Raw genomic sequence first — 55,858 nt, forward strand, 5'->3', positions numbered from 1 at the left:
AAATATTTCCGGTGGTTATAGCGACGGGGTTCCACCTCTTCCCATTCCGAACAGAGAAGTTAAGCCCGCCCGCGCCGATGGTACTGCACACCCGCGGGAGAGTAGGTCGCCGCCATTTTCAAGAGAGCCTGAGTTCTGAAAAGAACACAGGCTCTCTTTTTTGTGTTCTCTCCATCCTTCTTCCCTGCGATTGGGGGGAAAAAGAAATCGGGGAGGAGAATGTCGGAACATTCTCACCGAGGGAGAGAAATCACTTATTGTTGTGAGAGGGCTACAACGCGGAGGAAGTCTTTGAGGCGAAAGAGGGCATTGCCCATACGGGCTTGGGAGTCGTTGATGCAAATCAGTGTGGGGCGTCCGTCAGCTGTGGGATGACCGAGGCAGACGCCTTCGTAGTTGGCGAGATTGCGGGCAAAGAGGTTGAAGTGGGTGGTCCAAGAGGCGAGCAGCGTCTTTCGGACAAACAGATGTGGTTCGATGGTGGAGAGAGCGGGGAGGGAGTCAAGGGGCTGAGCGGTGTCAAGGTCGACTGCATAGAGTTTGACGGAGACTCTTGAGCCTAAGCGGTGTTGTGGAAAATGTCCCTCGCGCTCCATGACCAGCAGACGGCCATCGGGTAGGGAAGAAAGGGCTGGCACCCCGAAGATGTAGGCGCGTCCGAAGCAGGTAACGCTGCCGGAATCGGTACGGTAGGCGTATTGAGCGCGCAATTTCCCGGTTTCGTCATCGAAGGATAAAAGTCGCAATCGGTTGTCGGCACGAGGAAAACCACGTCCGGGTCGCGGGCCATCGGAGCGCAAGGAACTCTCCGTGGTGGTCCAAAAGCAATGGCGCAAAGTGTCGTGACACAAGGCTTCAAAGCCGCGGTTGGGGTAGATGGCGGTGGTGGAAAACTGAGAGGGGACGTCCAATTTCCGTCCTGTAGAACGTCCGCTGAGGTCGTATTCCAAGATAGCCTGGTCGCCTTCGCCCGAAATCCAGATGGTGTTGCGCCGAGGGAGGAAGGCCACGCCCTCACAATCGCGTGTGGTGTTTCCCCAGGCATCGCGTTGCTGAGGGGCTTCGCCGGAAAAGCCTTCGAAGCGGACGTTGGTGATTTGTCCCGAAAGACTGTCCTGTTCGATGTGGAAGATGAAAAAGCCATCGTCTGCTGCTTTGTCGCTCACCACGGCATAGCGCGAGTTGCCTAACGGGGTGATGCCGCTGTAATTGCCGGTCGGGATGCCCGGCCAGTGTGCGAGATTTTGCTGAGGAAGCGCTTGTCCCGGCTGTCCGCTTGTCGTGAGAAAAGCGGCGTTGAGCAGGAGGAAAAGGAGGGGGCTTGTTTTCATTTTTGAGGTGTTTGTGTTAAGTTTACGTGCTTTATCACGGCTTGTAAATTGGCTTGATTGCTGATAGAAAAAGAGTTCTTGCTTCATAAAGGATCAGTTTCAGATGTCTGAAACTCTCGGTTCATACGCCTGAAACTTGGTGTTTCAGCACCTGAAACTCGGTGTTTCAACGTCTGAAACTTGGTATTTCAACGCCTGAAACTTGGTGTTTCAACGTCTGAAACTCGGTGCTTAGACATCTGAACGCTTCGCAGATCGTGTGAGCAGGGTAGAGGAGAGGTGGTAAAATCGGAGGTGGAGGGCAGAGATTTGTCGCGGATGGAGCAGAAAAAACTTTCCCCTTGATGGGGCTTGAGCCTAAAATCAAGGGGAAAGAAGAGGGCTGTCAAAGTGGTGTTGTCAGTCGTCTAAGAGCATGGGCATGAGCACGGGCTGTGCTGCGAGAAAGACTGCGGCGAGTCCACCGGGAGTGGTGATACTGTCGGGCTTTTGGTCGGTGATGTGGAGACGACCATCGATGAGCTGGTAGAAACCGTTGTTTTCGGGGATGTCGTGATCGTTTTGTATGCCAACGTGGAGTTGCAATCCGGGATAGAGACGTCCGATGAAGGTGAGAAACTTCTCGACATTGATGATGCGGGCCATGGCGTAGGGCTCGGCACCTTTGAAGCCGCGGGCAGGGCAGCCGCCCACCATAACCATCTCCTTGACGTCCAGGAGTTGGAAGGCGCGGGCTTGGAGTTGCTGCATGATTTGCTCATCGGTGGTGAGGAGGAAACGGATGCAGCCTTGGAAAGTCTTGGCGGATCGCTTTCCGCTCTTCAGGGGTTTGCCTTCGCGTATGGCGAGGCAGAAGCCTACGATTTTTCCTCTTCGGCGGGCCACAATGACAAGTCCGTCGTTGAGGTCGTGGGTTTGTATGGCGGCGAAGAAGGCGTCTTCATCGAGTTTGATTTCGTAGGGGTGTCGTCCGCCGAAGGTGTTGTAGTAGGTCCAGAGGTCGCGTCCCCATTCGTATTCGGCTTGGATGTCGATTTTGAGGTTGGGGTTGGACTTGGACTTGATTGTGCCGTCGGGTGTTACGTCGATGGCGAGTCGGTGAGTGGCGGTGTAGTAGGCACCGTGGTCTTCGCTTTCGTAGAATTTGCGCAGGTGTTCGTCGCCGGGGATGAGGAAACTGATGAGCGCGCCTTCGTCGTACATCTTGCGGTGGGCTTCTTTCAGGGCTTGCGTGGCGTAGCCTTTTCCTCGCTGTTTGGGGGCAGTGCAAAGTCCGCTGACGTAGCCGACGGGGATGAAGTGCCCGGCAAAGTGGAACTTGAAAGGCAGCACCTGGGTGGCGGCAACGACCTTGGCGTTTTTGCGGATGGTGACGTTTCGTTGGTCCGTGTAGCGGTCTTCAAAGTAAAGGTCAAGGAAGTCCTCACTGTCGTTGGGAAAGCAGGTGTGCCAGAGCTGGCGGGTCTGCTGCTTGATTTCTTCGGGAGTCAGGAGCATGTGATGGTGTATTTGTCTAAGAGGATTTTCGGTTGATAGCTGAGTTTGGCACGCCTCAGACCTTCGAGGCCTAAGTCTTCCTCGCGGTTGATGAGGGTGTATTGCTCGGGGAGATGTCGCACGAAGTCGCGGTTGATGATGGCGTAGGCGCCTTCGTAGTCGGTGTTGGCTTTTTCGCAGCAGACGTCGAAGGTGTCGTAGTTGATTGGGCCGCCGAAAGTGAAGGCGACGACTCTACCGTCGACGAGGATGGCTGCGCCTCGGGCTTGAAGTTCGTTCCAGTGCTTGAAGACGCGGCGCATGGAGTGCTGCTCGTCGTCGGCATCGAGGCGGGCGTGCATGTCGGTGTGTTTGGCAGCCCATTCTTCTTCGAGCTTCCAGCACTCTTTGGCCAGGTCGGGGGTGAGCTCGCGGTACTCGTAGTGGGGATATTCGCGCTCAAAGCGGTTGGCGTGATTGCGCTTGGATTGGAGCTTTTTGCCCGCGAGGGTTTCCAAGGCGGTCCGGTCGTAGATGTAGTCGGTGAAGGCGCGGTCGGCTGTGGCTTGAAATTTGCCGGGGAGCACGCTTTGCAGACGTCCCAGCATGCCTTGGCAAGCGCCCATCATCAGAAACGGCTGTCTCTCGGCTTCGGCTTCAGCGACAAGGTCGAGCAGGACGGCAGCGTATTCCTCGCGCATGGTTTCTTCGACATAGGGCGGCGGAGTGAGTGGTGGGAGATAGGCGGGCTTTCCATCGAAGAGGAAACGGATGATGAGCATCCCGCGGTGTTGGGCTATCTGGGTGTTGTAGAGAAATCGCCACGACATGAGGTTCATGAAGTTGAAGTCGCAGTTGCGACATTCGGACAGGAGCGTATATTGCTGCACGAGGTCGCGGTCGGTATAGTCAATGTCTCGAAAGAATATCATAGAAAGCATGGGGAGATAAAAACAACGCGGTGACTGGAGGAGGTTACCGAAAGCGTGCCGAATGCTGCTGCTCGCCTGATGGGGTGCTGACCACCATCGTGATGGAGTCGAGGCCGGTACGCAGTTTGTGGGTATAGCCGTAGATGGGGCAGGAGAGGTACATCTCTTCCCAATAGTCGGGTCGGTCGCCGGCAGCATCATGATAGAGGTGGAGCACGAGGCGGCGTGGCTTTTGCTCATCGGTGGGCTGCTGAAAGGCGGCCGTTTGGAAACTGAAATAGTGCTTCTTGGCTGCTGTGCGCGGTACGGCAATGCGCAGATTGATGTAGCGCGAGGTCTGCCAAACGCTGATGACTTTGACCGGGTCGGTGCGCATCTCTTCGGCCGAGAAGTGGCGGGCGTGGATGGTGAGCACGGGCATCCACTGGTGCACTGCGGCTTTGGTGTCGGTGGTGATTTGGTAGCCCACGAGCATGCGGTAGAGCGTGTCGGGGCGTAGACGGGGGAGGGTGTTGGCCGGGGCGAGGGTTTGCCCGTTGTCAAAGCGGATTTCTGACACCTGCCCTTTTACGCCGGTCGCTACCTCGCCCAAGTCGAAACGGGCCGGGGGCAGCACAGCGCCGTCTTCGGCATCGCTGCAACTGTGAAAGAAGAGGCCGACAGACACCAGCACGAAGCCGGCCAAGAGGGAGAGGGAGCGGAGCAGGCGATGGGACTTAGTCATTCTGGAGCGCTTTGAGCTGGTTGTAGAGAGGGTTGGCATACATGGTGAGCATTCGCTCTCGTAGGAAAGGCACGTCTTTCTCGGGGAGGTCAATCAGGGCTATTCGTCCTTGCAGATACTCCTCAAACTGAGCGCACTCCTTAGCGGTGTAGTGTTCGACAAAGCGCGTGTTGTCTTCCAGCAAATCGGCCGCAATGTAGTTGGTGGCAAAGATACGATAGCCTTTGTGGATTTCGGTATCGATGCGTTGAGCTACTGCTTCCAGGAGTTCCTTGGTGGGCAGGTCTTTGTAGTCCTCTATCCACTCGTCGATGCAGGGTGCCAGTTGGTAGTGCACACGTCCTTTCTTGCCAAGGATACCCACCCGCATGTTGTCAAGATCGTCCTTCTGCGACTTTTTGAAGGCGGGATTGTCGCGTTTGAGCTGGAACTCGCGGGCTTTGAGATAGTCGCAAGGGTCATACTCATAGGAGATGGTGAGCGGCACGAGGTGCATGGAGCGCAGAGCTTCGAAAGGAGTACTGTCTGCACCAAGCGTCATCATGCGCAGCACGGAGGGCTGTGTGCGGTCGTTGCTGTCCTTCGCACGACCTTCGCGCTGGGCTATCCAAATGTTGTCGGTACCTGTGGCTATGACGTGGTGCATGTAGCGACTCATCAGTTGGCTCGAAAGGAGCAACTCTTTGGGCGAAAGCGACCGCCGCACGATGAAGGCTTTGTTCATTCGCACAAAGCGCTCAATCCAGGGGTAGATGAGCAGGTTGTCGCCGATGGCGATTTGCACCGTGTTGGGAAACTTATGGTCGATGAGCACCACCGAAAGGATGGCAGAGTCGAGCACAATGTCTCGATGGTTGGAGATGTAGGTGTAGCCGGCAGAACGTGTGGATAGGGCATCGTGGGCAAAGGTCACTCCTCGTGTGGTGCGGCGCAGCAGTATGTGCATGGCGCGCAGCATGTAGCGCTTCTGGAAAGCTAAAGCACTATGCACCCCGATGGCGGTGAGTCGTAGGAAAGTGCGAATGACGCTTTTGGACAGCCAAGGCACAAATCCGCGCAGCACCTGCATGAAGAGGCGGTCGTGGAGGAGAGATTCGAAATTCTCACGAATCTCTTCATCGGCCACGGGACGTATGGCGTCAAATTCGGAAGGAAGTTTCAAAACAGAATTGGCAGTTAGGAAGGTGAAAGGAATGCTTTTAGCATTTGCCCTCGATGATTTCAGAAAGCACGTCGGCAATCTGAAACTCGGAAGCGCGCACTTGCTGGGGGATGAAAGAGGCGGGGGTCATACCGGGCGTTGTGTTGATTTCGAGCAGATTAATTTGCTCGTGTCCGGTTTCGCCCGAGAGAATGTAGTCGATGCGGATGATGCCATAGCAACCCATTTGCTCATAGATAAACTTGGTCATGGCGCTCACGCGAGTAGCGGTCTCGGGGGCGATGCGAGCCGGAGTGATTTCGTCGCTCTTGCCTTCGTATTTGGCCTCGTAGTCGAAAAACTCAACGCCTTTTACCACCACTTCGGTGATGGGAAATGTGACGACCTCACCACTCTTACGGCGGAAACATCCGCAGGTGATTTCGGTGCCTACAAGTAGACGCTCAATCATCACCTCGTCGCTTTCATTCATTGCCTTCTCGATGGCAGGCACCACTTCTTCGATGGTTTTCACCTTGGTCACACCAAACGAACTGCCGCCGGCATTGGGTTTTACGAAGCAGGGCAGACCTACTCGTGCTACAATCTCTTCGGACGAGGGAAGCGCCATGCCTTTGCGCACCATCAGACTGTCGGAAATGTGGAGTTCCGGAAAAGAACGGAGAAAGTTGTTGAGGGCAAACTTGTTGAAGGTCATGGCCTCGACAAGGACATCGCTGGTGTTGTAGGGCAGACCAATCAAGTCAAAGTAGCCTTGAAGGATGCCGTTCTCGCCTGGAGTGCCGTGAATGGTGATGTAGGCGAAGTCGAAAGTGCGGCGCACACCCTCTTTTTCAAAGGAAAAGTCGTTGAGGTCGATAGGGTATTGCTGTCCTTCTACATTGACGTGCATGTCACGTCCATGTTGCTCAACGATGTAGCATTCATATTTGCTGCTGTCCATGAAAGAGAGGATACCGGCTGCACTGCGCAGCGAAACATCATGCTCAGAGGAGTCTCCCCCGGCTATAATTGCGATTTGCTTTTTCATAATGGTGGATGGTGCTCTCTGCTTGTGGAGAGTCGGTTTCTACTTTATTTCTGCATCCCTTTGAGATAGACGCGCCACTTGTCAAGAAGTTGTTGCATATCGAGGGCAAGGTCGCTTTCAAAATCCATCTCTTCACCCGTGGTCGGGTGCTGAAATCCCAACGTCTTGGCATGGAGGGCTTGTCGTGGGCAGAGTGCCATTGCATTGCGGATGAAACTGCTGTAACTACTGCTGCGAGTGCCCCACAAGATTTGGTCGCCACCGTAGCGCTCATCGGCAAAGAGGGGATGGCCCAGATGCTTCATATGTGCTCTAATCTGATGGGTTCGACCGGTTTCGAGGATACATTCGACCAGCGTCACGTAGCCAAACCGCTCCAGTACACGATAGTGGGTTACGGCAGGCTTGCCCACACCGCTATCCAGAGGGAAGACGGCCATCTGCATGCGGTCTTTCGGATGGCGGGCAATGTTGCCTTCGATGCGTCCTTCGTCCTCTTGCAGATTTCCCCAAACGAGAGCTTGATAGCGGCGACGTGTTGTCTTATGGAAAAATTGTGCGCAGAGTTTCGTCTTTGCGTCAGGAGTCTTGGCCACAACGAGCAGCCCACTGGTGTCTTTGTCAATGCGATGCACCAAGCCCACAGTCGGATCGTTGGGATCGTAGTCAGGATTGTCGCGTAAATGCCATGCCACAGCGTTGACCAACGTGCCGTTGTAATTGCCACAGCCCGGATGAACCACCAGCCCGGATGGTTTGTTGATGACCATCAGCGCCTCGTCTTCGTAGACGATGTTGAGGGGAATGTCTTCAGGTTTGATGGTGCTGTCGAAACGTGGGCGATTGAGCATCAAGGTGATGACATCGCCCGGCTTGACCCGATAGTTGCTCTTCACTGCCTGTCCATTGGCGTGAATACATCCGGCATCGGCCGCAGCCTGAATGCGATTGCGTGAGGTGTCGTGCATCACATTGATGAGAAACTTATCGACGCGCAAGAGTTGCTGACCTTTGTCGGCCACAACGCGATAGTGCTCGTAGAGTTCGTCCGAAGTGCTGTCGATGCGCGAGGAAGTGCTTCCCTCAAAGTCGTCTTCGTCAAGCAGGAGTTCTTCTTGTGCTTCGTCTAAAACGGCGGGAAGGATTTCGTCCATGGGCTATTCTATTATTTCTTCTTCATAGACCACGGAGTCGTGGCCATGGATGAGTTGGTCGAGAGAGTCGTTGCCGTTGAAGATCTCTTCATCAGCGCCATCGCCGACCAGCAAAATCAAAGGCTGATTGATAGGAATACGATCGCCCGTATGTACCGTCTTTCCAGCCACTTCAATACTGTAGACCCAGTCGCGGTCACCGGTGACACGCTTCACCGCTCCCAACTTAAATCCCATGGCCGATAGGCGCATTTTGGCTTCGCGCAGTGAGCAGTTGTCAGCAATGTCGGGCAGAGCAATGGTGCGTGCCGAAGAGGCGTTGACGGTGAGGTAAATCACGCGGTTGAGTTTGACCGGCGTACCTGGAAGGGGCTGTTGGTCCAAAATCAAATCTCCGGCCAAGCGTGGCATATAGCCCGTGTCACTCACCTCCACTTGGAACCCGGCAGCACGCAACTTGCGCTGTGCCACTTCGCTGCTTTGGCCGCGTACATCAGGCACTTCTATGGTTTGGCCATGATAGGTGTAGAAGTCGAGGAAAAAGTAAAATCCCGTTCCTATGGCTGCAAGCACTATTCCCATTGCCAACAGATTGCCCCAAAGATAGCGACTGGTCAATTTCTGAAAGAAGGTTCTAAACGTCATATTTTACACATCAGAAAACCGTTTCCTATCTTATCTCTTCTGACTGGTTAGAAAAGCCGTTATTGCTTCAGGTAGTTCAGCACGTTCTGCTCAATGCGGGCGTGCAGGTCGGCATTGGCTTCGCGGTTGAAGGTTTCGCCGGTGATGTGCTCGTAAAGTTCGATATAGCGTTCCGATATTCCTTGCACGATGGTCGGTGTCATCTCCGGCACTTCCTGTCCGGCTTTGCCTTGGAAGCCATTGGCCATCAGCCATTCGCGCACGAACTCTTTGGAGAGTTGTTTTTGAGGGTTACCTGCTGCAAAGCGTTCGGCATAGCCTTCGGCATAAAAGTAGCGACTGGAGTCGGGCGTGTGGATTTCATCCATCAGGTAGATGGTGCCGTTATGCTTGCCAAATTCGTATTTCGTGTCTACGAGTATCAGCCCACGCTCGGCTGCCATCTTCGTGCCGCGCTCAAAGAGGGCCAAGGTGTACTGTTCGAGTAACGCATATTCTTCGGGGGTGGCAAGGCCTTGTGCCAGGATTTCCTCCTTGGAGATGTCGGCATCGTGCTCGCCGATCTCGGCTTTCGTGGTCGGGGTGATGATGGGAGTGGGGAACTCCTCATTCTCACGCATGCCATCGGGAAGTTTTACGCCACAGATTTCACGCACACCGCTCTTGTAGGCACGCCAAGCGCTTCCACACAAGTAGCCGCGCACAATCATTTCAATCGGGAAGCCTTCGCACATAATGCCGACAGTGACCATAGGGTCGGGGGTGGCCAACTTCCAGTTGGGACAAATGTCGGTGGTCGCGTCCAAAAACTTTGCCGCAATCTGGTTGAGCATCTGCCCTTTGAAAGGGATGCCTTCGGGGAGCACGACATCAAAGGCTGAAATACGGTCGGTGGCCACCATCACCAAGTGGTCGCCCAAGTGGTAGACGTCACGCACTTTGCCGTGATAGACACTCTGTTGGCCGGGGAAGTGGAAATCTGTTTTTGTTAAAGCTGTCATAGTGAGGGTAAGTTAGGGGGTTAGGAGCTGTTGTGAATAGTAGGCTGGAGATGGGGCGTCGGCTTCATAGGCTTCGACAATGCGCGAAACGAGCTTGTGGCGCACAATATCCTTCTTCGTCATTTCTATAAAGGCGATGCCCGGCACCTTCGCCAAAATGCGTTGTGCTTCGACCAAACCACTCTTTTGCGAGGGCGGGAGATCTATCTGTGTGCGGTCACCGGTAATCATCATCTTAGTGTTCCACCCCATGCGGGTGAGAAACATCTTGATTTGAGCCGTTGTCGTGTTCTGGGCTTCATCGAGGATGACCACCGCATCGTTGAGCGTACGGCCGCGCATGAAAGCCAACGGGGCTATCTGGATGACGTTGAGGTCCATGTATTCTTGCAGTTTGGCCGCAGGAATCATCTCTTGCAGAGCGTCGTAGAGAGGTTGTAGGTAAGGGTCGATTTTGTCCTTCATGTCGCCGGGGAGGAAGCCCAACTTCTCGCCGGCCTCTACGGCGGGGCGGCTTAGGATGATTTTCTTGACCTCCTTGTTCTTTAGCGCACGGACAGCCAGAGCTATCGCTACATAAGTTTTGCCGGAGCCTGCCGGGCCGATGGCAAAGAGCATGTCGTTCTTCCGATAGGCTTCTACTAAACGTAGTTGGTTGGCCGAACGCGGAGTGATGGGGCGCCCGCCGGTCGAAAAAACGATGACATCGCTGTCGTCTGCTTGTTGCGGTGTGCGATGTTTGAGCAAATCAATCACGTTTTCTTCCGTGAGGGCATTGTATTTGACACAATGCTTTTCCAAGGCGGCGATGTGTTCCTCAAATTCTGCCATGTCTTCTTCCGTGCCCATCGCTTTGATGACGTTGTCGCGCCCGATGATGCGAAGTTTGGGACAGAGGGCGCGCAGCAGGCGAAGGTTGGCATTGGCAGGGCCAAAGAAAGTGGCGGGGTCGGCCTCTTCAAGCACAAAATGTCGTTCTATCATTGAGTGGAAATCTCCGTTGGTTGGGTTTACTACTGCAAAAGTACGTTTTCGTAGCCAAAAACCCAAGTAAATCCTTATTTTATTGCTACTTTTGCAGGAGAAACGCTAAACTGATGGAGGCACCCCCGCTCCATCTTTATCCAGACTTATGACTCGAAAGCCTTCCCCCATCTTACTGATCAAACGCCATTTCTTCGTAGGCTTTATCGGCATCATCGCCCTCCTGGCTGGCGTCCGCAGGCTGTTTCCGGAGGTGACGCATTTCTCCTTCTTCTCCGAGGCCGCAGAGCAGGCGGCTCCCCTTCCACAAGACACCATCGCGCTGGCATCGGCACGCGCCGACTCGCTCCTGCGCCGTCGGCGCACCTCGTTACGATTGCTCGACAAGACGGGAGCCCCCGTCAAGCATCCCATCCTCTCCGTACCGGCTTTTGATACGGCTTTCCCCGACCTGAACGACGTGCAATTGGCCACTGCTCGGCGTATCGGCATCTCCGAATGTGCCGACCGTGCAGAGGCAGCGCAGCGCATAAAGGACCTCGTCTATATCGGCGACAGTCCCTTCTACGAACTCAAAAACCTTACCCACAGTACCCCCTACCTGGTGCCTCGTGCCGCCACCCTGCTCAACGAAATCGGGCGCTCCTTTCTCGATAGTCTGGCGTCCAAAGGGTTGCCCTTCCACAAACTGAAAGTTACTTCCGTGCTGCGTACCAACGAGGACATCGAGCGGCTGCGCCGGCACAATGGCAACGCCAGCGAGCAGAGTTGCCACCGATTCGGCACGACTTTCGACATCTCCTACAATTTCTATCGGCGCGTGCAGGATCCTGCCCTCCCGCCGCAGCCCGAAACGTGGGGTGTGCAGCTCAAGAGTGTCCTAGCCGAGGTGCTCGACGACCAGCGCCGCATGGGGACGTGCTACGTGAAATACGAAGTGCACCAGTCTTGCTTCCACATTACAGCACGCTGACGAAAGATTTATCTGATTTTCAGTGGATTGATTTTTAGAACATCCCTTAAATTTGAGTACCTTTGCAGTATGAGTAACAACCACGGACGATGAGCTGTACGCTCTCTCTTAGTTGTGATTTGCTTAAATTTGAGTACCTTTGCAGTATGAGTAACAACCTTTCAATGAGGGAGATTAGGTCGTAGGGGTTGTGATTTGCTTAAATTTGAGTACCTTTGCAGTATGAGTAACAACTAGGACAATTTCTGACAATCACACCGTTCCGTTGTGATTTGCTTAAATTTGAGTACCTTTGCAGTATGAGTAACAACACGCGCCCCGCGGCGGCAAACCGCGGCAGTGTTGTGATTTGCTTAAATTTGAGTACCTTTGCAGTATGAGTAACAACCTCTTCGGCCTTTACGCGGTTGTCGGCCTGGTTGTGATTTGCTTAAATTTGAGTACCTTTGCAGTATGAGTAACAACAATCCCCTGGGGCGGTGGCTATCGTATTGCGTTGTGATTTGCTTAAATTTGAGTACCTTTGCAGTATGAGTAACAACTGAGAAGGGAATTTTACGTACTCATTATGAGTTGTGATTTGCTTAAATTTGAGTACCTTTGCAGTATGAGTAACAACTGCGGTGGGTCTGTGCATCACAGCTACCTTGTTGTGATTTGCTTAAATTTGAGTACCTTTGCAGTATGAGTAACAACCTTCGGCAGGAAGACCCTTGTTGTTACCGTGTTGTGATTTGCTTAAATTTGAGTACCTTTGCAGTATGAGTAACAACTGGGAGTACTGCAAAACCTACCCAACGCTGGTTGTGATTTGCTTAAATTTGAGTACCTTTGCAGTATGAGTAACAACAGATGCTTCCGTAGAGCAGGCTGCGCAAATGTTGTGATTTGCTTAAATTTGAGTACCTTTGCAGTATGAGTAACAACGAGAAGCAAGAACTCTTCGATTTGATGAAAGTTGTGATTTGCTTAAATTTGAGTACCTTTGCAGTATGAGTAACAACCGCTCCGACAGTCCAAAGCTAAAGAATATAGTTGTGATTTGCTTAAATTTGAGTACCTTTGCAGTATGAGTAACAACACGGCAAGCCTATCGAGGAACTCTTTCCGACGTTGTGATTTGCTTAAATTTGAGTACCTTTGCAGTATGAGTAACAACCACGACAAAAATAGTAATTTCATTTTGATAGTTGTGATTTGCTTAAATTTGAGTACCTTTGCAGTATGAGTAACAACATACTTCAACGACGAAGTAAAAGGCTTGTAGTTGTGATTTGCTTAAATTTGAGTACCTTTGCAGTATGAGTAACAACGATACTCCCCAAGAAGAAGATACAATACTCGTTGTGATTTGCTTAAATTTGAGTACCTTTGCAGTATGAGTAACAACGAGCGACTCGGGTTCATCTGGGTAATCATAGTTGTGATTTGCTTAAATTTGAGTACCTTTGCAGTATGAGTAACAACCCGCTTGCGCCAAAGATGCGGAAGGCTGTGGTTGTGATTTGCTTAAATTTGAGTACCTTTGCAGTATGAGTAACAACGACGAGAGGAGCGGTAGAGAGAAGAAGTCGTTGTGATTTGCTTAAATTTGAGTACCTTTGCAGTATGAGTAACAACGAAAAGGCGGGTATGATGACGGCAAAAGATGTTGTGATTTGCTTAAATTTGAGTACCTTTGCAGTATGAGTAACAACGGTGCGCTCGAGAAGTCGGCGCAGACCTAGTTGTGATTTGCTTAAATTTGAGTACCTTTGCAGTATGAGTAACAACTCCACTCGGTGGTCAGTTCTACCACCGGGGGTTGTGATTTGCTTAAATTTGAGTACCTTTGCAGTATGAGTAACAACAGGGAAAGTTGAAGGTGAGCGTCCGCGCGAGTTGTGATTTGCTTAAATTTGAGTACCTTTGCAGTATGAGTAACAACTTGACCAGCGCGCCATGGCGTTCTTCTCCTGTTGTGATTTGCTTAAATTTGAGTACCTTTGCAGTATGAGTAACAACGCGATGCGCATGGGCATACCAAAGATTTCGTTGTGATTTGCTTAAATTTGAGTACCTTTGCAGTATGAGTAACAACTGACGAATGAAGAGTTTGTAGGCTGGTTCTGTTGTGATTTGCTTAAATTTGAGTACCTTTGCAGTATGAGTAACAACAGTGCAAAAATAGCCCCTTTTTCCGATGTAGTTGTGATTTGCTTAAATTTGAGTACCTTTGCAGTATGAGTAACAACTTCGTGGCTGTTGCGCTTAAACGCCCACTTGTTGTGATTTGCTTAAATTTGAGTACCTTTGCAGTATGAGTAACAACTGCAACGTTCCGAAGTACTCGTATTTAACGGTTGTGATTTGCTTAAATTTGAGTACCTTTGCAGTATGAGTAACAACAGATGAACGCCGAGGTTACAGCTGCAAATTGTTGTGATTTGCTTAAATTTGAGTACCTTTGCAGTATGAGTAACAACAGGCTCTCTATCACTTGAAATCATTGCGCAGTTGTGATTTGCTTAAATTTGAGTACCTTTGCAGTATGAGTAACAACCAAATCAATATATATGTAGATTGAAACTTTGTTGTGATTTGCTTAAATTTGAGTACCTTTGCAGTATGAGTAACAACGTTTCTGCATTAAAGTTGCCCTTGCAGCCCGTTGTGATTTGCTTAAATTTGAGTACCTTTGCAGTATGAGTAACAACATTCTCACCGCGAAAATAGGGATTTAATCTGTTGTGATTTGCTTAAATTTGAGTACCTTTGCAGTATGAGTAACAACGAACTCGCGAGCGCTCCTCCGATTTGTGCAGTTGTGATTTGCTTAAATTTGAGTACCTTTGCAGTATGAGTAACAACTCATTCTTGCTAAATGTCTATTTATTAGAAAGTTACGTCGTAATTTAGTAATAAAAAAGGTACTATCAAAATGAAGAAGATTGGTTGACACCATATCTTCTTCATTTTCTATTAACCCCAATTCGGGATTAGCCTTGCGTCTTCCTTCCTTAAATAGTCGTCCCTTAAATTCCCATTTATCATCTGATATTCAGTAATTTAATTAAGATATTCCTTTGATAAATCTGCAAGTTTTCTTATCTTTGTATTCAGAAACTTGCAGATTTTTATGATTAAAAAGCCCTATCCCAGCCCTTCATTATTCAGCAGTTTGTCGGATATGCCGGCCCCCTCTCGCCCTCTCTACAAACTCTCCGACAAAATAAATTGGGAGAAATTCGATGCTGCTTTCCGGCCTTTGTATTGTCAGCACAATGGTCGCCCAAGTAAGCCGATACGTTTGATGTGTGGTTTGTTGATACTCAAGCACCTTCGCAATCTCTCAGATGAATCCGTTGTGGAGCAATGGAGTGAAAACGCTTATTATCAATACTTTTGTGGTATGCAGGAGTTTATACCCGGTGCTCCTTGTGCCTCTTCCGAATTGGTTCACTTTCGCCATCGCATTGGAGAGGAGGGTATTGAACTCATCTTTCAAGAAAGCATTCGTGTCAATAACGAAGATGATGATGAACATCATCATGATACCGCTTTTATCGATTCAACCGTTCAGGAAAAGAACATCACTTTTCCTACGGATGCCAAGTTGCATAAAAAGATAGTGGGCAAGGTTCTGCATCTCGTCGATAAACTGCATCTTCCTCTTCGCCAAAGCTATACCTTTGTGTTGAAAGGCATTTATCGCGACCAACGTTTCCGCAATCACCCCAAGAACCGCAAGAAGGCACTGAGAGCAGACCGGAAATTGCGGACAATAGCCGGGCGGTTGGTTCGAGAGCTCAAGCGCAATCTTGGAGAGAATTCTCTCTACACTGAACTCATTGATAGATTTCAAACCATTCTTTCACAAAGACGTAACAGCCGGAAAAAACTTTATTCCATTCACGAAGCCCAGGTGCAATGTATCAGTAAGGGAAAAGAAGACAAGAAGTACGAATTCGGCAACAAGGTCTCCATCATACGTTCGGCTACGGGTGTATCATTCTTGGTGCGATGTCTTTTCGTAATGAATATGACGGACACACGATAGAAGCTGCGTTAGGACAAGTTGAACGTCTCACACAACGAAAGATTAAAATACTTGCAGGAGACAGAGGTTATCGAGGTAGGAAAGAGGTGAATGGTACTCAGATTTTAATACCGGACAGCCCCAAGCCATCAGAGAGCAGATATCAAAGGCGTAAGAAACACAAACTATTCTGCAAGCGGGCAGGCATAGAACCTACCATTGGACATTTGAAAGCAGATCATCGTTTAGGCCGCAACTTTTACAAAGGTGTGGTAGGAGACGCTGTAAACATACTGATGGCAGCAGCTGCTTACAACTTCAAAAGAGCCATGAGAGTTCTTTTGTGGCTGCTCAAAATAATAAGCGAGAGGCAGGGGAGGAGTGACTTTTTACTTATCAAAGCTTTTTAAGGGACGACTAAATATAGGCACGCAATGACTCTTCCGCCCTTGATCTAGAGTGAATGAAAATTGTTTCACAAAATGAGAAGTCAGAACACTGTTAGCAGTTTAACGTCCATTGTTTCTTCTATCTTGAAAGTACAGAAATGTACGCCGTCTCGGTCCTGTGTCTCGTTTCTCTGATTTGGGCGCCGGACTTTGACTATTGCGTATCCCAAGGAAAGCACTACTTCGGCTATAAACTCCACGTGCTCTGTGGTTTAATGGAGTCATCCATTCATACGACCCTCCCAAGGCGAGTGTATACGACATCAACTATATGAAGGACATCAAGCCGCTTTACCGCGATTGCTGCATCTTTGGAGACAAGGGATACTCAGTGCGGAAGTCCAACTTGACCTTTTCGAGACGGTCAATATCAGACTTGAATGCCCCTACAGGCTCAACCAAAAGAACCGGAGGCCAACCCTTATCCCTTTCGCAAAGGCACGAAAGAGAGTTGAAACTTTGTTTTCGCAACTTGCTGATCAGTTCCTCCTCATCAGGAACTACGCAAAGGAAACCTGCGGACTTTTTGCCCGAGTAGTAGGAAGAATCAGTGCGATGACCACATTACAATGCATCAATTACATTAACAACAAACCCATAGGAAGGATTAAGTACGCACTGATTTAATTCCGCCAGCGGGTTAAGAATCTAAAAGAGTTCTAATTGTATAGGCCCCGTTTGAGGTTTCTCTTTCTTTTGCCCATGAAATATTTCTATTTTGGAGAACTGCTTGTCTGTGATACAGAGCTGGCAAACCTTTCCATATTCTGGAAGTAGACCACGGACGCGTTTAAGATGGACATCGGCATTTTCCATACTGGCACAATGACGCACGTAGATTGAAAACTGAAACATCGTAAAACCATCCTCAATGAGATGCTTGCGAAAGTCGGCAGCAGCCTTGCGTTCCTTTTTGGTCTCTGTCGGGAGATCGAAGAGTACAAGAATCCACATAATACGATATTCATTCAGGCGTTCCATAATAAAAGATTTAGACTTCGGAAAGTGCGATGTTTAGCGATAACCTTACAGTTTAGGATAGCTTATTTTTCGCAATTCTCCAGTAAAACATTTAGCCACAGAAGCCGTTGTGAGTGAAGCTGCGACTAATAGTGGACTTCGTTTACCTTCAACGCAGACATCAAGAGTCGGAATTTGCAGAAGATGGGCTTTGTCCTCCTGAGTTAGTTCTTCTTGGAAACCTTTTTGACGAAGGAGAACAAGAACATGGGCATCGACATAGGGGCGATAGGGCTCCATAATGTCATCGGCTAAACAATAGGCATTGTAGCGATTATGGTGATGAATGCCCAAGGTCGGCAAAAGTCCGCTGGATACCAAAGCCCGCGCAATAATGGCGCGTAGGATGGCGTAGCCATAATTGAGCAAATGGTTGGGAGCCGCCTCTTCTCGACCACGTTTGAAATGGTCAATTTCTTGAGCAAAGAGATTTTTCCAATAGTAAGCCGCTGCACGTCCTTCCAAATTGTCGATATCGCCACTACGCACATCGTTGCTCCACTTATCCATGCATCCCGCTTCTGCAGAAGTAAGTTGGCGCAAGATTGTGGATTGATTGGCGATTTTTTGTTTGACGGTTTGCTGCCACAACTGTTTTTTCAACGGCAATGAAGCACTGACTTGCGCTTGAAATCGTTCAGATTGTATAGTGTTTCCAGAAAGAGGCAGTAGCAGTCCTGTAGGCATGTGATGAGAATCGCACGTGATGAGGGCTACATTGTTGTCGAGTAGTGCAGCGATGAGGGCGCTGGTTAGAGTGATTTGAGGATGATCAATAACGATGACGCCAATATCTTCAATAGCTCGTGTACAAATATTTTCACCTTGCGCACCCTCCTTTTGGCTTTCCGATTTACGAATTACCAACTGTCGGGAGGACAAGGAAAGATAGGCAGGATTGCCAAAATAGAGGGTGCGTTTAATCATGATGTTATCTAATGATTTTGGTGATGTTGCCGAGACGGTCAACTTCGAGTTTCCAGCATACGGATTTGATTATCTCGCCGGTAAGTGCACGTTGATGCTTGGATTGAGGACTTCCTAATCCGAGTTCGTTCTGTATATTGTTGATGGGAGTCTTTACATTAAGGAGAGTCGTCGCAATTCGATGAGGAATAAAATTCGCAGTGGTGTTGCTTGAATCGATAAATTTATATATCCGTTCTCTTTGCAAATCTTCGACTTTCATATTGCTTCCGATTTCCTCTTCGTTAGGTACATAGACGAGGTCGTTCGGAGAGAGGAAGAATTTCAGCGAAATGTTTTTATCATTACTGTCCGGAACAGGTGATAGACCTTGCTTGAGACGTTCGACCACTTCGATGAGTTGGATAGTTTCATAGGAGCGTTTGCCCTCGCCATCTTCAAAGATGGCAAAGTAAAGATTGGTGCCACTTTGAGCTTCAACAAACTTTGTTTTACGATTGCCTCGTTGTCCGACAGGGTATTTATTGCCGAGTAGTTCAAATATACGTACCTTTTTAATGGGTTGATGGGATTTTCCGTCATTGAACTTTGCTATGTTGGCATTAAGTTCGATAATCCCTTCAGGAGAGAAAGCCACCTTAGGGTCATCTCCTTTGTACTTCAAAAAGTTGAGCAAAATCTTTTGAATACCAGTATCGGTGATTTTTGCTATGGACTCCTTATCAAAATTTTCGTTCAGAGGTTTGCGTGAGGCAACGAGTGGTTCTCTATCATCACTCATCACCCAAATTTCCACCTTACTAATATCACGATTTTCAAACTTATTTCCTAAAGTCTTGAAGTGTTTTTTGAGTTGCTTTGTATCAAAATTTTGTGCAATGAGGTGTAAAATGTATTCGCGCAAAGCTTTATCCACAATATTTTGTGGACGTTCCAAAGCGTAGGCAAGAGAAACCATCAAGGGATAGCGCAGGTTGACACGCCCAAACGGCATGCCTTTATGCATAGGTTTACGTATAGCCCACAATGTTTCCCCTTTTTGAGGAATATATTTCTTCTTGCCTTGCTCGTAGTGCTGGTAGAAATTGGTCGCTTTATTGATAATACGCACATAGTTCTTGAAACTTACCACCACCCCATGCAATGCCTGCTCGACATCTTGGGTAAAAGTTTTCCATGGTTTACGTAAAGTGCGACCTTTGTCGCAAAGTTGTTTGCGCAAATCCTCCCTACTTTGTGGTGAGGCTGCGTTCTCATTGTTGAGATAGTTGATAATGTTATGCGAGGCGCAAGCAATGACGAGTGCATCCATTGCGTGATGTCGGTGGTCAATGCGCTTCTTAGAGTAGCCTTTTTGCAATTCGATCGGCATTGAGGTTTGGAACACACGCTTTCCGTCTTTATTCTCCCAATGACCAAAATCTTCTGAGTTGGTCAGCTTATTAAGACGTTGATAGCGAGGAGAGACTAGGTGATTCCAAACATCTTGTAGCCCCCAGTCTTTCTTCAGACGATCAGTAATGCCTCCGGTACATACAATGACATGTTTCGACTTGGCCTCTTCTTCTCCTTCTTCTCGAACGAGATTGGAGAGGACGGATTGTATGAAGCGGGCGATATAACGAGAGTCGTTGAGCTGACGCTGTATAAACTCTGTTGGGATATCATCCAAAAGGAGTTTGCGTCGTTTGGTTGCATTGTCTTTGTAGATATGCTTTACCAAACTTTCATAATCATCCACTTTGAGTACGCGTAAATCACCCAGGGATTGTGAATGGATAATTTCCCCTCCCCGTTTAGTAATAAATTCGTGGGCAAGCATACTACTTTTAGCTTTGTTGATTTCTGCCTCACAAATCACTTTGTTGCTGAAAGAATCATCGAAGAAGCGTTTCTGAGGAATCACATGTTCTATTTCATAAGCAGGAGTAAATAGTTTTGTGAGAGAGATGAAGCGACCGGTGTAAGGAGATTGGTATTTTTGTTCTAACCAAAGTTTGTAGCGCTTCATCTCGCTCGCAGAAGGCTGAGACTTCTGAGAAATCTTGATGATCTCATCATAATCTTGGTCGCTTTTTTCGAGGGTGGCCAAAGCACCCTCTTCGTAAATACGCAAGATGTCTTGCTGACTGGGTGAATATGGACGGACATCGCTGATAGTTGCATCATTTTTGAGTTCCATCAGTAGTGCTTTGATACGCAGCTTGGTGTTCTCATTGCGTTGGATGCGTTGACTGTCGTCTTGCCGTTGTTTAGCCGTTTTCTTCATCTCACGCCCCATTTCGAGATGGATTTCATCAATATCTCCGAATTTCTTCCAAATGTCGTAGACCGTCCGTAGCGTTTCAAGCACCACTTGTTCAACTATCGGGTTCCTGAGGGAGTGCTGCTTGAAGTTATGGATATAGTTTTGCAAATCTTGGAGTGTTTCCCAACGCACAATCTCGCTCACTTCACTATGACGTCCATAAATGATATAGCTGGCCAGCCAAACTGGAAGACCTTGGAAGTCTTCGAGTTTTTGGAGCGGGTAGCTCTTGTGCTGCATTTTGTCACGCAGCTTTTCGTCAATGTTTCCTGCGATTATGTTGTCAATTCGTGCTCGAGTGGTTGTATCAATGGCGTCAGCATTCCAAAACGAACCTTTACGCAGAAGAGTCAGAAAGCGTTTAATGGCTTTTTCTGAGAATGCACCATAATCCTTTTCAAAAGGTTTGATACGTGTAAATACTCTGATTTGCTCTTGACTCAAACCACGTTTACGTAAGGCTTGCTCCAATTCCAACTTATCAGTGACGGAGTAGAGCAGATGCCACCACTGCATTTCACCTTCTCGGGTGTTGAGCTCAGCGGTGTTCATTTCTGCCTTTTCGAAAGTTGTGAGGAGGGTTGCTCGTGTTTCGTTGCAAGGATAAGTTTTCTCCTTGTCTTCGGCGTAATTCCAGTGAATCGGGTAAACGCTATTCCTTCCTTTGGGCTTCTTCCATCCAAAAAACTCTTTGAATAGTGTGTCTTGATTGATTTCTTTACGATTGTAGAGAAAAGCGTAAAGGCGCTCCCATTCTTCAGACGTTGAGAGATATCGTGAGGTGACGTCCTCTTGACTATCACGATCAAAAAGACGGATGTTGGTGATAAATTGCCACAGACGAAACTCTTGGTAATACGGATTTGAACGAGCAATACATTTGATGGGACGGTCTATACATTCCCCCGTTGAGTGGTCTATTGAGATACGTTTCTCGAGCGAGCAGTTACTGATTAAGTTTTTCTTGCTTTTAAGAGGACGCTGATAGAAAATGATGTCATCAAGGAAAAGATAAATGAAGTCTTTGCTTTGCAATTTTTGACGCTGTGCCTCGTTGCTGGGGTACAGGTTGGCGATGCAGTCTTGTAATAACGCTTGGTCTTGCAACTCGGGTATAAACTCTGTTTGCTTTGTGAGGATTGCACGTAGTTCTTGTTTATAAAATTTACGTTCGATAGTGTGCACGAAATTTCCTCTGATTTTCACTTTGGGACGATCTCGCAAGGCCTGGTAGATGAAAGTGCCTACATGCAGTCCACTCTCTTCAATATCGTGCTCTGTGCGCTTTTTCCGAAGTGTCCAATCATCGTCTTTGGGAATACGAAAACTGCGTTTTACATTCCCCTCCTTATCAAGCTTCAATGTGACACCATCAGCTTCATATTCTGTGGTAACAATGAATTGACGAGTTTGGCCGACCCAATTCTCCAAAGAGATAGCACTGGTACGCCGGTCAATCATACCATTGTCGAGATACACATTGTACCAAGTACTCTTGCCTTTCTTCCTATCCGTGGCTTCCACACGTACCACGCGGGCTTCTAAAAACTCCACGCGCTTTGTTTTATCCTCTTCTTCTTCCTCGCCGCGCAATTGATAATAGCCACGTTTTTGATTGAAATTGAGGATTATCCAAGCCAATTCTTCTTTACTGATTGGAGCACGTAACGCTTTGCTGCGCAGATAGTAGATGGTCCAGTCGAGTGGCACCTTTTGGTCGGGTGTCCAGCTCGAATCGTGTGCCATAAAGTCGGCAATCATCTCATGGAACGAGTCCATAAAAAGAAATTCCATTTTACCATCTTTATTACGTCTCCAAGCTAATTTCGGTTCGCTTTCATCGAGAAACTTTCCGTAGGTTTTGTTGTCATTCTTATCCCAGCCAATGGATTGATCAAAGTGTTGAGGAAGAAAACCCATCATGTGGAGTACGCGAAACAAGCGCTCTCTTCTCTGTAGAGAGCGCTCACGCAAATGGCGAGTTGAGCGATATTGGGTACGCTCAGCCGTTTGTGATACACTGATGCCACTTTCAAATTTTCCCATCACGTCTTGCGACATCGGGATGATACGACTGCCTAAACGTATTTTTTCAATTAGGTTACCATTGTCGTCAAAAACTAAGTAGGCCCAACCAATACTATTGGTACCCAGGTCCAAACCAAGAATTCTTTTCATGTTTAAAGATGATAAGGTCTGATTAAAATAAAGTTGAGTTCCGATTCGCGCTCAATCACAACGCATCGCTGTCGAAGCGCAGAGGCAGTAGGGCTGAGGCCGTTTCGACCTCGAAGATACCGTTGCGGCCGTAGAGCAGGACGCGGATGGGACGGCCGTAACGTTTTTCCGTCTCGACCAAAACCTGCCGGCAGACGCCACAAGGGCTGATGGGATTGTCCAAAAACTCTTGGTCTTCCTCGCGCCATGCTGCCACAGCGATGGCCACGGGAGCCACATCGGGCCGACTGGAGTTGGCATAGAAAATGGCGGTGCGCTCGGCGCAGGTGCCGGCGGGATAGGCTGCGTTTTCCTGATTGGAGCCACACACGATTTCGCCATTCTCCAACAGCAAGGCCGCCCCTACATGAAAATGCGAGTAGACGGCATAGCTCGTTTGGGTGATTTTTTTGGCGCGTTCCACCAAACGGCGATCCAGTTCGGAGAGTTCGCTGCCATCGGCATTATAGTGGGTGAGGGTCGTGCTGAGTTGGGTCTTCTTCATAAGGTTGAATAATAAGGATGAAACGTAAAAGAGGGATGTAACTGCAAAATTACTTAAAAGATGCACTTGAACAAGCCCACAGCCTTGCATTTTTGTGGAAAAGAGGGGAAAAACCAGTGATTACGGCTTTTTTTTCGTAATTTAGCGCCTCAAAATCACTTCCCAACTCCATGTTTAGACCTCTTTCCCTCGCTTTCTTTGGGGCGACCCTTCTGCTGGCAGCCTGCCAGTCCAAGGGCTCACAAACCTCTGAGCGCCGCCGGCAAGCCGAAGCGCAGGCGCGGAGCTTTCTTGTAGAAGCCCGTGCCCACTTGCAGCAACACGACTTTGCCCGAGCGCGACAACGCATCTACGCCATGCGCGACAGTTGTCGCTATGCCCTCGAAGCTCGCGAAGAGGGGATTGTGTTGCTGGACAGCGTGGAACTGCTCATGGCACAGCACCATCTGCAAGGGGTCGATGGGCGACTGCTGGCCGCGCAAGAGCGAGGAGCAATGGCCGAGGCCGAACGGCTTCAACGGCAATTTGACGAAATCTGCCGACAAGTGAAATTCTATCAACGCAAACTACAATATGACAAACAGCAACGCCGGTCACATCCTTGACCCCTATCAGCGCGAAGAAGCTGCCTTCGTGGTGCGCCCCGACAGTTTCTGGCAGGAACAACTCAACGACAGCCAGTGGGAAGCCGTGCGCCATTGCGACCGCCCGCTGTTGGTCATTGCCGGAGCGGGTTCGGGCAAGACACGCGTCTTGACCTACAAAATTGCCTACCTATTGGAACATGGCTATAAGCCGTGGGACATCTTGGCGCTCACCTTCACCAACAAAGCCGCCAAGGAGATGAACGAACGCATTGCCCGCATCGTGGGGCCGGGACGTTCACGCGGGCTGTGGAGCGGCACGTTTCACAGTTGTTTTGCGCGCATCCTTCGAGCCGAAAGCGAAGCCGTGGGCATGAAGTCCGATTTCTCCATCTATGACGCCGCCGACTCTCGCTCCCTCATCAAGAGTATCATCAAGGAGCGTGGACTGAACGACAAAACCTACGCCCCCTCGCGCATTCAGGGACGCATCTCTTCGGCCAAAAACAATCTCATCCTGCCTCAGGACTATGCAGCCGATGCCCAAATTCAGGCCTACGATCAGCGCGAAGGCATCGGTGAAACCCATCACATCTACACCGAATACTTTCGGCGTTGCCGCACGGCAGGGGCTTTCGATTTCGACGACCTCCTGCTCTACACCTACCTCCTCTTTGCCCACAACGAAGAGATACGCCAGCGCTATGGGCAGCGTTTCAAGTATCTCCTTGTCGACGAATACCAAGACACCAACTACGCGCAGCACGCCATCGTCTCCCTCCTCACCCGCGACAACCCCCACATCTGCGTAGTGGGCGACGATGCCCAGAGCATCTACTCTTTCCGCGGAGCGAAGATTGACAACATCCTCCACTTCCATCGCCAATATCCAGAAGCCATCACCGTCAAGCTCGAGCAAAACTATCGCTCCACCCAAAACATCGTCGGTGCGGCCAACAGTATCATCGCCCACAACAAGGGGCAGATAGAAAAGGTGGTGTTCAGCGAAAACGAAGAAGGCGACAAAATCCGCGTCATGCCCGCCGCCACTGACAAGGAAGAGGCGGCCAAGGTGGTGGGCGTCATCGCGCGGCTGCACCGCACGGAAAGCGTGGGCTTCGACCAAATCGCCATCCTCTATCGCACCAACGCCCAGAGTCGCTCCTTCGAGGACGTGCTCCGCGAGCGCAACTTCCCCTACCGCATCTACGGCGGTCTTTCGTTCTATCAGCGCAAGGAAATCAAAGACATCCTCGCCTACCTCCGCTTGCTGAGCAATCTCGACGACGAGGAGGCTTTCAAGCGCGTGGTCAACTATCCCGCCCGCGGCATCGGCAATACCACGCTTCAAAAACTCTTTACCGCCTCACGCGAGCACGGCGTGAGCCTCTGGAGCGTGGCCGAGCATCCTGATGCCTATGGTGTGGCGCTCAATCGCGGTACCCTCGGCAAGCTCGCAGCCTTCTGCACCCTGTTGCGCGACTTTCAGGCACAGGCCGCCCGTCTCGGTGCGTTTGACCTCGTGCTGAAGGTCATCAGCGAGTCGGGCATCAAGGCGGATCTCGACCGCGAAGATGGTCCCGAGGGCGACAGCCGCCGCGAGAATGTCGAGGAGTTGCTGGGCGCCATCCGCTCCTTTGAGCATGAGGTCTTGGGCGAAAATACCCAGGGACGTGTCCCTGTCACCGACTATCTGCAACAATCGGCCCTCCAAACCGATGCCGATGAAAAGGATGATGGCACGCCCAAAATCACCCTTATGACCATCCATGCCGCCAAGGGACTTGAGTTTGACGCAGTCTTTGTCACGGGGCTGGAGGAAAACCTCTTTCCCGGCAGTCAGGCCCGCTTGTTTGCGAACGAGATGGAGGAGGAGCGCCGCCTCTTCTACGTGGCTGTGACGCGTGCCAAGCGCTTCTGCTATCTGAGCTATGCGCAGTCGCGCTACCGCTACGGCAATCTGGAAGTTTCGGACGAAAGTCTTTTCGTGGGCGAAATCGACCGGCGCTTTGTCGTGAAAGATGCCTCCTCGTCCGACGCTCTCATCGGTGGCATTGCTCCCTCGTTGCGCAAAGCTCTCTTCGGGGTAGACTCCGCGGCCGAACCGCCCCGCCCGAAGCCAGCCTTTCGCCCTTCGTGTTTCGAGACTTCTGCTCCCTCTCGGGGAGGACAGACGCCTCGTCCTGCACCGCTCGCCAAGCCTTTGCGGCGGGTCGAGACACCCCCAGCTGCAATCAGTGGAAGCGTGCACCCCGCTAGGCTCGCCATCGGCACTTGCATTGACCACGAGCGTTTCGGCCGAGGGCGCATCACGCAGATTGAGGGCAGCGGTGACAACGCCAAAGCCACGGTCGAGTTCGACCTCTCCGGTCGCAAAAACCTCTTGCTCAAGTTTGCCAAATTCACTGTGGTAGAGGCTTAGCCGCCCTTTCGTGTGGGGTTCTGCTCCTCTCCTTTCCCCGCTTTCCTCTACGGCAACCATCGACTCTCAGAGCCGATGGCTGCCGTTTTTTCTTGCTGGAGCGGATGTTCCGTCCCCATCCAATAGCCTTTCTCACGGTGGTAAATTTATTTTCAACGTGGTGAAAACTCATTTTCAACGTGGTGAAAATTCTGCTACCTCAGACCCACGAACTCCGGAAAGGAGAAGCGGTGCCCCTCTTTCGTCCGTAAGGACGAGGAGGAGCACCGCTTTTTTGAGGGGGAGGAATGTCGGTGGCCGACTATTGAGCAGCGTGGTTGATGCAGATGCCTTGCCGATACCATTGGTAAAGGCGGTGGATACCTTCTTCGATTTCGATCTTGTGATGCCAACCCAAGCTGTGGAGTTTGCTGACATCACAGAGTTTGCGGAGGGTGCCGTCGGGCTTGGAGGCGTCCCAGCGCAGCGCACCACGAAAACCGATTTCTTGGACGATGTGCTCGGCAGCTTCGCGGATGCTGATTTCGCGACCAGTGCCCACGTTGATGTGGCAGTTGCGCACTTCTCGCAGGCCATCGGCATTGGTGGGGGAGGATGTGCAGGTGGCGCGGAAGTCGACGTTGAGCAGGACGTGCACACTGGCATCGGCCATCTCTTCGCTCCACAAGAACTCGCGCATCGGAGCGCCTGTTCCCCAAAGAGTGACGGCCTCGGGGGTGATGCCGTAGTCGCTCAGCACAGCCAAGATGTCGACCTCGGAGGAGGTGTCGTCGATGCGTTGCGTGGTGCTGCGTCGAGTCACCGGGCGCAACTTCAAGTCTTGGCGTACCGCGTCCCAATCGCCCTCGTTGAGACAGCGGGCCAGGTGAATTTTGCGTATCATCGCCGGCAGCACGTGGGAGTTTTCGAGGTGGAAGTTGTCGTTGGGGCCGTAGAGGTTGGTGGGCATCACGGCAATGTAGTTGGTACCGTATTGGAGATTGAAACTCTCGCACATCTTGAGTCCTGCGATTTTGGCAATGGCATAGGGCTCGTTGGTGTATTCGAGGGGGGAGGTGAGCAAAGTGTCTTCGGACATCGGCTGCGGAGCTTCGCGAGGGTAGATGCAGGTGCTGCCCAGGAAGAGCAGATGTTGCACTCCGTGTCGCCAAGCCTCTCCGATGACGTTTTGCTGGATCTGAAGGTTGCGATAGATGAAGTCGGCCCGATATTGCAGATTGGCCATGATGCCACCCACATGGGCTGCGGCAAGGACAACAGCGTCGGGGCGCTCGGCATCAAAAAACTCTCGCACGGCCACACCATCGAGCAAGTCGAGCTCGGCGTGGGTTTTCCCCACGAGGTTGCGGTAGCCGCGGGTTTGGAGGTTGTCCCAGATAGCAGAACCCACCAAGCCGCGATGACCGGCGACGTAGATTTTTGCGTTTTTCTCTAACATGATGACAGGAGGTTATTTAACGATGCCTTTTTCCAGATATTCGGCGAGGTTCACGCGTAGGGTGTCGGCCACGTTTTCGACAGCCACCTTGTGCATGTCGTGCTGCACCATGATGTGTACGAGTTCTTCAAAAGAAGTTTTGGCCAAAGGATCCCAGCCCAACTGCTGCTTGGCTTTGGTGGGGTCGCCCCAGAGATTGACCACGTCGGTGGGACGATAGAAGTCGGGCGACACCTCGATGAGCACTTTGCCCGTTTTCTTGTCGATGCCTTTCTCTTCCATGCCTTCGCCTTCAAACTCCAGTTCGATGCCGGCAGCCTTGAAAGCGTGATAACAGAACTCACGCACAGAATGCTGTTCGCCGGTGGCGATGACGAAGTCTTCGGGGCGTTCGTGCTGAAGGATGAGCCACATGCACTCCACGTAGTCCTTGGCATAACCCCAGTCGCGCAGCGAGGAGAGGTTGCCCAAGTAGAGCTTGTCCTGCTTGCCTTGGGCGATGCGGGCGGCAGCGAGGGTGATTTTGCGTGTCACGAAGGTTTCGCCGCGGCGCTCACTTTCGTGGTTGAAGAGGATGCCCGAACAGCAGAACATACCATAGGCTTCGCGGTATTCCTTGACAATCCAGAAACCATAAAGTTTGGCCACAGCATAAGGACTGTAAGGGTGGAATGGGGTGTTCTCGTTTTGAGGCACTTCCTCCACCTTGCCGTAAAGTTCAGAGGTCGAGGCTTGATAGATGCGGCAGGTGTCGGTCAGGCCACACATACGCACGGCCTCCAGCACGCGGAGCACTCCCACAGCATCGACATCGGCCGTAAATTCGGGAGCGTCGAACGAAACCTGAACGTGGCTTTGTGCTGCGAGGTTGTAAATCTCATCGGGGCGCACCTTGGAAATGATTTGCAGGACGGACATAGAGTCGCCCATGTCGCCATAATGAAGATGGAACTGTGGGCGGCCTTCGAGGTGGGCGATGCGCTCACGATAGTCCACTGAAGATCGGCGGATGACACCGTGCACATCGTAGCCTTTTTCCAATAAGAACTCGGCCAAGTAAGAGCCGTCTTGTCCTGTTACTCCTGTGATAAGGGCTGTTTTGTTCATAACTCGTTGCTTGTTTGTTGTTATTATTTCTACAAATTTACGCTTGCAAAGGTAGAGAAAACTCGTGCAACGGCCAAACTCATCTACTAAAATCGATAGATTTAGGGCATACGTTGTTGTAGTTACGGCCTAAAAGCCGTAACTTTGCCTTCAAAATCAGACCTAATTAGTATGGCTCGCAAAAAGAAACCTCTTCCTTTACTCGAAAATATCCTCATCACCGACATCGCCGCCGAAGGCAAAGCGCTGGCCAAGGTGGACGGCTTGGCTGTATTCGTACCTTACGTCGTCCCGGGCGATGTCGTGGACATCCAGCTCCGCCGCAAGAAGCATAGTTATGCCGAAGGCGAAGCCGTGAAGTTCCACCAACTCAGCGACCATCGTGCGCAACCTTTCTGCAAGCATTATGGTGTGTGTGGCGGTTGCAAATGGCAGGTGTTGCCTTATGCCGAGCAAATCCGTTACAAACAGAAGCAGGTGATGGACCACCTGCAACGCATCGGCAAGGTGGATCTCCCTGAGTGCCGGCCCATCCTCGGGTCGCGTCAGGACCGCGAATACCGCAACAAGTTGGAGTTTGGCTTTTCCAATAAGAAGTGGCTCACCCTTGAACAGGTGAAAAGCGGTGAGAAATTCGACCAAATGAACGCCTTGGGTTTTCACATCCCAGGAGCGTTCGATAAAATTCTCGACATCGATGAGTGCTTTCTTATGCAGGACATCAACAACCGCATCCGCAACGGGCTGCGCGCCTTTGTCTTGGAGCGTGGATTTGACTTTTACGACCTGCGCGGCAATCGTGGTCTGCTGCGCAACATCATGCTGCGCACCGCCTCGACGGGCGAAGTGATGCTGCTTGTGCAGTTTTGCATCACCTCCGATAGCGAGCGTGAGCAAGCTCTCGAAGTGATGGACTTCCTGCACCGAGAGTTTCCCGAAATCACGGCCCTACTTTACGTCAACAACACCAAGTGCAACGACACCATCGGCGACCTTGACGTCATCACTTATGCCGGCACGGACTTCATCTATGAGCAGATGGAAGGCTTGCGTTTCAAAGTCGGCCCGAAGAGTTTCTATCAGACCAATTCGGAGCAGGCTTACGAACTCTACAAGGTGACGCGCGATTTTGCCGGCCTAACGGGCAATGAACTTGTCTACGACCTCTACACCGGTACCGGAACGATTGCCAACTTCGTGGCTCAAAAGGCTCGCTTTGTGGTGGGCATCGAATATGTACCCGAAGCGATTGCCGATGCCAAGGTCAATGCAGCCCTCAATGGTCTGGACAAAAAGACGCTGTTCTATGCCGGCGATATGAAAGATATCCTGACCGACGCCTTCATTGATGAGCACGGCCGGCCGGATGTCATCATCACAGACCCTCCCCGCGCCGGTATGCACGCTGATGTGGTGGGTGTGATTTTGAATGCCGCCCCGAAGCGCATTGTCTACGTCTCCTGCAATCCCGCGACCCAGGCACGTGACCTACAATTGCTGGACACCAAATATCGTGTTGTCGCTGTGCAGCCGGTCGATATGTTCCCTCAAACGCATCACGTGGAAAATGTGGTGCTCCTCGAACTCAAAACACCTTGACTTTGCAGCCACCTTCTGCCTACTTAGAGGCAGATATTCTATACGACTCTCTCTCACAGTGCTTATGCTCTCCCCACGACCTACGGCCCATCTCCGCTCTCAAATCTCCGCCTTTGTCTCTGCACGCCAGGCCGAGGCACTGCGCGACTACCTCAGGACTTTGCGCAACTCTGACTTTCGTGCGGCTGGTATCGTGATGAGCGAAGCCAAATGTTGGGAGCAGTTGGATGAAGCAGAGTTTTGGCATTTTTTCCTCGTTCTTAATGTCGATAATGCTCGCGCCTATCTGGGGACGCTGCTCAAAGCCACTGTGGCAAGACATAAGGTGCAATCACTGACTTTTGAAAGCGAAGACTTCGGGCGCTTTGCCACCGAAACGGCTACCGACATCGACCGTCGAAAGGCTCTCGAAGCCCTGTTGCCTCTTCTCTCCACTCCTGAAGCCGTGGAGCAAATGCTGCAACGTTTTTTACTTTCGCAAGAAACACCGGTCACACGTGCTCTCTGCCTCTTGCGCATCAGTTCGCCGGCCACTCTCTTCCTCTTGTTCCGTACCCTCAAGGAAGTCGATGACGACCCGAACCTCATCCGCAGATTTGCGGTAGAACTCATCCGTCGCGGTGACAAGCAGGCTTATAATATGGCGTGTATTCTTCGCGACTACTTCGACCTCGAAGCCCTGCCCGGCACTTTTTCTTTACAACTCGCTCCTTACGAACTTTCACGTCTCGACACGAATTTCGACTACTTCGTCAAAATTTTGGCTCGCTGACGAACTGTTCTACTTTTTCCTCCTCAACGCAATGGCTCAACTCAGGATTTCTGAACTCGATGATTTTAGCGCGGCCCTCCTTTCCTACGTAGAGGCGGCCCTCCGTGCTGCCGGCGAGATGCCCGACTACTGCCAAGAGGCTGTGCGCATTGTTGATGCTCGCAATCACCTTTTTGCCGCTGTCGGTCCTCACCTCACCGATGAAGAACACGGCATCTACGCCCTGCGCGATCTCTGTGCACTGGATGACGACACGATGGAACTTCGTCCCGACCGCCATCGCTGTGCAACCGTAGGGCGCGACTTCGGGCTGCGATAAACACGCTTCATTGCTGAACAACCACTCATTCACCTTCACCAAAAACACTACGACAATGACTGAAACTTTTCGCCATAAGACACCCATTCAAATCCGATTTAATGACTTGGATGCCTACAACCACGTCAACAACAACGTCTATGCCTCCTACTATGACTTGGGCAAAGAAAGTTATTTTGCCGATGTGCTGCAATGCGACTTCCGCTTGCAAGATGTTGTATTCATCGTGGCACACATCTCTTTCGATTTTATTGAACCCATCCACTATGGTGATGACATTATAGTCGAAACCCGCGTCAGCCACATCGGCACTAAGAGTTTTACCCTCATGCAGCAGGCGCGCAATCAGAAGACAGGACGCATCGTTTGCAAAGGCGAAACCGTGATGGTGTGTATCAACCTGCACACCCAAGAAACGGCCGAAGTTCCCGAACAATATCGTCAAGCTTTCGAAGCCTTTGAAGCCGGGGTCTAACTCTTTTCCTCACCTTAAGTAAGTGTTCAAAATTAAACGTAACTATCAAATTAACTACGAACCCCTACTTAGATTTTGCCTTTCGCAGCCATGCAACAAATTCTCTACCCCAGTGCACTCTCAGAGTTGCTGCCCACTCTTCTGGCAGAAGCACCCGTGCCGGACCGCATCGCGGTGCTTACCGACCAGACCACCTACCAACACTGCCGCAGCCTGCTGGGTAACAGCGCAGCAACGGCCTACGACATCGTCATTCCGCCCACCGATACGCACAAAACGCTCGACACGCTTTCACAAGTCTGGGAAGGACTGCAACGTGCAGAAGCCACACGCCACTCGCTGCTCATCAATCTGGGGGGGGGCATGGTCACCGACTTGGGAGGATTTGCTGCCGCTACGTTCAAGCGTGGCATTCGCTTCATCAACATCCCAACGACCCTCTTGGCCATGGTCGATGCGGCTGTGGGGGGCAAGACCGGTATCAACTTCGGTGGGCTGAAGAACGAGGTAGGCTGCTTTGCCGATGCACAAACCGTGGTTGTCTGCACCGAACTCCTACGCACACTTGATGACGAAAACCTCCGTTCAGGTTATGCCGAAATGCTCAAGCACGCCCTTCTCACCGGCACAGACTGCTGGGCGCGGCATCTGCGTTTCGATCTCTCTGCTCCTGATTTTGACATTCTGCAAGGACTGGTGCGTGAGAGCATCGTTTGTAAGCAACACATTGTGGAGCAAGATCCGCATGAGAAAGGCATCCGAAAGGCGCTCAACCTTGGCCACACCGTGGGGCACGCCTTGGAGAGTTTCCTCATTGAGACCCAACGTCCCGTACTCCACGGCTATGCTGTGGCTTGGGGATTGGTGTGCGAACTCTTTATGAGCGCTGCACAGGCGGGACTTCCCACCGATGTGCTCCACTCGACCACGCGTTTCATTCTCCGCACCTACGGCCGTCCTGCCATCACTTGCGATGACTACGACCGCCTTCACGCCCTCATGCTTCACGACAAGAAGAATGTGGCCGGCAGCATCCGATTCACCCTCTTGTCCGATGTGGGCGAAATCCTCATCGACCAAACTGCCGACCGCACTCTCATCGAGGACGCCCTCGACTTCTTGCGGGAAGCTTAATCCGTGGACTGACAGCAACGACAATCCTACCTAATCACCCACCTTTTCTATATCCATGCAAAACAAAGGAACACTCGGCGCTGCACTTGGTCTTCTTGCCGCCGTATGCTATGGGTTCATCCCCTTGCTCACCAAACCGCTGCAAACTCCCGAAGCCGGCAGTTTGCCGATGTCTTCTTCCACCATCTTGTTCTATCGCTTCGGCCTTGCAGCTCTTGTCGTGGCCGGTGTGATGCTGATGCGCCGCATCTCCTTTCGCATCAGCTATCCGGAGTTTGTACGCCTCACCTTCTTGGCCTTTCTGAGCGATGGGGCAGCCCTCTTCCTCATCGCCGGCTACCCTTATATGAACAGCGGAGTGGCCACCACCATCCACTTTATGTATCCCGTCATGACGGCCCTCCTGATGATAACCTTCTTCCACGAGCGTCGGCGCATCTCGACCTTTCTCGCTGTGGGGATGGCAGTGCTGGGCGTAGGGCTGCTTTCGTGGTCCGATAGTGGTGCGGTAGCTCCCATCGGTATTGTCTTGGAACTCATTTCGGCGCTCTGCTTCGCTTTCTATCTGATACGGGTCAACCACTCCCGCGTGTCGACCATCAACGTGGTCAAACTCACCTTCTACGTCATGGCCCTCGGTGCCATCATATTTGCTGCCTTTGTGTCCTACGAGCAAGCCGACTTCGACTTATCTCAACGCTACACCCTCCTGCCCAACGCACAAGGTTGGATGCACCTTGCCGGCTTGGCACTGATTTGCACCGTGGTCACCAACCTTTCCCTCATCTACGCCACCCACTTGGTCGGACCCACCATGGCTTCCGTACTTGGCGCGCTTGAGCCGGTCACGGCCATCCTCGTCGGAGCCTGCCTGCTGGGCGAAAGTCTCACGCTCACTATTCTGCTGGGTATTGCGGTCATCCTTGCTGCCGTCCTCATCATCATTCTCAAGAACCGCAGGCCACCGTCTTGCACTTAGAGGCTTCCAATGGCGTGAAACAATAAATCTTCGGCCTAAAACAAGGTCGAAGATTTATTGTGGACTATAATCTGAGTAAAAAGGAGGTGACCTTAAACCCAATTGGGGTCATTAAGCCGAAATTTGTCTTATAAGAGAATTTGAATTGTCTTATAAGAGAGTTTGACCCTTAAGCCTAATATTCAATTATATTGCCGTTTTGAAGTTTGCCGGACAGCAATAATTCGGATTGTTTCACGCTGGGAAGCCCCCTTTTTCCGACGAAAAGCGGGGCGGGAAGTCGGGCGCGTAGGAGGGTGGCATAAGAAAGCACCGCAACGCCCGACGAAGCAGGCATTGCGGTGCAGCGCGAAAAGGCGGGGAGGAATTAGAACTCCTGCCAGCTCTTGATTTCGAGATCTTCCAGACGCGTGGTGGTGAAGGCGTAGATGAAGGCCGAGGCCAGGCGCGCGTTGGTGAGGAGCGGGATGTTGAGGTCGATGGCCGCGCGGCGTATCTTGTAGCCGTTGGTCAGTTCGCCGGTGGAGAAATTCTTGTGGATGTTGACCACCATGTCGATTTCCTTGCTGTGGAGCAGATCGAGGGCGTGGGGCAGTGCAGCCTCCGGACTGCCGGGCTTGAGGGCTTCGACTTCGCTGGGCCAGAGCACGCGCTGAGAGGGGATGTCGTTGTCGGACAGATAGCTGTTGGTGCCGGCGGTGGCGTAGAGGCGGAAGCCGTGTTGGTGGAGCCGGCGGGCGGCTTCGAGCATGTCGGCCTTGTTTTTGCCGCTTCCGGTGGAGAGGAGGATGTTCTTCTTGGGGATGCGCAGCCCCACGGAGAGCAGACTTTTGAGGAGCGCCGAATTGGCATTTTCGCCCAAACAGCCCACTTCGCCGGTCGATGCCATGTCGACGCCCAGGACGGGGTCGGCCTTTTGAAGGCGGTTGAAGGAGAACTGCGAGGCTTTGATGCCCACATAGTCGAGGTCGAAGAGCGACTTGGAAGGTTTCTCCACGGGCAGGCCGAGCATGATGCGCGTGGCCAGTTCGATGAGATTGATCTTCAACACCTTGCTCACAAAGGGGAAGGAGCGGGAGGCGCGGAGGTTGCACTCGATGACCTTGATGTCGTTCTCCCGAGCGAGGAATTGGATGTTGAAGGGGCCGGAGATGTTGAGCTCTTTGGCAATCTGCTTGGAAATCTTCTTGATGCGGCGCGCCGTTTCGACATAGAGTTTCTGCGGGGGGAACTGGATGGTGGCATCGCCGGAGTGTACGCCGGCAAATTCCACGTGCTCGGAGATGGCGTAGGCGATGATTTCGCCGTCTTTGGCCACGGCGTCCATCTCGACCTCCTTGGCATGTTGGAGGAATTGCGACACCACCACGGGGTGCTTTTTACTCACGTTGGCGGCCATCGTGAGGAAGCGCTCAAGGTCTTCCTGGTTGTGGCAGACGTTCATCGCGGCGCCGGACAGAACGTAGCTGGGACGCACGAGGACAGGGAAGCCCACCTCTCCGATGAAGGCGTTGATGTCGTCCATCGAGGTGAGGGCGCTCCACGCCGGCTGGTCCACTCCGATGCGGCCGAGCATGGCGGAGAACTTCTCGCGGTCTTCGGCGTTGTCGATGTACTTGGCTTGTGTTCCGAGGATGGACACGCGTTGCTCATCGAGGCGCAGGGCGAGATTGTTGGGAATTTGTCCGCCGGTGCTCACCACGACACCATAAGGAAGCTCAAGGTCGAGGATGTCGAGCACGCGTTCGAAAGTGAGTTCGTCGAAGTAAAGGCGGTCGCACATGTCGTAGTCGGTCGACACGGTCTCGGGATTGTAGTTGATCATCACCGAGCGGTAGCCTTCTCGGCGGATGGTGTTGAGGGCTTGCACACCGCACCAGTCGAACTCCACGGACGAGCCGATGCGATAGGCACCCGAACCGAGCACCACAACGGAGCGCTTGTCGTTTTCGAAAGCAATGTCGTGGGCAACGCCGTTGTAGGTGAGGTAGAGGTAGTTGGTCTGCGCCGGATATTCGGCCGCGAGGGTGTCGATCTGCTTCACATAGGGCACGATGCCGGCACGTTTGCGCACTTCGCGCACCAGGAGTTGGGCCTTTTCCATCTCCATCTCCTTCTCCATACCCAGGGCACGGGCCACCTGGAAGTCGGTGAAGCCCTGTTGCTTGGCCTTGCGCAACAGTTCGCTGTCGAGCACATTGATGTTTCCACACTTTTTGAGTGCCGCGTTAGTCCGGTAGATGTTAAGCAGCTTGTCCAAGAACCAGCGGTCGATTTTGGTCAATTCGTGGATTTGGTTGACGGTGTATCCGGCGAAGAAAGCCTTTTCGATGATGAAGATGCGCTTGTCGGTAGGCGCTTTGAGGGAGGCTTCGATGTCGTCGATTTTCAGCTCCTTGTTGCCCACAAAGCCGTGCATGCCTTGTCCAATCATGCGCAGTCCCTTCTGAACGGCCTCTTCAAAAGTGCGCCCGATGGCCATCACTTCGCCCACGGATTTCATCGAACTACCCAATTCGCGGTCGACTCCGCGGAACTTGCCCAAGTCCCAGCGTGGGATTTTGCAAACCACATAGTCGAGTGCCGGTTCGAAGAAGGCGGAAGTCGTCTTGGTCACAGAGTTCTTCAAGTCGAAGAGCCCGTAGCCCAAACCCAGCTTTGCCGCCACAAATGCGAGGGGATAGCCCGTCGCTTTGGAAGCCAAGGCCGAACTTCGGCTCAAACGTGCGTTGACCTCGATGACGCGATAGTCCTCGCTCTCGGGGTCGAAAGCATATTGCACGTTGCACTCGCCCACGATGCCGACATGGCGCACGATGCGGATGGCCAGCTCACGCAGTTTGTGATATTCACTGTTGGTGAGGGTTTGGGAAGGGGCGATGACAATCGATTCACCGGTGTGGATGCCGAGTGGGTCAAAGTTTTCCATGTTGCACACGGTGATGCAGTTGTCGAAACGGTCGCGCACCACTTCGTATTCCACCTCTTTCCAGCCCTTCAAACTCTTCTCAACGAGGACTTGGGGAGAGAAGGAGAAGGCTTTTTCGGCCAAGTGGTTGAGCTCTTCCTCGTTGTCGCAAAATCCGGAGCCGAGACCGCCAAGCGCGTAGGCCGCGCGGATGATGACGGGATAGCCCAGGGTTTTGGCCGCCCGACGTGCGTCCTCGATGTTTTCCACCGCCTCGCTCTTGATGGTCTTGACGCCGATTTCATCCAACTTCTTGACAAACAGCTCGCGGTCTTCCGTGTCCATAATGGCTTGTACCGGTGTGCCGAGGACGGTGAGGTTGTAGCGTTCCAGCGCACCGCTGCGATAGAGTTCGACCCCACAGTTGAGCGCCGTCTGCCCCCCAAAGGCGAGCATAATACCTTGAGGACGTTCCTTTTCGATGACACGTTCAATGAAATATGGGGTGACGGGGAGAAAGTAAATCTTGTCGGCCACTCCTTCTGAAGTCTGAACTGTGGCGATGTTGGGATTGATGAGAATGGTTTCGATCCCTTCCTCTTTCAAGGCTTTGAGTGCCTGACTGCCGGAATAGTCGAACTCACCGGCTTCACCAATTTTGAGTGCTCCGGAGCCGAGCAGGAGCACTTTCTTAATGTTGGGGTCAATCATAATAGTCGTTGCTTATTTGAGGAGGTTTACGAAATCATCGAAAAGAAATTCTGTGTCCACCGGACCACTGCAGGCTTCGGGGTGGAACTGAGCAGAAAACCAAGGGTGGGTCTTGTGACGGATGCCCTCATTAGAGCCATCGTTCATATTGACGAAATAAGGTTCCCATCCTTCTGCGAGCGTGTCGGTGTTCACGGCATACCCATGATTTTGAGAAGTGATGAAGCAGCGATTAGTCCCCATCATACGCACTGGTTGGTTGTGAGACCGATGTCCGTATTTAAGTTTGTAGATGGTTGCTCCGGCCGCTTTGGAAAGCAATTGGTTGCCCATGCAGATGCCCATGCAAGGACGTACCTTGGGATTGGCGAGAAAAGTGCGAATATGTTCCACGGTCTTGACGCAGGTGTCAGGGTCACCGGGGCCATTGGCTAAGAACAAACCATCGAACTCGAGCGTGTTGAAATCATAGTCCCAAGGTACACGGATGACTTCCACACCGCGATTGATTAAGCAACGGATGATGTTGTGCTTGACTCCACAATCGACCAATACCACCTTTTTAGGGGCTGCTTGGCCATGTGTAGGGGAGTAACGAATCACTTCTTTACAACTGACCTCTGCTACAAAATTCACACCTTCATATTTGGCTTCCGGTATATTATTCGGCTCATCATCAAAAAGAATCTTGCCCATCATCACACCATGCTCACGAAGCACCTTGGTGAGTTGGCGCGTGTCAATTCCTGTGATTCCGGGTACTTTCTCACGTTTGAGCCATTCGGACAAACTTTCTTTGGCATTCCAATGGGAGTAGTTTTCGCTGTAATCGCTGACGATAATGGCACGAGCATAAATTTTGTCGCTTTCCATAAAGGTGGCAAGTCCATTGTCTTCCATCGTAAAAGTTGGTACGCCATAATTGCCTACGAGGGGATAGGTGAGTGCCATCAACTGCCCGGCATAGGAGGGGTCGGTGAGACTTTCTGGATAGCCTGTCATGGCCGTGTTGAAAACGACTTCCCCTGCAATGGGACTTTCGTAGCCGAAGCTGGTGCCGTGAAAACGAGTACCATCGCTGAGTAAGAGAGTTACTTTTCGCATGATTGTGATATTGAATGTTCGGAAAGGCTTATTGTTGTTCCATATAACGGATGAAGGCATCATTTACGCACTTATTTCCACCCGGAGTGGGGTAGTGTCCACTGAAGTACCAGTCACCAGATGATGTGGGGCAGGCGCGATGAAGCCCTTCTAAGCTGAGGTAGACCAAATGTATTTCGGTGGTGACACCTTCCGGACGAAGCAACTCTACCATTTTCTGATTGATTTCATCGACAGAGAAAGGTGCATAAAGTTCTGTGACGTAGTTGACAATCTCTTCTTTCGGTAGATGTTCTTGTGCCTTGCAGCGACGATAGATATCGTTGAGGAGTGCGCGCGTTCCGCGCTCTTCATGTAAAGCAATGGCAGCACGGAAAGCGATAAACTCGTCCATATTGGCCATATCAATACCATAGTAGTCGGGGTAACGTACTTGTGGAGAACTGCTGACAATCACGATGCGCTTAGGATGTAGGCGGTTCATAATGCGAAGGATGCTTTCGCGTAAGGTCGTGCCACGCACAATGCTATCATCGATAATCACCAGATTGTCTTGCCCTGCTCTCAGACTTCCATAAGTGATGTCATAGACATGAGCCGCAAGATCGTTGCGAGAGTTGCCCTCTGCAATGAATGTGCGCATTTTGATATCTTTCCAAGCCACCTTTTCTGTACGGATGCGATGAGAGAGAATTTCTGCAATTCGAGCATTTATCTCTTCTTCTCTTCCTTGATAAGACGTTGTGAGAGCTACGATCTCTTTTGTCTTCTTTTGGTTGAGATAATCGTCAAACCCTTGTACCATTCCATAATACGCAGCTTCTGCAGTATTCGGTATGTAGGAAAATACAGTGTCTTCTACCTCGTGATTGATGACTTTCAGAATGTCGGGCACTAACTGACGCCCCATCTCCTTACGTTCGCGATAAATGTCACAATCAGAACCTCTACTGAAGTACACGCGTTCGAAAGAGCAAGATTGACGCTGTTGAGGGGGAAGGATTTGTACAACGCGCAATTCGCCCGTATGGCTGGTGATGAGTGCTTCTCCTGGTTGAAGTTCTTTAATCTCATCGCTTTCCAAATCAAAGGTGGTTTGAAGCACAGGACGCTCACTGGCAACTGCAAAGACTTCGTCATTCTTATACCAGAATGCCGGACGAATACCCCAAGGATCACGCAATGTGAAAGTTTCCCCACTTCCCGTGATGCCACAAATGCAATACCCTCCCTCCCAAATCGGAGCGGCTTCTCGCAAGATATTAGCGACATCTATATGGGCTTCTATATATTGGGTAATATCGCGATCTTGCAGTCCATTTTGCTCTGCTTCTGCAAATCGACGTTCAGCTTCGCGATCAAGACGATGACCAAGTTGCTCAAGTAGCAGATAAGTATCGCTTAGCATACGAGGATGTTGGCCTTTGACTGCGATACTATCGAAAATCTCTTGCACATTGGTCATATTGAAATTGGCACAAATACAGAGATTTTTTGCCCGCCAATTGTTACGGCGTAAGAAAGGATGGACATAGGAAAGGCCACGCTTGCCGGTAGTGGAATATCGGAGGTGGCCCATATAGATTTCTCCCACAAAGGGAATGTTCTTGCTGGCGAAATCAACGTCAGCAAGTTCGGTTGGCGAAAAGTTGGTTAACTTATTGTGAACAGCGGAAAAAACTTCTTGAATGGCTGTATTACCCATCGCACGCTCACGGAAAAAGTATTCCTCACCAGGTTCAGCTCCCAGCTTCAAGGCTGCCAATCCAGCACCCTCCTGACCACGATTGTGTTGTTTTTCCATCATCAGATAGAGCTTGTTAAGCCCATACATCCATGTTCCGTAGCGTTGTTGGTAGTAAGCCATCGGCTTGAGAAGTCGCACCATTGCGATGCCGCATTCGTGTTTCAGCTGTTCCATTATGAGGTCGGTTGAGATTGATAGTGCAAAAGTAGTAATTATTTTTGACTTTAGAGGTATCTTGCTACCTTAGAAATGTCCCCCTCTATCAAAAAACGTAATCCCCTCCGAAACGGCATTTAGTTCAATGAGAAATGCTCGTTTCTGAGGGGAAATGTTAATGATGATGTCCACAACGATTGGCACTATTCACGGTGTATCCCGTCGTGGTTTCTAAAAACTTACCTTTGTTTTTGAGGAAATCAATAATCGCTTGCGGAGACATTCCCTCAGCGCTGCACGTGTGGAAGGTGGCATCTTCTCCAAATTTCTGTGTGATGGCTTCCAAGAGTGTGGCATCGGTATAATTGTTGCCTTCCATCATATCCAAAATTGCATGTGCGTGAAAATCCATATTTCGAAATTAAATGTTGAGACAATGAACTAATGTGATAACGTAGTTCCTTAATGATAAAATTCTATGTTTTTGTGTTTAAAAGCAAAGACGCCATGGAATGGACAAGAAGATAAGCGTCAGCAAATAAATCGTTGTGATGTTGTTTTGCAGAGGAGGGTAGTAGTGGTGTTGGTAGGAATTGCAAAAAACTACCCGATAGCAACGATAAGCTAAACCGCCAAGCAATATACCCAACAAAAGGCCGACCAGTAAATCACCAAAGTAGTGTACACCTAAGTAGATACGAGTCCAACAATTGAGTAATACCCAAGAAGAGAGAGAGAGAGAAGTTCGGCGATTTTGGAAAAGCAAAGATAAAGCGGTCGCTAATGTGGCTGTGTTGGCAGCATGAGAAGAAAAGAAACCATAGAGTCCACCGCGATACCCATTTACGATATCAACCCATTGGGCTATCTGTGGATTGTGAGTGGGACGCCATCTCGCAATCCAAGGTTTGAAAATGGAGGAGGCCACTTGATCGGCAATCACTACGGAGAGCAGTAATAGAGCAAGTAAGAAGAAAAAGTGACGCAAATCATGTTCGCGAAACAAAGTGTAGAGGATGATAAGGAATAGTGGAATCCAAACCCAAGTTTGGGTGGCGTTCCAAGCTACTCCATCCATATAAAGTGAATGACTCCCATTGAAGAATAGAGTGATGTACTGATCCATAACGGCAGAAGAACAACGGCAAACAAGGTGAGAGGTGCGTTGGAATGTCTACAACTTCTCTTCTACAAGACCTCTTCTGCTGATTATTGCATCGACCCACCAACAATGTCGAGAAGTTCTGCGGTAATAGCTTGTTGGCGTGTCTTATTATATTGTAAAGTCAAATCGCGCAGTAAATCATCTGCATTGTCTGTGGCCACCTGCATCGCAATGACGCGTGCTGCATGTTCCGAAGCCAAACTATCAAGCATTGCCGAAAACAACTTGAGATGCAAAGCTTGAGGAATGAGTTTCTCTATGAGTACACACGGTGAAGGCTCTATAATGAAGTTGGTTGTGCTTGCTGTTGAGGATGAACCGGCGAAACTGATGGGCAAAAATTGCTCCGTAACGAGTACTTGAGTCCCCGCACTTTTGAAATGGTGGTAAATCATCTCCACTCGATCTATTTCCCTCTTTAGAAACAATTCCATAATTTCAGAGGCAAACTCTGTGATTGGAGCATATTGAGGATGGTCTAAAAGATGCGAGCGGTCCGTGCCGACAGGAAATCCCATTTTCTGAACCGCTTCTGTAATCTTTCGTCCAATAGGATAGAGATACTTAATTTCTACACCTTGTGAACGATAATCTTCAATCGTATGACGCAGTTGCTTAATAACATTTCCATTGAACCCACCACACAGACTGCTATTGGAGGAGAAAACAATCAGAGCCACTCTCTGTATAGGACGACACAGTGCATAAGGAGAAGAAATATCCCCCTCAAGAGTCCCTACAAAAGTAGACATCATTTCGTTGACTTTACTTTCGTAAGGGCGCATTTGCTCAATGGCTTGCTGAGCATGATGGAGCTTAGAACTGGCCACCATTTTCATAGCACTGGTAATCTTGCGTGTGCTATTGACAGAGGCTATTCGAGTTTTAACTTCTTTGAGTGAGGCCATAGTTATTTAGCATAAGTAGATGTTCTGAATCAATTGATACTATATTTGTTTCTATTTTCCGTCAGTTCGTCTTTGCGAAGAAGTAGTGTAGCGGGCTACACGACTGATGAAGAAAGGCGAACTGACGGAAAAGGGAGACAAAGATAGTGTCAAAGTAGAGAACAGTCTACAATTAAGATAGCTACATTTAATTTTGGGCACCTACTTATCCATTGCAAGACCTTCAAAGAGGTTCTTGCAATGAATGGTTGGAGGATTGGCAAAATTATTTGTATTGACTCACGAGCTCTGCTGCTACCTTCTTGAGTAACTGCTCGACCTCGTCTGTAAGTTTCCCTTCTGTAAGAGGGCGCAACACATTGTCGACATATGTGGCCCGTAGAACATTGAGAAATTGTTCTTGAAATTCTCTGACCTTTTCGAGAGGAACATCTGCCAATAGTCCTTTTGTTCCACAATAGAGGATTGCAACTTGCTCTCCTACGGGCATCGGGCTATACTGTGCTTGAATGAGCAATTGATTGTTTTTGCGTCCACGGTCGATTGTCATGGAAGTGACGGCATCCATATCGCTGGAGAATTTAGCAAAAGCCTCCAACTCACGATATTGGGCTTGATCGATTTTGAGTGTACCCGCCACTTTCTTCATGGATTTAATTTGTGCAGAACCACCTACACGAGACACCGAGATACCCACATCAATAGCAGGACGAAATCCTTGGTTGAAGAGATTCGTATCCAAATAAATTTGACCATCAGTAATTGAAATGACATTGGTCGGAATGTAAGCAGATACGTCTCCCGCTTGCGTTTCAATGATAGGAAGTGCGGTAAGCGAACCTCCTCCTTTCACTTGTCCTTTGAGAGATTCCGGCAAGTCATTCATTTGTTCGGCCACCTCTTGCTGGTTGTTGATTTTTGCAGCACGCTCCAAGAGGCGGGAATGTAGATAGAAAACATCACCAGGATAGGCCTCGCGCCCAGAAGGGCGACGCAAGATGAGCGATACTTCACGATAGGCTACTGCTTGTTTGGAGAGATCGTCATAAACGACCAAGGCGTGCTTACCACGATCGCGAAAGAACTCACCAATTGCAGCTCCAGCCATTGGTGCATAGTACTGAAGAGCAGCACTTTCAGAGGCGGTAGCTGAAACGATAATGGTGTAGTCCATTGCTCCTTTCTCCTTGAGCGTATTGACTATGTTAGCCACGGTAGAGGCCTTTTGTCCAATTGCGACATAGATGCAGTACACAGGATCACCAGCTTCGTAACATTGACGTTGGTTGATAATCGTGTCAATGGCAATGGCTGTTTTCCCCGTTTGGCGGTCGCCAATGATTAATTCGCGCTGTCCACGCCCAATGGGAATCATGGAGTCTACGCTTTTAAGACCTGTTGCCAACGATTGGGTAACGGGCTGTCGATAAATTACACCGGGAGCTTTACGGTCGAGAGGCATTAGAAATTTATCACCCGTAATTTCCCCAGCCCCATCTAAGGGCTGTCCAAGTGGGTTGATGACACGTCCCAACATGTCTTCGTTGACCATAATAGATGCTACGCGACCTGTACGCTTGACACTCTGTCCTTCTTTAATGCCTTCGGAAGAGCCCAGAAGCACAGCGCCAACATTATCCTCTTCGAGGTTCATGGCAACGGCCATTATACCATTTTCGAATTCGAGCAGCTCATTTTCGGTCACTTGGGTTAGACCATAGATGCGTGCCACACCATCACCGACAGAGAGGACGACACCTACTTCTTCAAATTTCACGTCGGTCGCTAAATCTTTCAGTTGCTGTAACAGCACTTCTGAAATTTCGCCAGGCTTGATATTATTAGGCATAATTGTTTCTTACTTTGTTGGAGGGGTTACTTCAATTTACGGCGTAGGTGCTCAAACTGTCCACGCAAACTTGCATCCATACGATAGTCTTTGTATTCGAGAATAAATCCAGCTTGTAAAGCAGGATTTATTTTTACGTTGATGTGCACATCGCTATTTGTACGTTTTGTCAGCAATGTTTGCATACGTCGTTGAATGTCCGAAGAAATAGGGGAGGCCACTGTTAAATGAGCACTAATCATATGATTCTTCATTTCATAACGATGTTGAAACGCGGTAGCTATGAAATGAAATAAATCTGCACGTTTTTTGTTGACCACCAATTCGATAAAACGGGCGGTACTTTGCGAAACGCGATGTGCTCCTTTGGCTGTAGCAGCTGCACAAAGGAGGTCTATTTTCTGTGGTTCAGAGAGGACAGGACTGTTAAGTATGGATTTCATTTGATGCGCTCCTCGAAAGTTCTGATCAAGCTGTTGCATCTCTGCGTATACTTGTGTCTCCTCCTGATTGTCTGAAGCAAATCGGAGTAGCGCTTTGGCATATCTTGATGCTACGATACCTATATCCATTGTGCCTATTTACAGGGGTGATACTATTTTCTACTTCTTTTCTACATCGTCAAGAATGCCATTGATGAAAGATTCTTGTGCATTGTCTTTTTCAATTTTCTGACGTACAATCTTCTCGGCAATCTGAATCGACAAATCGGCGACTTGTGAGCGTATATCTTGCAAGGCATTTGCCTTTTCCACTTGAATTTGAGCTTTTGCTTCTTCAAGGATTTTAGCACCTTCTGTTTCAGCCTTTGATTTCGCTTCCTTGACAATTGCTTCACGAGTTGCCACAGCCTCCTTCAAAATCTCTGCTTGTTTCTCGCGAGCTTCTCGGAGGACTCTTTCGCTCTCCGACTGTATACCGGCTAATTTTTCATTGGCTACTCGAGCATTCTTTAAGCTTTCATCAATAAAATTCTTTCGCTGCTCGACCATATTTGTAATAGCCGGAAAACCGAATTTAGAGAGGATGATGAGAACAATAATGAAAGCCACGAGCATCCAAAATAATAGCCCGAAGTCGGGAGTGAGAATTGAAGGCAAGTTCAATGACTCCATATTTGGATGTTTGTGAGTTGAGTCGTATTAGGCTTATTTGATGAGGAAGGCACAAGCAGCTACAGCAAAGAGGGCAACACCTTCTACCAAAGCTGCTACGATAATCATGTTGGTCATAATTTTGTTGGAGGCTTCTGGTTGACGTGCAATTGCGTCCATTGCAGAACTACCAATTTTGCCAATGCCAAGACCAGCGCCAATTGTTGCAAGACCAGCACCAAGTGCCATTCCGAGCTGAGCAAAGCCAGTAGAAGTAGCTTCTAAAAGAGGTAACATCATAGTTGTAAGTGTTTGATTGATTGTTATTTTGATTTATTGTTTTGCAAAATTGTTTGTTCTCTATTCCTGGTGATGCTCGGGGAGAGACAATCCGATGAAAACAGAGGAAAGAAGCGTAAAGACATAGGCTTGAAGAAAAGCAACGAGGAGTTCGAGGCAATTCAGAAAGACCATAAGTAAGGCACTGAACACCGTAAAGATAGATCCCATTGTAGAACTAATCTGCCAAGTCATAAAGATGACAAAGGTGAACGATAAGATGATTGCGTGTCCTGCCATCATATTTGCAAAGAGACGTATCATCAATGCAAAGGGTTTTGTGAAGATACCAAAGACCTCGATAAGTGGCATAACTGGCGGGATTTTCAGCCACAAAGGAACGTTAGGCCAAAGAATCTCTTTCCAATACTCCTTGTTGCCAAATAGATTTACCAAAAGCATCGTACCTATTGCTAAGAATAAGGTGATGTTGATATTGCCTGTTACATTAGCCCCACCAGGAAATATGGGAATCAGACCTAACAAGTTGTTGGTAAAAATGAAGAAAAACACAGTGAGCAAATAGGGCGCGTAACGCTTATAATGCTTTTCGCCAATAGAGGATTTGATGACATCATCGTTGATGGTAATGACCAACATTTCCATCATTCCTACAAATCCTTTGGGGGCGTCGCTTTGAGCATCGCGCTTCTTATACCAATGTGCACAATAGAGAAAAACTCCACATAAGATAAAAACTACGAGCCAAATTTCAAGTACATCTTTGGTAATGGACAAATCCCAGGGGCGTTCGATAGTCCCATCGGGTAGACGCTCATAGATCTTATTGTGGTGCTCCGGATTAAGGAAAAAACCTTTATAATCCTTATTTTGCTCTGCTGCTTTATGGAGGTGTGCACTGCTAAATAGATGCCATCCACTTTCTTTGCCCTTGACGATAATGGGTAGGGGGATTGAAACATGATGACCATTCCATGTAGTGATGTGCCAATCATAAGAGTCAGCCAAATGCTCGAGTACGAACTCAGATACATTAATCTCTTTCTCTTTTTGGTGTCCAGACACCGCAAAAGAAGGCAGACCACTCCCTAAAAACAATCCCATAAGTAGGACGAATAGATAGCAGTTGAGAGAAAGTCTGAGACGATGTTTCATTTGGATAAATCTTTTTTATGGTCTCTTTGTCGACACCATGTAGAGAAAAGCAAGGTAATGAAGTAGAAGCTGAGAACATTGGCAAATGCTATCGTGAAGTCCACATCATTATGTGTTTTGAGATAAAGTAAAATACCCAGTGTCAGCAATAGACGAAAGAGGGAAAAACCTAAATTGACACCTATGAAGTAGGAGGAGTCTTTAGATCTGAAATGCTCCGTTAATATGAGCTCTACGGACGTGAAGATGAAGAAAAGTACTGATACTACTACAAGCTGCATCGCTACATGTGACAAGACAATAGTTGCGATGCTATGCTCAATCATCAGTAGGGTCGGCGCTACAATGAAGTAGACGGCGGCCAAGGTGAGGATTAGTTTTACTTGACGTAACATCAATTATGCTGTTTCTACGCACAAAGTGACCTTATTCTTCTTTACTTCTACAAATCCGGCAGAGATATTGATTTCGAAAGCATTATCCCCAACGCACACAATAGTTCCTGCTTCAAGAGAAGACAAGATAGGGGCATGATTCTTGAGTATCTCAAAACGCCCTTTCTCCCCTGGTACGAACACAGCTTCCACTTTTGCGTCAAAGAGTGTTCGTTCCGGTGATATGATGGTCACATGCAGGTTTTCAAATTGAGACATAAGAATTAGGCATTAGCAACGGAGAGAAGCTTTTCTCCCTTAGCGATGGCATCATCAATTGTACCGACGTTGAGGAAAGCCTGTTCGGGCAAGTGATCTACCTCACCATCTAAAATCATATTGAATCCACGGATGACTTCTTCTATGGGGACCATCACTCCCTTAACGCCCGTAAACTTTTCTGCAACAGTAAAGGGCTGGGAAAGGAATCGCTGCACACGACGCGCACGATTAACAGTGAGGCGATCCTCGTCAGACAATTCATCCATACCCAGAATGGCAATAATATCTTGCAACTCTTTATACTTCTGCAGGATTTGCTTAACGCGCTGAGCGCAATTATAATGTTCCCAACCGATGACATTGGGGTCAAGGATGCGAGAGGTAGAGTCAAGTGGGTCTACTGCAGGATAAATTCCCAATTCCGTAATCTTACGAGACAGCACCGTCGTTGCATCCAAGTGGGTAAAGGTGGTTGCCGGTGCAGGGTCTGTCAAGTCATCGGCAGGGACGTACACAGCTTGTATGGAAGTGATAGAACCATTCTTCGTAGAGGTGATACGTTCTTGCATAGCACCCATTTCGGAGGCCAAAGTCGGTTGATAGCCTACCGCCGAGGGCATACGGCCAAGCAATGCAGAAACTTCAGAACCGGCCTGCGTAAAGCGGAAGATATTGTCGATAAAAAACAGAATATCAGTTGCCTTACCACTTTTTGCTCCACTATCACGGAAAGATTCAGCGATGGAGAGACCCGAGAGTGCCACAGAAGCACGTGCACCAGGCGGCTCGTTCATCTGTCCATAGACCAGAGTGGCTTGACTTTTGGCGACTTCTTCATAATCTACCTTTGACAAGTCCCACTCTCCCCGTTCCATCGCTTGAGTAAAAGCTTCTCCATATTTTACAACCCCCGATTCAATCATTTCACGGAGCAAGTCATTACCTTCACGCGTACGTTCACCTACACCTGCAAAAACGGAGAAACCATCGTGTCCTTTGGCGATGTTGTTAATCAACTCCATGATGAGCACAGTCTTACCTACGCCTGCGCCACCAAACAATCCGATTTTACCACCCTTCATATAGGGCTCCAATAAGTCTATGACTTTAATACCGGTGTAGAGTACTTCGCGACTGGTTTTCAATTCCTCAAACTTCGGGGCTTCTCTGTGAATAGGAAAAGGATTTTCCGCCTTGTTCAAATTGTGTAAGCCATCGATACTGTCACCAATCACATTGAGCATACGCCCTTTGATTTGATTGCCGGTGGGCATTGAGATGGGAGCACCGGTGGGGCGTACTTCTAAACCACGCGCCAAACCATCAGTATTGTCCATAGCTACCGTGCGGACGGTATCTTCACCGATGTGCTGCTGTACTTCAATGACAATGGTACGCCCATCGGGGTGTGTCACTTCAAGGGCATCGTGAATGCGTGGAAGCACCTCTTCTGAAGAATGTCCTTCCGTTGTAAAACAAACATCGATAACAGGGCCGATGATTTGCGAGATATGTCCAATGTTTTGGCTCATTGTATTATAGGCTGTTTTTAGATACTGAGTTCATCCAAAACTTTGATGAGTTGTGGATCCATTTTTTTTCGTTCTTGTACGGCTTCGATAAAAGGAACGTAAACAACGGTGTTGTTGCGGATGCCCACCATAACATTACGTTGACCTTGTACGAGGGCATTGATGGCCCCTACGCCAACCCTTGAAGCAAGAATGCGATCGAGCGCAGAAGGCTTTCCACCACGCTGAAGATGCCCAAGAATAGAAACGCGTACGTCAAACTCCGGATACTCCTTGTTGACACGGTCAGCATAATAAAGTGCACCACATTTCGGACTTTCACTGACTATGACCATACAACTTTTCTTTGACTTACGAATACCACGTTCCATAAATTCAATGAGCTGGTCGGCCCCGGTAGAGTCTTCGGGGATAATCGCAGCTTCCGCACCTCCCGCAATGGCGGAGTATTGAGCCAAGAAGCCGGCATCACGCCCCATCACTTCAATAAAGAAAATACGTTCATGAGAGTTGGCTGTGTCACGAATTTTATCCACACAATCCATTATGGTGTTGAGTGTTGTATCATAGCCGATAGTATTGTCGGTTCCGTACAAGTCGTTGTCAATAGTGCCGGGCAAGCCTATACAAGGGAAGTCATACTCCTCGGCCAACATCATAGCACCTGTCAACGAGCCATTTCCACCAATGACCACCAAGGCATCAATACCTTCGCTTTTCAGTACATCGTAGGCACGTTTACGTCCTTGTGGTGTCATAAAATCCTTAGAACGTGCGGTGCGTAAAATTGTACCGCCGGTTTGGATGATACCCGACACATCTTCAGTGGTAAAAGTCTTGATTTCTCCGTGCATGAGACCTTCGTATCCACGATAAATCCCTTTTACCTTGAAACCATTGCAAATGGCACTGCGTGTCACAGCGCGAATGGCGGCGTTCATACCCGGCGCATCTCCACCAGAGGTGAGCACGCCAACGCATCTAATCTTTGCCATAAAATCACTATTTAGGAGCGGCAGACGGGGCTCGAACCCGCGACCCTGGGCTTGGGAAGCCCATGCTCTACCAACTGAGCTACTGCCGCAATAATATGCTGATGAAAAATAATAGGCACGCTCTTGAAAAAATAGGGCTGTCCATTCGTTTCCTCTGCAAAAGTAACACTTTTATTTTATATGCCCCAAATTCTGAGAACTTGTTTTTTGTTTCTGTGGGCAAAAAAGAGGTGCGGAAGCGAAAAATAGAGGGATATTCACCCATTTTTTTCTTCCACACGCCTTTCTTCCGACCTTGAAACAGGTTAGTAGATGAAGACCCGCTTGTAGTAGGAGCGCCCCATCTGAACTGCCTTTAAGAGGTAAATTCCTTTTGGTATAAGTAGGTCTTCAAGAAGATGAAGGACACAAAGTACAGTGTCATTGGAGCAAACGAGTTTTGAACGCAATCATTGGAGGAAATGAAACAAGAGTAAGTGAGTGTGGTTGATATCAAAGCAACGCCCCCACACCATTTAAAGGGCGTGGGAGCGTGCAATTTCAGAAAGAACAGCAAAGATTAGTAGCCGTCGTTTTGCTTGAGCTTAGGATTGCGGTCGATGGCCGATTGCGGAATGGGGAAATAGCGGAAAGTAGGCTTGAAGAGACGGTCTTCAATCTTAATCCGGTTGCCACTAACGGTGCAACGCAGTCCAGGGGCAGTGGCAGCATTCATATCGATGGTGCCACTGATGCGGGTGAGCGTTTCGTTGAGCACCTTCATTGCCAGCATCTGGCCGGAGGTGTCTTTCCAACGCACGATGTCGGCACGGCGGAAACCTTCGCCCGCCAGTTCTACGGTGCGTTCCCGATGGATTACTTCGCGCAGGGCATCCTTTGTGGCATAGCGTGTGCGGTCCACAGCGGGCATCCCGACACGAGTGCGGAGCTGATCAATGAGATTGTAGACTTCGGTCGAGGGACCATTGAGTTCATTGAGCGCTTCGGCGCGGGTGAGTAACACTTCGGCATAGCGGAAGAGGATGACATAAGGGTCGGCCGACCACATATCGTCATATTGCTTAAGAGGAGCTGTGTACTTCGCCCAAGTGAGTCCTGTCTTCGAGGCGTTGTCGGCCGCTTCGGGAAAGTTGGTGTTGTTCTTTCCGTTAATCACTTTGTCGAGCGTGTTGTAGACACCGCCCCAGTAGTCGCAACCGGGATAGAGAATACTCATCGCCATGCGTGGGTCACGTTTATTGAAGGGATGTGTGGCATCATAGAGGGGAGAGTCTTCCTGAGGAAGGCCATCCTCCATCGGATAAATCTCCACCAAGTGTTGTGTCGGGACAACCGATGACCAACCGCCATCGCCATTGTTGTAGAACTGCCCAATGGTGTACAGCGAGTGCTTGGACTTCTCGTGATCTTCGCCTACAATGATTTCTTTCGAGTTTTTGCCTTCGAGAGTGAAAATCTTAGCATAGTTGGGGTCGAGTTCATACTGGCCGAGGGCTATAATCTCTTGTGCTGCATCGGCAGCCTTTTGCCAGTTGCCACGATAGAGGTGGGCACGCATCTTGATGGCCAGTGCCGCCCCTTTGGCAATACGGCCGCGGGCGGCAGGTCTGTCGTTGAGCAGCGTGATGGCGCGATCGATATCTTTGTCGAAATAGTCCCACACCTCAGCTTCCGTGTTGCGGGGTACTTTGGCGGCTTCGGCATTCTGATACTGGTGTTCGATGATGGGTACACCGCCATACCAGAAGTTCATGTTCATGTAGGTAAAGGCACGGATGGCTAAGGCCTGACCGAGGAGGTTGTTCTTCACCTTGTCGTCAGAGATTTTGGCCTTATCGATGTTGTCCACAACGTTGTTGCAGGCCGAAATCTGCCAGAAGTCGTAAAGGCTGTTGCCGGGGCTGGTGGCTGTCCAGAGGCCGTTGCCCATCATCTGCCCACCTTCCCAAGAGAAGTTGTTGTAGGCAATGTCGGAGGCTGCGTCCATATAGAGCACATTGGTGTAGAGATTGCCCCAGCCCTGATAGCAGGTGACGAGGAACTTGTCTACCTCGTCGGCATTCTTCCACGTGGTGGCAGGCGACAACTGGTCGTGAGGCACAGTGTCAAGAAAATCGGAGCATGAAGTCACACCCAAAGAGAGGAGTGCGAGGATGCTATATACAATGCGTTTCATAAAGGTATCAGTTTTGATGTAGGGAAACATTAGAAAGTGATGCTCACGCCCAGCGAGTTGGTCATAATGAGCGGATAGCTCGACGCGCGTTCGGAGGAAATCTCGGGATCAATGTTGATTTTCATCGCATCAATGGTGAAGAGGTTTTCAACCGAGTAATAGAAGCGTACCTTGCTCATGCCCAGCGGGGCACTGATACTCTGCGGTAGCGTGTAGCCCAGCTGGAGGTTCTTCAAGCGAAGGTGGGAAGTATTGGCGAGCCAGAAGTCACTCATCACGTTGGAGGGGTGGCTGGGAGACACGCGGGCGTCGGAAACGCGAGGCATTTTGCCGGCATTGCCCTTGTAAGTCCAAGACTCGCGCCAGATGCTGGCTGGGTGAGAGTTGTCGCCGCGGAAGTCGCCATAGACTTCGGAGTTCAAGACACGTGCACTCTTGGCAAAGCCCGAGAAGATGGCTTGAAGGTCGAAGTTTTTCCAACCGGCGTTGAGTACAAGGCCGAAGTGGATGGCGGGCGTAGTGGAGTTGCAGAGTTTGCGGTCGTCGGTGGTCATGGCCCCATCGCCATTGGTATCGGCGTAAATCAAGTCACCAGCCTTAAACTTATACTTTCCGAAAGGATAGCCGGGTTTGCCGGAATACTTGTCCATCCAGGCTTGGGCTTCGGCATCAGTGGCAAAGAAACCATCGGCGTGGTACATGTAGTAAGAGTTGTAGGCGTGCCCAATCTGGTTGCGCTGATTTCCAGAGTTAAGGAACTCGACACCGCCGAGGTTGAGCAGTTCGTTGTGGTTGAACGAGATGTTGCCTTGTGCACCAAACGTCCAGTCGCCCCAACGGTTGTTGTAGCCGAGCGAGATTTCAACACCTGTGTTGCGAAGGGCACCCACATTGTCGTAGTAGTCGCCGAGAGCAAATTCTTTGGGAGCAGGCACTTTCATGATGATGCCCGTGGTCTTCCGGTTGTAGAAGTCCACACTACCAGTGACGTGCTTGAAGAGTTCGAAGTCTACACCGAAGCCCCAAGTCGTGGCTTTTTCCCAAGAGATGGTGCTCACCTTGTAGCTGCCTTGATAGTAGCCCGGAGTCACCACGCCGTTGAACACGGCTTTCCCATCGATGTTGTAGAGGTTGAGAGAAGGATAGTAGTCGTCTAGAGCGTCTTGGTTGCCGAGTTTACCCCATGAAGCACGAATCTTCAGGTAGCCCAGCCAGTCGCGGGTGTTTTCCATAAAGTGTTCTTCGCTGATGCGCCAAGCACCGGAGAAGGAGGGGAAGTAACCCCAGCGATGTCCTTTCGAGAAACGAGAGGAGGCATCGGCGCGGAGGTTGGCTTCAAAGAGGTATTTGCCCATCAAGTCGTAGTTGATGCGGCCGAACCAACTCAACATGTTTAGTTCGCGAGAATAGCCACCATTTTTGCTGGTCGAGGCATCGCCCGCGTTCATGTCCGTCACGTCGTTATTGGGGAAGTTCTTGCGCTCACCGGTCAGTTCATCGTAGTCGAACTTCTCAGCATGATAGCCGCCCAACACTTTCAAGCCATGTACGCCCCATTGCTTGTCGTAGTTGAGAAGCACGTCCACACTGGTACGAGCGCGGTTGTACTGCCCTTGTCCGAGGTTGTTGGGCGAAGTTTCTTTGTTGGGATTGTAGCGAAAGTATTTGAGGAACGACCGCTGGTTCTGCGTGAGGTTGAGGTGCGCCACCTTCACGCTGGCCACCAATCCTTCCATCAGTTTGTAGTCCAGACCGAGGTTGAGGTTCGTGTTCTGCGTCTTGGTGATGACGGGTTGCTTCGCATCGAGCCACGCTATGGGATTGCCATCGCCGATGGTGCCATAAGTGCCATCAGCCTTGCGTGCGGCAATCCACGGAGCAATGATGTTGAGCTGGCGAATGATTTGGTCGGAACCGCGGCCCACATAGTTATTGTTGGGGTCATCGTAGTCGTTGTTGATGAAGTTGAGCCCGGCATGTCCCGTGAGACGTGGAGAGAAGGTGAAGTCGAGGTTGGTGCGGATGCTGAAGCGCTCGCGGTTGGAACTTTCGAGGATACCTTGTTGATTCATGTAGCCTGCCGCAGCCATATACTTCACCGTCTCTGTGCCGCCCGTCACGTTGAAACTGTGCGAGTGTTGTACGCCGGTTTTGAAGGCCAAGTCATACCAGTCAGTGTTGGGATAGTTATCGGGGTCGCTGCCGTTGCGGAACTTTTCAATTTCGGCCGCAGTGAAGCGTTCGGGTTTACCATTGTCCTTGAGGGCAAAGTTGAGCATTTCTGCATATTCCGCAGAAGTCAAGCGCTCCACAAGACGAGTGGCATTGAGGAAGCCCACATTGCCGCTGTAGGTCACAACGGGCTTGCCCACCTTACCACGCTTGGTCGTAATCAGGATGACACCATTGGAAGCCTTCGAACCATAGATGGCGGCCGAAGCTGCATCCTTCAGCACCGAGATACTTTCAATGTCGTTAGGGTCGATGGAGTTGAGGTTGTTGGTCTCCACACCGTCCACGAGGATATAGGGCGAAGCGTTGTTGAGCGTCCCCACGCCACGCACACGAATCGTGGACCCATCGGCACCGGGGCGTCCTTGTCCGGCAGTGACGCTCACACCAGGCATCAAGCCTTGCAAGGCTGACGACACGTTTTGCACAGGACGGCTTTGCAAATCTTCGCTCTTAATTTGAGCCACCGAACCCGTCAGATTGGCTTTGGCCTGCTTACCGAAACCGACCACCACTACTTCGCCGAGGTCCTTGTTGTCCTCCACGAGGGTGATACTCAGAGGGCTGTCGCTCACGGTCACTTTCAGGAGTTGGTAGCCGATGTAGTGAATGGAGATTTGCTTGGCGCGCACATTGGAGAGGGAGAAGCGACCGTTGTTGTCGGTCATGGTGGCGTTGCGCGGATTGCTTTCATCGCGCACCACCGCTCCAGGCAGCGGATTGCCCGCTGTATCATGCACCGTTCCGCTCACCTTCACGCCCGTCTGTTGAATGGCTGCCGTGCGCAGGGAGGTGGCTTGTGTCGCAAGCGCAGTGGCGGGTGAGAGTTGCACGAACCCTGCACACATCAAGCAAAGTGCAGTGGAGAGCTTGACGGGAATACGTCCGCTCAGCCATCGAGGATTGGTTGTACTCATGGTTGGTTTGTTTTAAGGTTGATAATAAAAAGGTGTTATTCTTGGTCTCTCAAAGGGAGAACTAAGGTTTGTTGCGTGCAAATATAAATGTTTTTGTCTAATACACAAAGCAAAACTACCTAAATTTTCACCTTTGGGGACGTATTTTATTAAAAAGGTCGTATTTTCTCGGACGTTGTCAAAAAAAAACGCAAGCCGATAGCAGCGCAACACCAACAACATAGAATTTGATTTTCTACAGCATAGAAGTTTTTTGGGAAACTATTGCTGTACGCTAAACTTGGATTATCCTATCTTTTCGTTTGCCCGGACGAGCCGTGCTCCAATAAAAACAAGACTGCACCAACGACAAAAGTTACTTTCGTCAAGGATAAACTATAAACCAAACTTTGAATTACATAAACCAAACTTTGGTTTATATAAACCAAGGCTTGAATTACATAAACCAAGGTTTGGTTTATAGATTACTCGTTAGCTTTTCAACTTTTCTTGCTGAAGCAGCCAACTTTTTCTTTCTGGCAGACGAGATGCGGCACTTAATATAAAGAAGAGGGTGGCGGTACACCAT

41 protein-coding genes, 1 tRNA gene, 1 rRNA gene, 2 pseudogenes and 1 CRISPR repeat array are annotated in these 55,858 nt (G+C 50.0%); of the genes and pseudogenes, 12 read left to right on the forward strand and 33 right to left on the reverse strand.

Features of this window, described 5'->3' with window-relative positions; translation table 11 throughout:
• Positions 1 to 7: 7 nt before the first annotated feature.
• Positions 8 to 118: ribosomal RNA gene (rrf, locus tag H8527_RS08450) — 5S ribosomal RNA — on the forward strand.
• 136 nt (positions 119 to 254) lie between these two features.
• On the opposite strand, the gene H8527_RS08455 is transcribed toward rrf, so the two are convergent.
• The 10 genes from H8527_RS08455 to H8527_RS08500 all read right to left on the reverse strand — a co-directional run bounded on the left by H8527_RS08455 (position 255) and on the right by H8527_RS08500 (position 10,439).
• Positions 255 to 1,331 carry an esterase-like activity of phytase family protein gene (locus H8527_RS08455; RefSeq protein WP_187547349.1) on the reverse strand — a complete coding sequence of 359 codons (1,077 nt, stop codon included), beginning with the start codon at positions 1,329 to 1,331 and terminating at the stop codon, positions 255 to 257.
• A gap of 399 nt (positions 1,332 to 1,730) precedes the next feature.
• Positions 1,731 to 2,828, reverse strand: coding sequence for a GNAT family N-acetyltransferase (locus H8527_RS08460; protein WP_187547351.1), 1,098 nt, complete (start codon positions 2,826 to 2,828; stop codon positions 1,731 to 1,733).
• A complete protein-coding gene (locus H8527_RS08465) occupies positions 2,819 to 3,739 on the reverse strand; it encodes a DUF2156 domain-containing protein (protein ID WP_187547353.1) in 921 nt (306 codons plus the stop codon). Before H8527_RS08465 ends, H8527_RS08460 begins: the two co-directional genes overlap by 10 nt.
• A 43-nt stretch (positions 3,740 to 3,782) precedes the next feature.
• Positions 3,783 to 4,463, reverse strand: coding sequence for a NigD-like C-terminal domain-containing protein (locus H8527_RS08470; protein WP_187547354.1), 681 nt, complete (start codon positions 4,461 to 4,463; stop codon positions 3,783 to 3,785).
• The gene (locus tag H8527_RS08475) at positions 4,456 to 5,625 is read right to left on the reverse strand and encodes a 1-acyl-sn-glycerol-3-phosphate acyltransferase (protein ID WP_187547355.1); all 1,170 of its coding nucleotides are present in this window, start codon (positions 5,623 to 5,625) and stop codon (positions 4,456 to 4,458) included. Before H8527_RS08475 ends, H8527_RS08470 begins: the two co-directional genes overlap by 8 nt.
• 37 nt (positions 5,626 to 5,662) lie before the next feature.
• On the reverse strand, positions 5,663 to 6,655 hold the full coding sequence (locus H8527_RS08480; protein ID WP_187547356.1) for a D-alanine--D-alanine ligase: 993 nt from the start codon (positions 6,653 to 6,655) through the stop codon (positions 5,663 to 5,665).
• Positions 6,656 to 6,699: 44 nt separating this feature from the next.
• Positions 6,700 to 7,809: an RluA family pseudouridine synthase gene (locus tag H8527_RS08485; RefSeq protein WP_187547357.1), complete on the reverse strand. Its 1,110-nt coding sequence runs from the start codon at positions 7,807 to 7,809 to the stop codon at positions 6,700 to 6,702.
• A 3-nt stretch (positions 7,810 to 7,812) separates the two neighbouring features.
• Positions 7,813 to 8,454, reverse strand: coding sequence for a PASTA domain-containing protein (locus H8527_RS08490; protein WP_187547358.1), 642 nt, complete (start codon positions 8,452 to 8,454; stop codon positions 7,813 to 7,815).
• A gap of 59 nt (positions 8,455 to 8,513) precedes the next feature.
• On the reverse strand, positions 8,514 to 9,455 hold the full coding sequence (locus H8527_RS08495; RefSeq protein ID WP_187547359.1) for a phosphoribosylaminoimidazolesuccinocarboxamide synthase: 942 nt from the start codon (positions 9,453 to 9,455) through the stop codon (positions 8,514 to 8,516).
• A gap of 12 nt (positions 9,456 to 9,467) precedes the next feature.
• On the reverse strand, positions 9,468 to 10,439 hold the full coding sequence (locus H8527_RS08500; protein WP_187547361.1) for a PhoH family protein: 972 nt from the start codon (positions 10,437 to 10,439) through the stop codon (positions 9,468 to 9,470).
• Positions 10,440 to 10,587: 148 nt separating this feature from the next.
• Between H8527_RS08500 and H8527_RS08505 the strand changes: the two genes are divergently transcribed.
• From H8527_RS08505 to H8527_RS08515, 3 genes and pseudogenes are all read left to right on the forward strand, one after another.
• Complete coding sequence (locus H8527_RS08505; RefSeq protein WP_187547363.1) at positions 10,588 to 11,412, forward strand: DUF5715 family protein; 825 nt, start codon at positions 10,588 to 10,590, stop codon at positions 11,410 to 11,412.
• 1,497 nt (positions 11,413 to 12,909) lie between these two features.
• Positions 12,910 to 14,262: direct repeats of the CRISPR family, unit length 47 nt; unit sequence GTTGTGATTTGCTTAAATTTGAGTACCTTTGCAGTATGAGTAACAAC.
• Between the two features lie 268 nt (positions 14,263 to 14,530).
• Positions 14,531 to 15,840, forward strand: a pseudogene (locus H8527_RS08510) (IS5 family transposase).
• Between the two features lie 179 nt (positions 15,841 to 16,019).
• Positions 16,020 to 16,506, forward strand: a pseudogene (locus H8527_RS08515) (transposase); the annotation flags it as partial.
• Between the two features lie 21 nt (positions 16,507 to 16,527).
• Here H8527_RS08515 and cas2 read toward each other — a convergent pair.
• Genes cas2 through H8527_RS08535 form a run of 4 tightly spaced genes read right to left on the reverse strand, consistent with a single transcriptional unit; the run spans position 16,528 to position 22,946 of the window.
• Positions 16,528 to 16,860, reverse strand: a complete 333-nt coding sequence (gene cas2 / locus H8527_RS08520; RefSeq protein WP_187547365.1) for a CRISPR-associated endonuclease Cas2 — start codon at positions 16,858 to 16,860, stop codon at positions 16,528 to 16,530.
• A 45-nt stretch (positions 16,861 to 16,905) separates the two neighbouring features.
• Positions 16,906 to 17,826, reverse strand: a complete 921-nt coding sequence (gene cas1 / locus H8527_RS08525; protein WP_187547368.1) for a type II CRISPR-associated endonuclease Cas1 — start codon at positions 17,824 to 17,826, stop codon at positions 16,906 to 16,908.
• 4 nt (positions 17,827 to 17,830) lie between these two features.
• Positions 17,831 to 22,312, reverse strand: a complete 4,482-nt coding sequence (gene cas9 / locus H8527_RS08530; RefSeq protein WP_187547370.1) for a type II CRISPR RNA-guided endonuclease Cas9 — start codon at positions 22,310 to 22,312, stop codon at positions 17,831 to 17,833.
• Positions 22,313 to 22,367: 55 nt separating this feature from the next.
• Positions 22,368 to 22,946: a cytidine deaminase gene (locus H8527_RS08535; RefSeq protein WP_370539238.1), complete on the reverse strand. Its 579-nt coding sequence runs from the start codon at positions 22,944 to 22,946 to the stop codon at positions 22,368 to 22,370.
• An 80-nt stretch (positions 22,947 to 23,026) separates the two neighbouring features.
• Between H8527_RS08535 and H8527_RS08540 the strand changes: the two genes are divergently transcribed.
• Together H8527_RS08540 and H8527_RS08545 are read left to right on the forward strand one after the other, a co-directional pair.
• On the forward strand, positions 23,027 to 23,461 hold the full coding sequence (locus H8527_RS08540) for a hypothetical protein (RefSeq protein WP_187547373.1): 435 nt from the start codon (positions 23,027 to 23,029) through the stop codon (positions 23,459 to 23,461).
• Positions 23,430 to 25,862 (forward strand): ATP-dependent helicase, encoded by a 2,433-nt coding sequence (locus tag H8527_RS08545; protein ID WP_187547375.1) that lies wholly within the window; start codon positions 23,430 to 23,432, stop codon positions 25,860 to 25,862. Before H8527_RS08540 ends, H8527_RS08545 begins: the two co-directional genes overlap by 32 nt.
• Before the next feature lie 301 nt (positions 25,863 to 26,163).
• On the opposite strand, the gene H8527_RS08550 is transcribed toward H8527_RS08545, so the two are convergent.
• Together H8527_RS08550 and gmd are read right to left on the reverse strand one after the other, a co-directional pair.
• A complete protein-coding gene (locus tag H8527_RS08550; protein WP_187547377.1) occupies positions 26,164 to 27,300 on the reverse strand; it encodes a GDP-L-fucose synthase in 1,137 nt (378 codons plus the stop codon).
• Positions 27,301 to 27,312: 12 nt separating this feature from the next.
• The gene (gene gmd / locus H8527_RS08555; RefSeq protein ID WP_187547379.1) at positions 27,313 to 28,407 is read right to left on the reverse strand and encodes a GDP-mannose 4,6-dehydratase; all 1,095 of its coding nucleotides are present in this window, start codon (positions 28,405 to 28,407) and stop codon (positions 27,313 to 27,315) included.
• 171 nt (positions 28,408 to 28,578) lie between these two features.
• On the opposite strand from gmd, the gene rlmD reads away from it, so the two are divergent.
• From rlmD to H8527_RS08585, 6 genes are all read left to right on the forward strand, one after another.
• Complete coding sequence (gene rlmD / locus H8527_RS08560; protein WP_187547381.1) at positions 28,579 to 30,006, forward strand: 23S rRNA (uracil(1939)-C(5))-methyltransferase RlmD; 1,428 nt, start codon at positions 28,579 to 28,581, stop codon at positions 30,004 to 30,006.
• Between the two features lie 64 nt (positions 30,007 to 30,070).
• On the forward strand, positions 30,071 to 30,778 hold the full coding sequence (locus tag H8527_RS08565; RefSeq protein WP_187547383.1) for a hypothetical protein: 708 nt from the start codon (positions 30,071 to 30,073) through the stop codon (positions 30,776 to 30,778).
• 31 nt (positions 30,779 to 30,809) lie between these two features.
• A complete protein-coding gene (locus H8527_RS08570; RefSeq protein WP_187547384.1) occupies positions 30,810 to 31,097 on the forward strand; it encodes a hypothetical protein in 288 nt (95 codons plus the stop codon).
• Positions 31,098 to 31,152: 55 nt separating this feature from the next.
• Positions 31,153 to 31,572 (forward strand): thioesterase family protein, encoded by a 420-nt coding sequence (locus H8527_RS08575; RefSeq protein ID WP_037983449.1) that lies wholly within the window; start codon positions 31,153 to 31,155, stop codon positions 31,570 to 31,572.
• A gap of 90 nt (positions 31,573 to 31,662) precedes the next feature.
• Positions 31,663 to 32,706: a 3-dehydroquinate synthase gene (aroB, locus tag H8527_RS08580; RefSeq protein WP_187547386.1), complete on the forward strand. Its 1,044-nt coding sequence runs from the start codon at positions 31,663 to 31,665 to the stop codon at positions 32,704 to 32,706.
• Between the two features lie 55 nt (positions 32,707 to 32,761).
• Complete coding sequence (locus tag H8527_RS08585; RefSeq protein WP_187547388.1) at positions 32,762 to 33,685, forward strand: DMT family transporter; 924 nt, start codon at positions 32,762 to 32,764, stop codon at positions 33,683 to 33,685.
• 367 nt (positions 33,686 to 34,052) lie between these two features.
• Here H8527_RS08585 and carB read toward each other — a convergent pair whose 3' ends face one another.
• From carB to H8527_RS08670, 17 genes are all read right to left on the reverse strand, one after another.
• Positions 34,053 to 37,304 (reverse strand): carbamoyl-phosphate synthase (glutamine-hydrolyzing) large subunit, encoded by a 3,252-nt coding sequence (gene carB, locus H8527_RS08590; protein ID WP_187547390.1) that lies wholly within the window; start codon positions 37,302 to 37,304, stop codon positions 34,053 to 34,055.
• A 12-nt stretch (positions 37,305 to 37,316) separates the two neighbouring features.
• Positions 37,317 to 38,408, reverse strand: a complete 1,092-nt coding sequence (gene carA / locus H8527_RS08595; RefSeq protein ID WP_187547393.1) for a glutamine-hydrolyzing carbamoyl-phosphate synthase small subunit — start codon at positions 38,406 to 38,408, stop codon at positions 37,317 to 37,319.
• A 28-nt stretch (positions 38,409 to 38,436) separates the two neighbouring features.
• Entirely contained in the window at positions 38,437 to 40,329 is a 1,893-nt protein-coding gene (locus H8527_RS08600) for an amidophosphoribosyltransferase (RefSeq protein ID WP_187547395.1), read from the reverse strand.
• Between the two features lie 157 nt (positions 40,330 to 40,486).
• Complete coding sequence (locus H8527_RS08605; RefSeq protein WP_187547397.1) at positions 40,487 to 40,723, reverse strand: YecH family metal-binding protein; 237 nt, start codon at positions 40,721 to 40,723, stop codon at positions 40,487 to 40,489.
• 78 nt (positions 40,724 to 40,801) lie between these two features.
• Positions 40,802 to 41,437, reverse strand: coding sequence for a phosphatase PAP2 family protein (locus H8527_RS08610; protein ID WP_187547401.1), 636 nt, complete (start codon positions 41,435 to 41,437; stop codon positions 40,802 to 40,804).
• Positions 41,438 to 41,520: 83 nt separating this feature from the next.
• Positions 41,521 to 42,384: a F0F1 ATP synthase subunit gamma gene (locus H8527_RS08615; protein ID WP_187547403.1), complete on the reverse strand. Its 864-nt coding sequence runs from the start codon at positions 42,382 to 42,384 to the stop codon at positions 41,521 to 41,523.
• 265 nt (positions 42,385 to 42,649) lie between these two features.
• Positions 42,650 to 44,233 (reverse strand): F0F1 ATP synthase subunit alpha, encoded by a 1,584-nt coding sequence (gene atpA / locus H8527_RS08620; RefSeq protein WP_187547404.1) that lies wholly within the window; start codon positions 44,231 to 44,233, stop codon positions 42,650 to 42,652.
• A gap of 26 nt (positions 44,234 to 44,259) precedes the next feature.
• Entirely contained in the window at positions 44,260 to 44,805 is a 546-nt protein-coding gene (locus tag H8527_RS08625) for a F0F1 ATP synthase subunit delta (protein ID WP_187547406.1), read from the reverse strand.
• 30 nt (positions 44,806 to 44,835) lie between these two features.
• The gene (gene atpF, locus H8527_RS08630; protein WP_187547408.1) at positions 44,836 to 45,348 is read right to left on the reverse strand and encodes a F0F1 ATP synthase subunit B; all 513 of its coding nucleotides are present in this window, start codon (positions 45,346 to 45,348) and stop codon (positions 44,836 to 44,838) included.
• 33 nt (positions 45,349 to 45,381) lie between these two features.
• Positions 45,382 to 45,627 carry an ATP synthase F0 subunit C gene (atpE, locus tag H8527_RS08635; protein WP_187547410.1) on the reverse strand — a complete coding sequence of 82 codons (246 nt, stop codon included), beginning with the start codon at positions 45,625 to 45,627 and terminating at the stop codon, positions 45,382 to 45,384.
• A gap of 60 nt (positions 45,628 to 45,687) precedes the next feature.
• On the reverse strand, positions 45,688 to 46,782 hold the full coding sequence (gene atpB, locus H8527_RS08640; protein WP_187547411.1) for a F0F1 ATP synthase subunit A: 1,095 nt from the start codon (positions 46,780 to 46,782) through the stop codon (positions 45,688 to 45,690).
• A gap of 398 nt (positions 46,783 to 47,180) precedes the next feature.
• Positions 47,181 to 47,435 carry an ATP synthase F1 subunit epsilon gene (gene atpC, locus H8527_RS08645; RefSeq protein WP_187547413.1) on the reverse strand — a complete coding sequence of 85 codons (255 nt, stop codon included), beginning with the start codon at positions 47,433 to 47,435 and terminating at the stop codon, positions 47,181 to 47,183.
• A gap of 5 nt (positions 47,436 to 47,440) precedes the next feature.
• Positions 47,441 to 48,970 (reverse strand): F0F1 ATP synthase subunit beta, encoded by a 1,530-nt coding sequence (gene atpD / locus H8527_RS08650; RefSeq protein WP_187547415.1) that lies wholly within the window; start codon positions 48,968 to 48,970, stop codon positions 47,441 to 47,443.
• A gap of 17 nt (positions 48,971 to 48,987) precedes the next feature.
• Positions 48,988 to 49,965, reverse strand: a complete 978-nt coding sequence (pfkA, locus tag H8527_RS08655) for a 6-phosphofructokinase (protein WP_187547417.1) — start codon at positions 49,963 to 49,965, stop codon at positions 48,988 to 48,990.
• Between the two features lie 16 nt (positions 49,966 to 49,981).
• Positions 49,982 to 50,054 (reverse strand) — tRNA-Gly (locus H8527_RS08660).
• 470 nt (positions 50,055 to 50,524) lie between these two features.
• On the reverse strand, positions 50,525 to 52,141 hold the full coding sequence (locus H8527_RS08665) for a RagB/SusD family nutrient uptake outer membrane protein (protein WP_187547419.1): 1,617 nt from the start codon (positions 52,139 to 52,141) through the stop codon (positions 50,525 to 50,527).
• Positions 52,142 to 52,170: 29 nt separating this feature from the next.
• Positions 52,171 to 55,290 (reverse strand): TonB-dependent receptor, encoded by a 3,120-nt coding sequence (locus tag H8527_RS08670; protein ID WP_187547420.1) that lies wholly within the window; start codon positions 55,288 to 55,290, stop codon positions 52,171 to 52,173.
• Positions 55,291 to 55,858: the final 568 nt, after the last annotated feature.

It is taken from the genome of Alloprevotella sp. Lung230 (assembly GCF_014385435.1).
Classification (GTDB): Bacteria; Bacteroidota; Bacteroidia; order Bacteroidales; family Bacteroidaceae; genus Alloprevotella.

Bases quoted from the DNA above. Each gene is read 5' to 3' on its own strand.
- H8527_RS08455 (WP_187547349.1), bottom strand. From the start codon at position 1,331: ATGAAAACAAGCCCCCTCCTTTTCCTCCTGCTCAACGCCGCTTTTCTC.
- H8527_RS08460 (WP_187547351.1), bottom strand. From the start codon at position 2,828: ATGCTCCTGACTCCCGAAGAAATCAAGCAGCAGACCCGCCAGCTCTGG.
- H8527_RS08465 (WP_187547353.1), bottom strand. From the start codon at position 3,739: ATGATATTCTTTCGAGACATTGACTATACCGACCGCGACCTCGTGCAG.
- H8527_RS08470 (WP_187547354.1), bottom strand. From the start codon at position 4,463: ATGACTAAGTCCCATCGCCTGCTCCGCTCCCTCTCCCTCTTGGCCGGC.
- H8527_RS08480 (WP_187547356.1), bottom strand. From the start codon at position 6,655: ATGAAAAAGCAAATCGCAATTATAGCCGGGGGAGACTCCTCTGAGCAT.
- H8527_RS08485 (WP_187547357.1), bottom strand. From the start codon at position 7,809: ATGGACGAAATCCTTCCCGCCGTTTTAGACGAAGCACAAGAAGAACTC.
- H8527_RS08490 (WP_187547358.1), bottom strand. From the start codon at position 8,454: ATGACGTTTAGAACCTTCTTTCAGAAATTGACCAGTCGCTATCTTTGG.
- H8527_RS08495 (WP_187547359.1), bottom strand. From the start codon at position 9,455: ATGACAGCTTTAACAAAAACAGATTTCCACTTCCCCGGCCAACAGAGT.
- H8527_RS08500 (WP_187547361.1), bottom strand. From the start codon at position 10,439: ATGATAGAACGACATTTTGTGCTTGAAGAGGCCGACCCCGCCACTTTC.
- H8527_RS08505 (WP_187547363.1), top strand. From the start codon at position 10,588: ATGACTCGAAAGCCTTCCCCCATCTTACTGATCAAACGCCATTTCTTC.
- cas2 (WP_187547365.1), bottom strand. From the start codon at position 16,860: ATGGAACGCCTGAATGAATATCGTATTATGTGGATTCTTGTACTCTTC.
- cas1 (WP_187547368.1), bottom strand. From the start codon at position 17,826: ATGATTAAACGCACCCTCTATTTTGGCAATCCTGCCTATCTTTCCTTG.
- cas9 (WP_187547370.1), bottom strand. From the start codon at position 22,312: ATGAAAAGAATTCTTGGTTTGGACCTGGGTACCAATAGTATTGGTTGG.
- H8527_RS08535 (WP_370539238.1), bottom strand. From the start codon at position 22,946: ATGCAAGGCTGTGGGCTTGTTCAAGTGCATCTTTTAAGTAATTTTGCA.
- H8527_RS08540 (WP_187547373.1), top strand. From the start codon at position 23,027: ATGTTTAGACCTCTTTCCCTCGCTTTCTTTGGGGCGACCCTTCTGCTG.
- H8527_RS08545 (WP_187547375.1), top strand. From the start codon at position 23,430: ATGACAAACAGCAACGCCGGTCACATCCTTGACCCCTATCAGCGCGAA.
- H8527_RS08550 (WP_187547377.1), bottom strand. From the start codon at position 27,300: ATGTTAGAGAAAAACGCAAAAATCTACGTCGCCGGTCATCGCGGCTTG.
- gmd (WP_187547379.1), bottom strand. From the start codon at position 28,407: ATGAACAAAACAGCCCTTATCACAGGAGTAACAGGACAAGACGGCTCT.
- rlmD (WP_187547381.1), top strand. From the start codon at position 28,579: ATGGCTCGCAAAAAGAAACCTCTTCCTTTACTCGAAAATATCCTCATC.
- H8527_RS08565 (WP_187547383.1), top strand. From the start codon at position 30,071: ATGCTCTCCCCACGACCTACGGCCCATCTCCGCTCTCAAATCTCCGCC.
- H8527_RS08570 (WP_187547384.1), top strand. From the start codon at position 30,810: ATGGCTCAACTCAGGATTTCTGAACTCGATGATTTTAGCGCGGCCCTC.
- H8527_RS08575 (WP_037983449.1), top strand. From the start codon at position 31,153: ATGACTGAAACTTTTCGCCATAAGACACCCATTCAAATCCGATTTAAT.
- aroB (WP_187547386.1), top strand. From the start codon at position 31,663: ATGCAACAAATTCTCTACCCCAGTGCACTCTCAGAGTTGCTGCCCACT.
- H8527_RS08585 (WP_187547388.1), top strand. From the start codon at position 32,762: ATGCAAAACAAAGGAACACTCGGCGCTGCACTTGGTCTTCTTGCCGCC.
- carB (WP_187547390.1), bottom strand. From the start codon at position 37,304: ATGATTGACCCCAACATTAAGAAAGTGCTCCTGCTCGGCTCCGGAGCA.
- carA (WP_187547393.1), bottom strand. From the start codon at position 38,408: ATGCGAAAAGTAACTCTCTTACTCAGCGATGGTACTCGTTTTCACGGC.
- H8527_RS08600 (WP_187547395.1), bottom strand. From the start codon at position 40,329: ATGGAACAGCTGAAACACGAATGCGGCATCGCAATGGTGCGACTTCTC.
- H8527_RS08605 (WP_187547397.1), bottom strand. From the start codon at position 40,723: ATGGATTTTCACGCACATGCAATTTTGGATATGATGGAAGGCAACAAT.
- H8527_RS08610 (WP_187547401.1), bottom strand. From the start codon at position 41,437: ATGGATCAGTACATCACTCTATTCTTCAATGGGAGTCATTCACTTTAT.
- H8527_RS08615 (WP_187547403.1), bottom strand. From the start codon at position 42,384: ATGGCCTCACTCAAAGAAGTTAAAACTCGAATAGCCTCTGTCAATAGC.
- atpA (WP_187547404.1), bottom strand. From the start codon at position 44,233: ATGCCTAATAATATCAAGCCTGGCGAAATTTCAGAAGTGCTGTTACAG.
- H8527_RS08625 (WP_187547406.1), bottom strand. From the start codon at position 44,805: ATGGATATAGGTATCGTAGCATCAAGATATGCCAAAGCGCTACTCCGA.
- atpF (WP_187547408.1), bottom strand. From the start codon at position 45,348: ATGGAGTCATTGAACTTGCCTTCAATTCTCACTCCCGACTTCGGGCTA.
- atpE (WP_187547410.1), bottom strand. From the start codon at position 45,627: ATGATGTTACCTCTTTTAGAAGCTACTTCTACTGGCTTTGCTCAGCTC.
- atpB (WP_187547411.1), bottom strand. From the start codon at position 46,782: ATGAAACATCGTCTCAGACTTTCTCTCAACTGCTATCTATTCGTCCTA.
- atpC (WP_187547413.1), bottom strand. From the start codon at position 47,435: ATGTCTCAATTTGAAAACCTGCATGTGACCATCATATCACCGGAACGA.
- atpD (WP_187547415.1), bottom strand. From the start codon at position 48,970: ATGAGCCAAAACATTGGACATATCTCGCAAATCATCGGCCCTGTTATC.
- pfkA (WP_187547417.1), bottom strand. From the start codon at position 49,965: ATGGCAAAGATTAGATGCGTTGGCGTGCTCACCTCTGGTGGAGATGCG.
- H8527_RS08665 (WP_187547419.1), bottom strand. From the start codon at position 52,141: ATGAAACGCATTGTATATAGCATCCTCGCACTCCTCTCTTTGGGTGTG.
- H8527_RS08670 (WP_187547420.1), bottom strand. From the start codon at position 55,290: ATGAGTACAACCAATCCTCGATGGCTGAGCGGACGTATTCCCGTCAAG.